This is a genomic window from Streptomyces sp. NPDC002520 (genome assembly GCF_053595235.1).
Map to the genome: position 1 here is coordinate 1 of NZ_JBSFXG010000028.1, position 57285 is coordinate 57285.

50 protein-coding genes and 4 pseudogenes (1 of these 54 only partly in view) are annotated in these 57285 nt (G+C 70.5%); 34 read left to right on the top strand and 20 right to left on the bottom strand.

The annotated features are described in order from the left end of the window. The 4 genes and pseudogenes from ACWD5D_RS31075 to ACWD5D_RS31090 all read right to left on the bottom strand — a co-directional run. Positions 1-233 (bottom strand): annotated as a pseudogene (locus ACWD5D_RS31075) (transglycosylase SLT domain-containing protein); the annotation flags it as partial. Between the two features lie 421 nt (positions 234-654). Then, entirely contained in the window at positions 655-1020 is a 366-nt protein-coding gene (locus ACWD5D_RS31080; protein WP_451376100.1) for a VOC family protein, read from the bottom strand. A gap of 207 nt (positions 1021-1227) precedes the next feature. Next, positions 1228-1776, bottom strand: coding sequence for a YciI family protein (locus ACWD5D_RS31085; RefSeq protein WP_451376101.1), 549 nt, complete (start codon positions 1774-1776; stop codon positions 1228-1230). 630 nt (positions 1777-2406) lie between these two features. Next, positions 2407-3363 (bottom strand): DUF5937 family protein, encoded by a 957-nt coding sequence (locus ACWD5D_RS31090; protein ID WP_451376102.1) that lies wholly within the window; start codon positions 3361-3363, stop codon positions 2407-2409. A 72-nt stretch (positions 3364-3435) separates the two neighbouring features. Here ACWD5D_RS31090 and ACWD5D_RS31095 point away from each other — a divergent pair, with 72 nt between their 5' ends. The 4 genes and pseudogenes from ACWD5D_RS31095 (at position 3436) to ACWD5D_RS31110 (ending at position 7596) form a co-directional block, all read left to right on the top strand. Beyond that, a complete protein-coding gene (locus ACWD5D_RS31095) occupies positions 3436-4308 on the top strand; it encodes an alpha/beta fold hydrolase (protein ID WP_451376103.1) in 873 nt (290 codons plus the stop codon). Between the two features lie 287 nt (positions 4309-4595). Further along, positions 4596-4728: pseudogene (locus tag ACWD5D_RS31100) on the top strand (IS5/IS1182 family transposase); the annotation flags it as partial. 403 nt (positions 4729-5131) lie between these two features. Beyond that, positions 5132-6358 carry an acyl-CoA dehydrogenase family protein gene (locus tag ACWD5D_RS31105; RefSeq protein ID WP_451376104.1) on the top strand — a complete coding sequence of 409 codons (1227 nt, stop codon included), beginning with the start codon at positions 5132-5134 and terminating at the stop codon, positions 6356-6358. 5 nt (positions 6359-6363) lie between these two features. After that, positions 6364-7596 carry a CaiB/BaiF CoA transferase family protein gene (locus ACWD5D_RS31110; RefSeq protein ID WP_451376105.1) on the top strand — a complete coding sequence of 411 codons (1233 nt, stop codon included), beginning with the start codon at positions 6364-6366 and terminating at the stop codon, positions 7594-7596. Positions 7597-7722: 126 nt separating this feature from the next. On the opposite strand, the gene ACWD5D_RS31115 is transcribed toward ACWD5D_RS31110, so the two are convergent. Continuing rightward, the gene (locus tag ACWD5D_RS31115; RefSeq protein ID WP_451376106.1) at positions 7723-8190 is read right to left on the bottom strand and encodes a winged helix-turn-helix transcriptional regulator; all 468 of its coding nucleotides are present in this window, start codon (positions 8188-8190) and stop codon (positions 7723-7725) included. Positions 8191-8283: 93 nt separating this feature from the next. On the opposite strand from ACWD5D_RS31115, the gene ACWD5D_RS31120 reads away from it, so the two are divergent. The 4 genes from ACWD5D_RS31120 (at position 8284) to ACWD5D_RS31135 (ending at position 11209) form a co-directional block, all read left to right on the top strand. After that, the gene (locus tag ACWD5D_RS31120) at positions 8284-8775 is read left to right on the top strand and encodes a PaaI family thioesterase (protein ID WP_451376107.1); all 492 of its coding nucleotides are present in this window, start codon (positions 8284-8286) and stop codon (positions 8773-8775) included. A gap of 284 nt (positions 8776-9059) precedes the next feature. After that, positions 9060-9734 carry a serine/arginine repetitive matrix protein 2 gene (locus ACWD5D_RS31125; protein ID WP_451376108.1) on the top strand — a complete coding sequence of 225 codons (675 nt, stop codon included), beginning with the start codon at positions 9060-9062 and terminating at the stop codon, positions 9732-9734. A gap of 83 nt (positions 9735-9817) precedes the next feature. After that, positions 9818-10231 carry a cytidine deaminase gene (locus ACWD5D_RS31130; RefSeq protein WP_451376109.1) on the top strand — a complete coding sequence of 138 codons (414 nt, stop codon included), beginning with the start codon at positions 9818-9820 and terminating at the stop codon, positions 10229-10231. 177 nt (positions 10232-10408) lie between these two features. Next, complete coding sequence (locus ACWD5D_RS31135) at positions 10409-11209, top strand: thioesterase family protein (RefSeq protein WP_451376110.1); 801 nt, start codon at positions 10409-10411, stop codon at positions 11207-11209. A 46-nt stretch (positions 11210-11255) separates the two neighbouring features. On the opposite strand, the gene ACWD5D_RS31140 is transcribed toward ACWD5D_RS31135, so the two are convergent. Next, a complete protein-coding gene (locus ACWD5D_RS31140; RefSeq protein WP_451376111.1) occupies positions 11256-11819 on the bottom strand; it encodes a DinB family protein in 564 nt (187 codons plus the stop codon). Positions 11820-11961: 142 nt separating this feature from the next. Here ACWD5D_RS31140 and ACWD5D_RS31145 point away from each other — a divergent pair, with 142 nt between their 5' ends. The 3 genes from ACWD5D_RS31145 to ACWD5D_RS31155 all read left to right on the top strand — a co-directional run bounded on the left by ACWD5D_RS31145 (position 11962) and on the right by ACWD5D_RS31155 (position 13057). After that, the gene (locus ACWD5D_RS31145; RefSeq protein ID WP_451376112.1) at positions 11962-12255 is read left to right on the top strand and encodes an ArsR/SmtB family transcription factor; all 294 of its coding nucleotides are present in this window, start codon (positions 11962-11964) and stop codon (positions 12253-12255) included. After that, positions 12252-12641: a VOC family protein gene (locus ACWD5D_RS31150; RefSeq protein WP_451376113.1), complete on the top strand. Its 390-nt coding sequence runs from the start codon at positions 12252-12254 to the stop codon at positions 12639-12641. The genes ACWD5D_RS31145 and ACWD5D_RS31150 overlap by 4 nt, the downstream gene beginning before the upstream one ends. A 149-nt stretch (positions 12642-12790) precedes the next feature. Then, on the top strand, positions 12791-13057 hold the full coding sequence (locus tag ACWD5D_RS31155) for a hypothetical protein (RefSeq protein WP_451376114.1): 267 nt from the start codon (positions 12791-12793) through the stop codon (positions 13055-13057). A gap of 119 nt (positions 13058-13176) precedes the next feature. Here ACWD5D_RS31155 and ACWD5D_RS31160 read toward each other — a convergent pair whose 3' ends face one another. Next, positions 13177-13635, bottom strand: coding sequence for an SRPBCC family protein (locus tag ACWD5D_RS31160; RefSeq protein ID WP_451376115.1), 459 nt, complete (start codon positions 13633-13635; stop codon positions 13177-13179). Between ACWD5D_RS31160 and ACWD5D_RS31165 the strand changes: the two genes are divergently transcribed. Further along, a complete protein-coding gene (locus tag ACWD5D_RS31165) occupies positions 13584-14294 on the top strand; it encodes a low affinity iron permease family protein (protein ID WP_451376116.1) in 711 nt (236 codons plus the stop codon). The genes ACWD5D_RS31160 and ACWD5D_RS31165 overlap by 52 nt on opposite strands. Positions 14295-14509: 215 nt before the next feature. Here ACWD5D_RS31165 and ACWD5D_RS31170 read toward each other — a convergent pair whose 3' ends face one another. Further along, positions 14510-14665: a DUF6131 family protein gene (locus tag ACWD5D_RS31170; RefSeq protein WP_451376205.1), complete on the bottom strand. Its 156-nt coding sequence runs from the start codon at positions 14663-14665 to the stop codon at positions 14510-14512. A gap of 659 nt (positions 14666-15324) precedes the next feature. Between ACWD5D_RS31170 and ACWD5D_RS31175 the strand changes: the two genes are divergently transcribed. Next, positions 15325-17742, top strand: a complete 2418-nt coding sequence (locus ACWD5D_RS31175; protein WP_451376117.1) for a SpoIIE family protein phosphatase — start codon at positions 15325-15327, stop codon at positions 17740-17742. 151 nt (positions 17743-17893) lie between these two features. Here ACWD5D_RS31175 and ACWD5D_RS31180 read toward each other — a convergent pair whose 3' ends face one another. Beyond that, positions 17894-18481, bottom strand: coding sequence for a hypothetical protein (locus ACWD5D_RS31180; protein ID WP_451376118.1), 588 nt, complete (start codon positions 18479-18481; stop codon positions 17894-17896). A gap of 323 nt (positions 18482-18804) precedes the next feature. Between ACWD5D_RS31180 and ACWD5D_RS31185 the strand changes: the two are divergent. The 6 genes and pseudogenes from ACWD5D_RS31185 to ACWD5D_RS31210 all read left to right on the top strand — a co-directional run. Beyond that, positions 18805-19210 (top strand): annotated as a pseudogene (locus tag ACWD5D_RS31185) (ATP-binding cassette domain-containing protein); the annotation flags it as partial. A 386-nt stretch (positions 19211-19596) separates the two neighbouring features. Continuing rightward, positions 19597-19839: a zf-HC2 domain-containing protein gene (locus ACWD5D_RS31190; protein ID WP_451376119.1), complete on the top strand. Its 243-nt coding sequence runs from the start codon at positions 19597-19599 to the stop codon at positions 19837-19839. A 392-nt stretch (positions 19840-20231) separates the two neighbouring features. Next, entirely contained in the window at positions 20232-21962 is a 1731-nt protein-coding gene (locus tag ACWD5D_RS31195) for a sodium/solute symporter (protein ID WP_451376120.1), read from the top strand. Between the two features lie 94 nt (positions 21963-22056). Further along, entirely contained in the window at positions 22057-23265 is a 1209-nt protein-coding gene (locus ACWD5D_RS31200; protein WP_451376121.1) for a sensor histidine kinase, read from the top strand. Between the two features lie 274 nt (positions 23266-23539). Then, positions 23540-23815, top strand: coding sequence for a hypothetical protein (locus ACWD5D_RS31205; RefSeq protein WP_451376122.1), 276 nt, complete (start codon positions 23540-23542; stop codon positions 23813-23815). 433 nt (positions 23816-24248) lie between these two features. After that, positions 24249-24608 carry a hypothetical protein gene (locus tag ACWD5D_RS31210; RefSeq protein ID WP_451376123.1) on the top strand — a complete coding sequence of 120 codons (360 nt, stop codon included), beginning with the start codon at positions 24249-24251 and terminating at the stop codon, positions 24606-24608. Between the two features lie 110 nt (positions 24609-24718). Here ACWD5D_RS31210 and ACWD5D_RS31215 read toward each other — a convergent pair whose 3' ends face one another. Continuing rightward, on the bottom strand, positions 24719-25237 hold the full coding sequence (locus tag ACWD5D_RS31215; protein ID WP_451376124.1) for a PAS domain-containing protein: 519 nt from the start codon (positions 25235-25237) through the stop codon (positions 24719-24721). Positions 25238-25394: 157 nt separating this feature from the next. On the opposite strand from ACWD5D_RS31215, the gene ACWD5D_RS31220 reads away from it, so the two are divergent. From ACWD5D_RS31220 to frc, 3 genes are all read left to right on the top strand, one after another. Next, on the top strand, positions 25395-26381 hold the full coding sequence (locus tag ACWD5D_RS31220) for a LysR family transcriptional regulator (protein ID WP_451376125.1): 987 nt from the start codon (positions 25395-25397) through the stop codon (positions 26379-26381). 200 nt (positions 26382-26581) lie between these two features. After that, positions 26582-28315 carry an oxalyl-CoA decarboxylase gene (gene oxc / locus ACWD5D_RS31225; RefSeq protein WP_451376126.1) on the top strand — a complete coding sequence of 578 codons (1734 nt, stop codon included), beginning with the start codon at positions 26582-26584 and terminating at the stop codon, positions 28313-28315. 50 nt (positions 28316-28365) lie between these two features. Next, positions 28366-29622: a formyl-CoA transferase gene (frc, locus tag ACWD5D_RS31230; RefSeq protein WP_451376127.1), complete on the top strand. Its 1257-nt coding sequence runs from the start codon at positions 28366-28368 to the stop codon at positions 29620-29622. Between the two features lie 114 nt (positions 29623-29736). On the opposite strand, the gene pntB is transcribed toward frc, so the two are convergent. The 9 genes from pntB to ACWD5D_RS31275 all read right to left on the bottom strand — a co-directional run bounded on the left by pntB (position 29737) and on the right by ACWD5D_RS31275 (position 42879). Further along, a complete protein-coding gene (pntB, locus tag ACWD5D_RS31235; protein ID WP_451376128.1) occupies positions 29737-31200 on the bottom strand; it encodes a Re/Si-specific NAD(P)(+) transhydrogenase subunit beta in 1464 nt (487 codons plus the stop codon). Positions 31201-31206: 6 nt separating this feature from the next. After that, positions 31207-32769, bottom strand: a complete 1563-nt coding sequence (locus ACWD5D_RS31240) for a Re/Si-specific NAD(P)(+) transhydrogenase subunit alpha (RefSeq protein ID WP_451376129.1) — start codon at positions 32767-32769, stop codon at positions 31207-31209. 336 nt (positions 32770-33105) lie between these two features. Further along, the gene (locus ACWD5D_RS31245; RefSeq protein WP_451376130.1) at positions 33106-33342 is read right to left on the bottom strand and encodes a formate dehydrogenase subunit delta; all 237 of its coding nucleotides are present in this window, start codon (positions 33340-33342) and stop codon (positions 33106-33108) included. Position 33343: 1 nt separating this feature from the next. Next, positions 33344-36160, bottom strand: a complete 2817-nt coding sequence (fdhF, locus tag ACWD5D_RS31250) for a formate dehydrogenase subunit alpha (RefSeq protein ID WP_451376131.1) — start codon at positions 36158-36160, stop codon at positions 33344-33346. After that, positions 36157-37725 (bottom strand): formate dehydrogenase beta subunit, encoded by a 1569-nt coding sequence (locus tag ACWD5D_RS31255; protein ID WP_451376132.1) that lies wholly within the window; start codon positions 37723-37725, stop codon positions 36157-36159. Before ACWD5D_RS31255 ends, fdhF begins: the two co-directional genes overlap by 4 nt. After that, entirely contained in the window at positions 37722-38204 is a 483-nt protein-coding gene (locus ACWD5D_RS31260; RefSeq protein ID WP_451376133.1) for a formate dehydrogenase subunit gamma, read from the bottom strand. The genes ACWD5D_RS31255 and ACWD5D_RS31260 overlap by 4 nt, the downstream gene beginning before the upstream one ends. A gap of 203 nt (positions 38205-38407) precedes the next feature. After that, complete coding sequence (locus ACWD5D_RS31265) at positions 38408-39181, bottom strand: acyl-CoA dehydrogenase family protein (protein ID WP_451376134.1); 774 nt, start codon at positions 39179-39181, stop codon at positions 38408-38410. Between the two features lie 236 nt (positions 39182-39417). Next, complete coding sequence (locus tag ACWD5D_RS31270) at positions 39418-40095, bottom strand: GntR family transcriptional regulator (protein WP_451376135.1); 678 nt, start codon at positions 40093-40095, stop codon at positions 39418-39420. A 531-nt stretch (positions 40096-40626) separates the two neighbouring features. Beyond that, the gene (locus tag ACWD5D_RS31275) at positions 40627-42879 is read right to left on the bottom strand and encodes a carbohydrate-binding protein (protein ID WP_451376136.1); all 2253 of its coding nucleotides are present in this window, start codon (positions 42877-42879) and stop codon (positions 40627-40629) included. 491 nt (positions 42880-43370) lie between these two features. On the opposite strand from ACWD5D_RS31275, the gene ACWD5D_RS31280 reads away from it, so the two are divergent. The 12 genes from ACWD5D_RS31280 to ACWD5D_RS31335 all read left to right on the top strand — a co-directional run bounded on the left by ACWD5D_RS31280 (position 43371) and on the right by ACWD5D_RS31335 (position 56848). Beyond that, the gene (locus ACWD5D_RS31280; protein ID WP_451376137.1) at positions 43371-45512 is read left to right on the top strand and encodes a glycoside hydrolase family 27 protein; all 2142 of its coding nucleotides are present in this window, start codon (positions 43371-43373) and stop codon (positions 45510-45512) included. Positions 45513-45627: 115 nt separating this feature from the next. Further along, positions 45628-46920, top strand: coding sequence for an ABC transporter substrate-binding protein (locus ACWD5D_RS31285; RefSeq protein ID WP_451376138.1), 1293 nt, complete (start codon positions 45628-45630; stop codon positions 46918-46920). A gap of 1 nt (position 46921) precedes the next feature. Next, positions 46922-47857: a carbohydrate ABC transporter permease gene (locus tag ACWD5D_RS31290; protein WP_451376139.1), complete on the top strand. Its 936-nt coding sequence runs from the start codon at positions 46922-46924 to the stop codon at positions 47855-47857. Then, positions 47857-48711 (top strand): carbohydrate ABC transporter permease, encoded by an 855-nt coding sequence (locus tag ACWD5D_RS31295; protein ID WP_451376140.1) that lies wholly within the window; start codon positions 47857-47859, stop codon positions 48709-48711. The genes ACWD5D_RS31290 and ACWD5D_RS31295 overlap by 1 nt, the downstream gene beginning before the upstream one ends. Then, positions 48708-50786 (top strand): alpha-galactosidase, encoded by a 2079-nt coding sequence (locus ACWD5D_RS31300; protein ID WP_451376141.1) that lies wholly within the window; start codon positions 48708-48710, stop codon positions 50784-50786. Before ACWD5D_RS31295 ends, ACWD5D_RS31300 begins: the two co-directional genes overlap by 4 nt. Before the next feature lie 65 nt (positions 50787-50851). Continuing rightward, the gene (locus ACWD5D_RS31305) at positions 50852-51622 is read left to right on the top strand and encodes an SDR family NAD(P)-dependent oxidoreductase (RefSeq protein ID WP_451376142.1); all 771 of its coding nucleotides are present in this window, start codon (positions 50852-50854) and stop codon (positions 51620-51622) included. 37 nt (positions 51623-51659) lie between these two features. Beyond that, positions 51660-52397 carry a FadR/GntR family transcriptional regulator gene (locus tag ACWD5D_RS31310; protein WP_451376143.1) on the top strand — a complete coding sequence of 246 codons (738 nt, stop codon included), beginning with the start codon at positions 51660-51662 and terminating at the stop codon, positions 52395-52397. After that, the gene (gene dgoD, locus ACWD5D_RS31315) at positions 52394-53539 is read left to right on the top strand and encodes a galactonate dehydratase (RefSeq protein WP_451376144.1); all 1146 of its coding nucleotides are present in this window, start codon (positions 52394-52396) and stop codon (positions 53537-53539) included. Before ACWD5D_RS31310 ends, dgoD begins: the two co-directional genes overlap by 4 nt. A 1-nt stretch (position 53540) precedes the next feature. Next, a complete protein-coding gene (locus ACWD5D_RS31320) occupies positions 53541-54323 on the top strand; it encodes a hypothetical protein (RefSeq protein WP_451376145.1) in 783 nt (260 codons plus the stop codon). Between the two features lie 64 nt (positions 54324-54387). After that, complete coding sequence (locus ACWD5D_RS31325; protein ID WP_451376146.1) at positions 54388-55017, top strand: bifunctional 4-hydroxy-2-oxoglutarate aldolase/2-dehydro-3-deoxy-phosphogluconate aldolase; 630 nt, start codon at positions 54388-54390, stop codon at positions 55015-55017. After that, positions 55014-55874: an SMP-30/gluconolactonase/LRE family protein gene (locus tag ACWD5D_RS31330; RefSeq protein WP_451376147.1), complete on the top strand. Its 861-nt coding sequence runs from the start codon at positions 55014-55016 to the stop codon at positions 55872-55874. Before ACWD5D_RS31325 ends, ACWD5D_RS31330 begins: the two co-directional genes overlap by 4 nt. Then, complete coding sequence (locus ACWD5D_RS31335) at positions 55871-56848, top strand: sugar kinase (protein WP_451376148.1); 978 nt, start codon at positions 55871-55873, stop codon at positions 56846-56848. The genes ACWD5D_RS31330 and ACWD5D_RS31335 overlap by 4 nt, the downstream gene beginning before the upstream one ends. A 191-nt stretch (positions 56849-57039) precedes the next feature. Here ACWD5D_RS31335 and ACWD5D_RS31340 read toward each other — a convergent pair. Next, a pseudogene (locus ACWD5D_RS31340) lies at positions 57040-57285 on the bottom strand (D-Ala-D-Ala carboxypeptidase family metallohydrolase) (its annotated part continues 762 nt past the right edge of the window); the annotation flags it as partial.

Here is a 57285-nt window from a genome sequence, read left to right on the forward strand (position 1 = left end):
TTGGACTTCATGATGTCGAGGGACTCCTTGATCCAGCCGTCGAGGTTGTTGGCGTGGCCGTGGGCCTTGAGGGCGGTGAGGGTCTCGCTGGTGACCGCGCTGGTCGCGGTGTGGGTGGGTTCGGCGGCCTGGGCGGCGGTGGGCATCAGGGTGAGGGCGACGGTGGCGGCGCCGGTGGTGGCGATGCCGGTGAGGGCGAGGGTGCGCAGGCGGGAGGTGCGGGTGCGGGTCATGGGGGTACTCCAGTGGGGGTCGTCGTCGGCGCCGGCCGCGGTGGGGTGCGGTGGCGTGGGGGCGGGGCCCCGCGCTGGAGTCCGGTGCGGGTGGCAGGTTCAGCCGGTTGCGTCGGGTGGCTCCTAGCGACGTCGTTCATGTTGAGCAGCCGGTGGGGTGGAGCGCAATGATGTGACGTACTACCCGACTACGGAGCAATGCCCGATATGTGCCCGTCTGGGTTGTTTCTGTGCTGTTCGGGGCGGTCTGGTTCTACGATGCGGGGTAGGACGTGATGTGCGTCCTGTGCGCGGCGTCACCCGTTTCCGGGGTCCCGGGCCCTCTTTCCGGTCCCTTCGGTTCCTCTCCGGGAGCGGAACCGCCGGAGGTGCCGTAGGAGATCGCGACCCGGGTGGCAGCAGCCGTCCCGAGTGGCGGCTGTCAGCCGGTGACCAGGCAGAACGGATGCCCGGCCGGATCGGTGAGAACCCGCCACCTGTCGTTCGGCTGGTGCTCCGGTTTACCCGCGCCCAGCTCCAGCAGTCGGGCCTCGGCTGCGTCCAGGTCGTCCACCGCGAAGTCGAGGTGGAGCTGCTGGGGAACGGTCTGATCGGGCCAGCGGGGAGCCTGGTGGTCGTCGACCCGCTGGAAGCCGATGAAGAGTCCGTCCTCGTGGTTGAGGCCGGCGAAGTCGGCGTCGGACTTCGGATGCAGCTCGAGGCCCATGGCCTGCTGATAGAACGCCGCCAGAGCCAGTGGATCGGCGCAGTCGAGCGTTATCGCGCACAACCTCATCCGCAGGGACATGGCACCTCCGCGTCACTCAGTGGATCTTCGTGACGCACACCTTAGGCACGGACGCCCCCGCGGCGGGCCGCAGGACGGGCGGGAGGGAAGGAGGAGCGGAGGGCGAGGAGAGTGAGGAGGGCGAGGAGGGGAGGGGGCCGGTTCGGCGCGCGCGGCGAACACCGGATCGGGCTGCTGCTGGTGCCGTGGCGCGCGCCTGCCGGTGCGTCATGATCGTCCGCCGAACCGCCAGGGGTGGACCTCGATCTCGGCGTACCGGTCCGGGGTCAGAAGGGCGCGTGCCGTGTCCGGGTCGGGTGCCCTCACCAGAGCCGCCGTGCCCAGCCAGGTCGTGCCGTCGTCGGACAGCAAGGGGCCGTAGGCGATGAGGTCGTCGCGGTCCGTGGGTACGGCGAGGTCGGCGGCCGGTCCGTGGCCGAGGCCGAGGACCAGGTAGCGCGCGCCCTCGGTCGGTCCGCCCGGGAACTCCCACATGGTGCGGCCCAACAGGTTGCGCCACCGGCGCAGCATCACGTCCCGGTACACGCCCGCCTGGTAGCCGGGCTCGTCGAAGGCGAACGCGCGGGCGGCGGCTGGGTCGGGCAGGTCGACGACGTGCACGCTGCCGGTGGGCGTGTCCCCGTCGGCGGCAAGGGTCGGGCCGCGGGCGATCATCTCTTTCTCGTATTGGTCCATGTAGGACCAGTGCGCTTCCAGCAACTCCATGCGAAGTGCCAGGGAGTCCTGCCGATCACGGTGGTAGCAGAGGAATTCCATGCCGGCAGTCTTCCGGCCGCGGGGGCATCGGGACAGCGGTTATCCGGTGAGATCGATCGTGACCACCGAAAACCTCATACGCCACAGGCGTTTCAACGGTCGGCGTTTCGGCCAATCCTCGGGGCCCGAGAGCGGCCTCCTCGCGGCGCTCACGCGTTCGACCCCTGGTGTTTCAAGGGCCCGACTGCGTCCGGAATCGAGTGCGTTCGAATCTCGTGGCACGTCGTTGTGCCGGGCACCGCCGAGCCATCCAGGTGCGGCAACGATGCCCGAGGAGGGATGCAGGTGACTGTGACCGACGCCTCGACCGCGAGCGCGGAGACGCCGCCACCACCGCCCCCGGCCACCATCAGCTTCGAGGGAAAACACGGAAAGAATCCCCTGGCAGACGCGGGGGCCGATACGAGGAACTCGCCGAAGCGGGCGGCCTGTTCTCGGAACTGGTCGCCCTGGCCAAGGACCGCTGACCCCAATCGGGGCCAGAATCCTCGGAACGGTCACTCGCACATGCGTTGCCGGGAGTTGTCGGCTCTCTGTCCCGGCCGCGACGCTGTTCGTCGGTGAGCCATGTGAGGCACGTCGCCACGGGAAGACGGCGACCTGAGCGCCGTGCCTCACGGCCTTATGAGGCTAGCCGCCCAACAGGTGGGTCGCTCGTTCCGTGCGCAGGTGGAGGACAGTGCGGCCCGTGCGTTGTGTGGAGACCAGGCCCGCTCCACGCAGCGCGCCGAGGTGTTGCGAGACCGCGCTCGGGGTGATGCCCAGGCGGCCGGCCAGGGCTGACGTCGTCAGGGGTTCGGCCAGGGCTGTGAGCAGTGCGGTCCTCGTACGGCCGAGTACCGGGGCGAGGCCCGTCAGTGCCGGCGGGGGCGGCCGCCAGAGCAGGCCGACGCCCACCGCCGGATAGCGGATCGACGCGGCGGTGACCGGGGACTTGTCGACGCCCACGTTCGGCCAATTGAAGACGCTGGGCAGCAGGACCAGGCCGTGCCCGCCGGTATCCACGGTGTTGACCGCGTGCGGGGTACGTCGGCCGTGCACCACCAACTGGCCGCCGTCCCAGGCGATGTCCTGGTGCAGCTCGGCGAACAGTGCCTGAACCCCGCCCTCCACCAAGGTGAGCGCGCGCCTGGCGATGTCGGCTTCCAGTACCGCGCGTATCCGGCCCCAGTGCGGAGCGATGAGCAGCTCGTGGCAGCGGCGGAGTGCTTCCGCGAGCCGCGGCAGCACCGCTGCGGATTCGGGGACGTCGTCACGTCGTACGCCCAGCACCGCGCTGTACTCCCGCTGGAAGAACGCCTCTCCTGTTGCCCGCAGGAGGTCCAGTTCCGTCGCCATCGAGGGCAGCCGCTCCCGCGGTACCGGGAACAGGAACGACGGCAGCGGTCCGGCGATCAGCGCCCTCAGCAACGACAGCTCGTGCTCGCCCGTCAACAGCGGCCGCGCCCCGCGCACCCACGGCTGATGCACCTCGTGGCCGCCCGTGCCCAGCAGGATCCGCAGGGCCAGCACCGTCTCGCCCAGGGGCGAGAGGGCGAACCGTACCTTCGCGACCGACGCCGCGGTGAATCCGATCTCGACCGCCATCCGTCCCGCCCCATCATGTAGCTGTGGCTGAATGCTAGGCGTCGGCCCGTCGGCACCGTCAGGCTGCCCGGCATGGACTTCTTCACCTCGTACGACGGAACCAGGCTTGCCTACCAGGTGATCGGGGACGGCCCCTGCGTGGTCTGCCTGCCCGGAGGGCCGATGCAGGACTCCGTCTATCTCGGCGACCTCGGCGGCCTGTCCGCGCACCGTCGGTTGATCAGGCTGGACCTTCGGGGCACAGGGCAGTCGGCGCAACCGAAGGATGCCGGCACCTTCCGCTGCGACCGGCTTGTCGATGACGTGGAAGCCTTGCGAGAGCACCTCGGCCTGGACCGGTTGGACTTGCTCGCGCATTCGGCCGGCGCCAATCTGGCGGCGCTGTACGTGAGTCGCCATCCGGAACGCGTCGGCAGGCTCGCGCTGATCACGCCGAGCGTCATGGCCGTCGGTGTGACGATCACCGGGGACGTCCGACGCGAGACCGCGCGGCTCCGCCGGGACGAGCCGTGGTTCCCGGCGGCGTTCGCGGCTTTGGAAGCGATCGTCGCCGGCAAGGGGACCGCCGACTCCTGGCAGGCCATCTCGCCGTTCTACTACGGCCACTGGGACGATGCGGCGCGGGCTCATCGCGCAGCCGAGGCCGCGCAGAAGAACAAGGAGGCCGCGGAGGTCTTCGCCGCCGACGGCGCCTACAACCCGGACGCCACCCGCATGGCACTCGCACAGTTCGTGTCGCCGGTGCTGCTGCTCGCCGGGGAGGTCGACTTGGCAGCCCCTCCCCGCGCGCTGGCCGAGTTCACCGAACTGATTCCGAATGCCGAGTTGCTCATTCAGCCCGGAGCCGGGCACTTCCCGTGGCTCGACGACGCCGACCGGTTCTTGGCGACCATCCTGGCGTTCCTGGGAGAAGCCACCACCTGTCGCCAAAGCCTGAGCCGTTGAGGGGCTCCCCTGCGGACCACCCGGGGGGACCGTCGGGCTGAATCGCGGCTGTGGTCCCGCAGCATGTTCCGCAGGGCTGTCCGGGCGGCAGCACCGTGGGCGCGCCGCAGTCGGCCCGGCGTGTGGGCTTCTGGTCCATGGGCTTCTGGTCCATGCGACGTTGTGCGACAGCGAGCTGAATCCGCGCGTCTTGGCCGTCCCTCAGTCGGCGGCCACGATGAAACGATCTCGCGTTGACCGGTGTGATCACGATGTCGGAGCCGTCCTGAACAGCCCCGTTCGCCGGGCTGGGTGTGCAGCAGTTCGCCGAGCTGGTCGCCGCCGTGGTGGGGCGTGCGGCCGCGGACCGTGTCAGCCAAGTCCGGCCCTGGCGGAATGCCGCTGGACGACAGGGCCCTGCTGCCTGCCGCCTACTGGCGCGCTCGTCCAGGGTGCTGACACCCTGGTGCGCCTGGCCGACCGGGACCAGCGCTTCACCTGCCGATGACCGACACCAGGGGCGACAGCCTGGGGCAGGACCCTGCGGCCCTGGTACGGATCGAGGCCCACGCCGACGAGTACGCCCGCGGGTTGCTGAACGTCGCGGGAAACCTTTCACTCGGAAAACAGCCGACTCCTGAAGCCGTGCCGCACCTTTCGGGACGGAGCGGCGACCGGCCACTGGGGTGGTCTGAGGCGGCTACGGCGGCTCCGGGCGGCGCGGGGTCCGGGCACCTGAACCGATGACGCGTTAAATCGCGCCACAGATCCCCCAACGCCCGGCGCGGCGCGCTGCCCGGCGGGGATCGCCGAGCCACGCCCACATCGCCTGAAGGAGACCGCAATGAGTGGCACACCGGGTCTGCCGACACCGGCCGGCCCCTACTTGGGCGACGGGCTGCTGCCTGCCGACTTCTATGCCTTCGAGGAACTGCTGTCGGACACGGAACGGAAGAAGATCGAAACCCTTCGTGCGTTCCTCCGCACGGAGGTCGATCCGATCGTCGACGACTACTGGTCCCGGGCCGAGTTCCCGTTCCAGCTGGTCGAGCGCTTCGGGAAGCTCGGGATTCTGGACTGGGCCGACCCGAATTCCTCGGAGACCAGGCCGAGCAACCTCCTCACGGGCTTCATGGCGCTGGAATTCGGGCATGCCGACGCGTCCATGGCGACGTTCTACGGCGTGCACGCCGGTCTGGCGATGGGCACCATCATGGCCTGCGGCTCCGAAGAGCAGAAGCAGCGCTGGCTGCCGGCGATGAGCCGCTTCGAGAAGATCGGGGCCTTCGGCCTGACCGAGCCGCACGGCGGCTCCGACGTCTCGGGCGGCCTGGAGACGACCGCGCGCCGGGACGGCGACGCGTGGATCCTCAACGGCGCCAAGCGGTGGATCGGCAACGCGACCTTCGCCGACCTGGTCGTCATCTGGGCCCGTGACGTCGAGACCAAGCACGTCCTGGGCTTCGTCGTGGAGAAGGACACCCCGGGGTTCACCGCGACGAAGATCGAACACAAGATGGCGCTGCGCATCGTCCAGAACGCCGACATCGTGCTCGAGGACTGCCGAGTCCCGGAGGCCAACCGGCTGCCGAACGCGAAGTCGTTCAAGGACACCGCGAACATCCTGCGCCAGACGCGCAGCGGGGTGGCCTGGCAGGCGGTGGGCGTGATGTTCGGCGCCTACGAGATCGCCCTGGAGTACGCGAAGGAGCGCGAGCAGTTCGGGCGCCCGATCGGAGGCTTCCAGCTCGTCCAGGACCTGCTGGTGAAGATGCTCGGCAACGCCACGGCCTCGTGCGGCATGGTGACCCGCCTGGCCCAGCTGCAGGACGCAGGGATCTACCGGGACGAGCAGTCCGCGCTGGCGAAGGCCTACGCCACCGTCCGGATGCGCGAGAACGTCGGCTGGGCCCGTGAGCTGTTGGCCGGCAACGGCATCGTCCTCGACTACAAGGTCGGCCGTTTCGTCGCCGACGCGGAGGCTCTGTACTCGTACGAGGGCACGCGGGAGATGCAGACCCTCATCGTGGGACGAGCCGTGACCGGTGGCCTGAGCGCCTTCGTGAGGTGACGGCGATGACCACCGAATCCGTCTTCACCGGTCTGAAGGTCGTCGACGCGTCGACCTTCATCGCGGGACCGGCCGCGGCCGCCATCCTCTCCGACTTCGGAGCGGACGTCGTCAAGATCGAACCTCCGGGCATGGGCGACCCGCAGCGGCGGCTCAGCTCCGTGCCGCCCAGCCCGCAGGCGAAGGCCAACTACAGCTGGCACCTCGCCAACCGCAACAAGCGCGGCATGGTCATCGACCTCAAGAAGCCGGAGTCCGTCGAGGTTCTCAAGCGGCTCGTCGAGTGGGCCGACGTGGTGATCACCAACTTCCCGCACGGCACGCGCGAGAAGCTGCACCTGGGCTACGACGAGGTCTCGGGCTGGAATCCGAAGGTCGTCTACGCCGACATCACCGGCTTCGGGGACGCCGGCGCCGACGCCCGGCAGCCCGGCTTCGACCTGACCGCCTACTGGTCACGCAGCGGCCTGCTGGCCTCCACCCGTGACGCGGGCGCACCGCCGACCGTGCCGGTCTGGGGCAGCGGCGACTACGGGTCCGCCATCGCGATCTACGCGGCGATCGCCACCGCCCTCTACCACCGCGAACGCACCGGACAGGGCGCCAACGTCGGCACGTCCCTGCTCGCCGTCGGCACCTGGGCCACCGGGACACTCGTCGCCGGCGCGCTCGCCCACGGCACACCGTTCGAGCTGCACGACCGCAAAGCACCGGCCAACCCGCTCACCAACCCGTATGAGGCCGCGGACGGCAGGTGGTTCATGCTGGCCATGTCGCCGACGCGCCTGCCGGGACTGGCGCGGGCCATCGGGCACCCCGGGCTGGTCGAGGACCCCCGCTTCGCCGATCTCGAGAGCTTCGTCAAGAACTCCGCCGTCCTGGCCGAACTCCTCGACACCGAGTTCCGCACCCAGCCCTTCGCCTACTGGCAGGACGCCCTGACCCGGGAACGCGTCACCTTCAGCCTCATCCAGACACCGGAGGAGACCGCCCAGGACCCACAGCTGCGCGCCAACGACATCGTCGTCCCGATCGAAGGGGTCACCGGGCTGGAGTACACCGTCAACAGCCCGCTCACCCTGCGCGGCGTCCCGAAGGTCCCGGCCAAGCGGGCACCCGACCCGGGAGAGCACAGCGACGAGATCCTGGCCGGACTGGGATTCACCCCCACGCAGATCACCGAGCTACGCGCCCAGGGAGCAGTCCCCACAGGCGGGAACGGAGCGGCGGCGTCCTGACCGACACGGGGTCCCGCACCGCAGGTGCGGCGCACCACGAAGATGCGCGGGCCCCGTACGCGTCGAAGGCCGCGAAGGTGTCCGGGATGCCTTGCCCGCGGAACGAAGTCAGCGGCCGCCCTTCCCTCAGGGGCGGGCGCGGGCGGAGGCGCCGGGGCGGGTGTAGGCCTGCCGCGGAGTGAGCGTGTCGTGCTCGCCGGCGCAGACGACCACCGTCTCGACGACGTCACCGCAGTCGCGATGGCGGACCTCAAGGGGCGGGCCCTCCGGGTCCGCGGTGTACCGATCGCCCCACTGCTTGAGGGCGATCATCGCGGGCCACAGGTCCCAGCCCTTGGGGGTCAGCCGGTACTCGTTGCGGGTACGGCTGCCCGGTTCCCGGTACGGGACGGTTTCCAGGATCCCCGCGGCGACCAGCTTGCGCAGCCGGTCCGCCAGTACCGCCTCGGACATCCCCATGTGGTGTCGGAAGTCCTCGAAGCGGCGCACTCCGTTCATCGCGTCCCGCAGAACCAGCAGCGACCACTTCTCACCGACGAGGTTGAGGGTGCGCTGCACCGTGCAGTTCTCGGTACTGGTCTCCAGCCAGGTCATACGGCCATCGTAGGCTGACTTCGCGATTGACAGCCAGAGCTGGGCGCAGCTAACTTCGAATACAGAAGCCAGTAGGTTCGGAGGGAGCGCCCGATGTCCAGGTCACGCACGTTCGAGTGGGGGGACCCCAAGGTCTCGGCGGCAGCGGTCGGCCGGGCGAGCGGTCTTGAGTTCCTCCGGGACATACTGGCCGGGCGCCTTCCGGAGCCGCCCATCGCCGCGACCCTCGGTTTCACCCTGGAGGAGGTCGAGGCGGGCCGCGCCGTCTTCGCGATCGAACCGGGGGAGGAGCACTACAACCCCATCGGCAGCGTCCACGGCGGCGTCTACGCCACCATGCTCGACTCCGCCGCCGGCTGCGCCGTGCAGTCCGTCCTCCCGGCCGGCATGGGCTACACCTCGCTCGACCTGAACGTGAAGTTCCTGCGCCCGATCACCGTGGACACCGGCAAGATCCGCGCCGTCGGCACCGTCCTCAACCAGGGCCGCCGCACCGCCCTCGCCCAGGCCGAGCTGCGCGACTCGACAGACCGCCTGCTCGCGCACGCCACGAGCAGCTGCATGCTTTTCCCCGTCCCCGCCTGATCCCTGTCCGGCAGCCCTGCCGAGAGCGCGGTGATCCGCTGCGGGTGGCGATTTCGGATGCGAAACTGCCTTCGAGATCGCCACTCACCGTCTGGGGGAGGGTCCAGTGGTTGTCACCTACCTGATGCTCGCACGGCTACCGGAGGGGCGGCTGTACGAACTCCTCGCCGTGCGCGACGTGCAGTGAACCGACGAGGCGGACGAACGCCCGGCGGCGGGCACCCGCCGCCACGACCCGGCCGAGACCGCTGCCGCCTGCCGCGTGTGCCCTAGCATGCGGCGTTGTGGCGATACAGACCCCCTGGGGAGCACCGTACGGCGGACCGCAGCCCCTGCCGCCGAACATCCCGTCGAAGGACCTGCGGCCCAGGCGCGTCTGGTACTTGGTGGCCGCTCTGCTGGGACTCGTACTGGCCGGTGTCGGTACCGCGCTCGTCGTGACGACGGTGAAGAACACGGTCGACTCGATCGACACCGCCCGGACGTTCCGCAGCGGCGACGCGCGGACGTTCGGTTTCGTCCGGGGAGAGACCAAGGCGATCTACGTCTCCCAGTCCGGGACGGGACAAGTCGACTGCCGGATCCAGGGGATGGGGTCCGGGGCGATGACGCAGCCGGGCAGCACCTTCCACGTCACCATCGGATCCCGCAGCTGGGAGCGCGTCTTCGAGGTGAAGCCCGCGAGCAGCGGCGACTACACGCTCACCTGCACCTCGGAGTTGCCGGCCGAGTTCGCGCTCGGTGACAAGCCCGAGGTGGGAGCCGCGATCGGGAGCATCGCCGGCGCGGTCGGCTGCTTCCTTGCCGCGTTCTTCGGAGCCGTGGCCATCGTCGTCGTCACCGCCGTCCGCCGCAGTCGCCACCGCGGGCGGCTCACCGCCCGGTCGGCCCCTCCGCCGCAGTGGGGCCCGCCACCCTTCGGTCCCACCTCGGGACCTCCGTCCGGGCCCATGCCGTAGGCGGCGTTCGTCGTATCCCGGTTTCCGCGCGGCACTGGTCGACACGCGCACCGGTCGCCTGACACCTGACGAAGGGAGAGAAGTTGACCACGCAGGCCCAGTCCGTCGACCACGAACTCGTGGAGGCCGCAGCGCATGTCGCTCGCACTCGCTGCCGGGGCGACAACCACACCATGGCAGCGGCGGCCCGTGCCCGGGACGGCCGGATCGTCACCGCGGTGAACGCCTATCACTTCACGGGAGGCCCTTGCGCCGAGCTGGTCCTCCTCGGCACGGCAGCCGCCCAGGGCGCCTACGAGCTGGACACGATCGTCGCCGTGGGCGACCGCGACCGAGGGGTCGTTCCCCCGTGCGGTCGGTGCCGTCAGGTCCTTCTCGACTACTTCCCGGCCCTCAAGGTCATCGTCGGCAATGGTGATCGCAAACGGGCCGTCCTCATCACGGAGTTGCTGCCCGAAAGCTATGTCTGGGCCGACCACCAGCTCGACGCCGAGTGACGTGTGCCGCTCGGCTTTGACGGCGTGATTGTTGATGGTTCCGTTCCTTCCGCTGTGATGCAGTGCCCTTGAAGGCGCTGACCTCGACCAGCGGTGAGCGATCGAAACCGTTCGTACAATGAGCAAGCGCTCAGTAACATGATTGCCGAGTCGTCCGCGCGGCAAGGAGGGGCAGTCATGCCGGTTTCGGAAGCAGAGGCCTTCTACGAGCGGGAGGCCCACGACCGCTTCCTGCCCACCGCCCGCACCCGAGGGCCGTGGGACGCCGACTCCCAGCACGCCGGTCCGCCGGCCGCCCTGCTCGCGCTGGCTGCCGAGCAACGACCGGGCGGACGGCCGGACATGCGGATCGTCCGGCTCACGTACGAGATCATGCGCCCGGTCCCGCTGCTCCCGCTGACCGTGCGGACGCGCGTGCTGCGCGCCGGGCGGAAGGTCGAGCTCGTGGAGGCCTCCCTGACGCCCGACGGTGGCCAGGAGGTGATGCGGGCGACGGCCCTGCTGATGAAGACCGCGCCGGGTTCGGTACCCGAGGTGATGCCCGAGCGGCAGCTGCCAGGGCCCGGGGCCCTGCCGCCGAAGGCGTTCTTTCCCGTCCCCTGGGAGCAGGGCTACCACACCGCCATGGACGTGCGTTTCGCCGCCGGCTCGTTCCTCGAGCCCGGTCCGGCCACCGCGTGGATGCGGATGCGGGTCCCGCTGGTCGCGGGCGAGGAGATCACGCCGCTCAGCCGGGTACTGACGGCTGCCGACTCGGGCAACGGCGTCAGCGCCTCGCTGGACTTCCGCCGCTACGTCTTCATCAACGCCGATCTCACCGTCAGCCTGCACCGCTTCCCCGAGGGCGAGTGGGTCTGTCTGGACGCCCGGACGACGGTGGACGGTGCGGGCATCGGCCTCGCCGAATCCGCCCTGCACGACGAGAAGGGGCCGCTCGGGCGCGGCACCCAGAGTCTGTACGTCGCCGCGCGCGGTTGAGGGGCGCGCGCGGCCCGCCTGCGTGGCCAGTGCCCACTGACCCGCGTCACTGGCCCACCCTTCCGTCGACGCACTCGCGCAACAGGTCGGCGTGTCCGCAGTGACGGGCGTACTCCTCGATCCGGTGCACCATCATGTCCCGAACCGCGATCCCTTCCCTCCCCACGCGCTTGCCCAGGTCCGGGTGCTCGGCGAGCGCCGCGTCGGTCGCGGCCTGCTCGCGTTCCAGATCGCGGTACGCGGCGTCGACCACGGCCTGGTCGGCGACCGCTCCGTCGAAGTCCGCGTCACGCTTGCCGTACAGCTTCGGCAGCGGGTCGCCGTCGGTGATCCAGTTGTGCCAGTCCCGTTCCACCTCGGCGAGGTGCCGGAGCAGGCCGAGAAGCGACATCGTCGACGGCGGAACCGACCGGCGTGCCAGTTGCTCCGCGTCCAGGCCCTCGCACTTCATCAGCAGGGTGATGCGGTAGTTCTTCAGGTACTCCTGCAGTGTCGCAAGCTCCCCGTCCGGACTGGGGCCTTCGCGGGGGTCGTCGTCCGGATCGGCCCACATGTCGGGGTAGACGGTCGCCTGGGTCCATCGCACGGGTTGGTCGCTCATGCGGTGCATGGTCTTCCGTGACCGCCCATGAGCGCCACCGAGTTTCTCGCGTTTCTCGCTTCCGCGTCGGCCGGTACGCGGGCGTGCCTGCGGCGGGCGGTATCCGAGCATCGAATTGTCATGCAAGTCGTTACTTGCCTATGGTGTGGCTGTGGCGGACGATGTCTTCAAGGCGCTGGCCGACCCCACACGACGGCGCATCCTCGATGAGCTGACGGAACGCAGCGGCCAGACCCTGTTCGAAATCTGCGGGCGCCTGGCGACCAAGCACGGTCTGGGACTGTCCCGCCAGGCGATCAGCCAGCATCTCGCTGTGCTCGAAGCCGCGGACCTGGTCCGGACCCGACGCGAGGGTCGCTACAAGTTCCATGACCTGAACACCGAACCGCTCGAGCGCATCGTGACCCGATGGCTCAGGCCCGATATGCCGGAGAGCACCCCATGAGGATCAACCTTGCCAGCGTTTTCGTCGACGACCAGGACAAAGCCCTGCGCTTCTACACCGACGTCCTGGGGTTCGTGAAGAAGTCCGACGTCCCGCTCGGCGAGCACAAGTGGCTGACCGTGGTCTCGCCGGAGGAGCCGGACGGTACGCAGCTGGTGCTGGAGCCCGCAGGCGGTCACCCCGCGGCGAAGCCGTACCAGGCGGCGCTGGCCGCGGACGGCATCCCGGTCACCTCCTTCGCCGTGGAGGACGTGCGAGCCGAGTTCGAGCGGCTGCGCGCTCTGGGCGTGCGGTTCACGCAGGAGCCGGTGGAGATGGGCCCGGTCATCACGGCCGTACTGGACGACACCTGCGGAAATCTGATCCAGATCGCCCAGCACAAGTAGGTGCCGAGGTGAGTGACGGCCGTGAACCGGTGAACGGTGAGAAGAGCGCCCGCCAGACGAGCCTCGCGGACTTCGGGGAAGCCCGCCGATGAGCGGGGCCGTCCCCTTGCCATAACCCTGGGCCCCCGCCGCATCCGACGACCGAGCAGGTGACCGACATGAACACATTGCTGGCAGAGGTCCTCGACGCCCACGGTGGCCTCGACCGCTGGAACGCGTTCACCAGGCTCCGCGCCACCATCGTCAGCGGTGGGGACCTGTTCGTCGTCAAAGGCGTGCCGCAGGACCCCACACCGCGGGAGATGACCGTCTGGTTGCACGAAGAGCACGCCTCTGTGGCGCCGTTCGGAGCGCCCGACCAGAAGACCGAGTCACCGCCGACCACGTCCGTATCGAAAAACTCGGCGGACAAGTAGTCGCCGGACGTGACGAACCGCGGAAATCGTTCGACGGCCACGTCCTCACCGAGTCCACCGGTGCGTGCAGCCCGAACAATCCCCTGGTGCGGTCAGACCGGTACAACCTGCTGCTGCGGTCAGCCCGGGGTGACCCGGCCGCGCCAGGCGCCGGATTCACCACCGCGGGTCTCGATGAACTCCTTGAAGCGCAGCATGTCGCCCCTGACTCGCCGGTCGAAGGCTCCGAGCCAGTCGGCGACTGTTTCCGCCGGGTCGGCGGGCTCGATGTTCATGACGAGTTCCACACGGGTGCGGGTGTCGCCCAGACTCTGGAAACGGACACTGCCGCGCTGCCGGGTGTCACCACTGATCGAACGCCAGGTGATCCTGTCGTCGGGGAGCTGGTCCACGATTTCCGTGTCGAAGTCCCGTCGCAGTCCGCCCATCGTGATGGTCCAGTGGTTGTGGAGGTCGTCGAGCTGTTCGACCGTCTCCACACCCTCCATGAACCTCGGGAACTCCTCGAACTGTGTCCACTGGTTGTATGCGGTCCGGATCGGAACGTCGACCTCGACCGATTCCCTCACCGTTCCCATGGCCTGTTCCTCCTTACAGTGAGCCCTGTACTCGTCCGTGCCAGGACCTTCGCCTTCCGAGTACCCACGGAGCGGGATGTTCGACAGGGGCAGGGAAGCCACGCCACCTGGCAGCACCAGGCCGCCGAAGGATTCCGCGGACGCCTCGCCGACGATCGCTCCGCTCTTCTTGCCCCGTTGACCTCCGAGGCCGCTGGGCCCAGGCCCGCAGCGTTCCAGAGCCATCGCGTCGTGCCGCGCGAATTCCTACCGAAGCGGGGCCCAGGCGTGGGGCGCGTACCCGAGGTGGGCGCTACCGGGGGCATCCCGCCGACCGGGGCGGCGACCGGCGCCGGGGATTCGAACGACTCGCGGAAAGCGCGTCGAGGTTCACCAGTTCTCCGTCCTTCTTCCTGTTCTGCCTGGCGCTGGTCACATGGATGGTGATCGCCCATGCCGTCGGGCTTGGCACGCAATGGCAGGTGCTCGCCGGTGACTGCATGACGGCAGTGACCCTGCTGCTGCTCGCGCTGCTGAAGAACTCCGAGCTACGGGCCGAGCGCGCCGTCCAGCGCGAACTGGACGCCATCGCCGCCGCCTTGCTCGAAGCACAGGAGGGCTCGCCGGGCAGGGCTCACGAAGAGCTGAAGGCCGCGATCCGCCTGGAACAGGAGATCTGACGCTGACGACGGAACTCTCGTCGACCCACCGACAGAGCACGTCGGCCCGGCCCTTCGGCCCCAGGTAGTACATCCCTTTGACGACCTCGTTCTGCGGCACTTCTTCACCGGTGCGCTCGATGACGCTTGTTGCGCACGCGGTGCGAAGTGCCGCGCTGAAGCTGACGGAACCGGATGGTGTGGCTGTCCGTAGCCCACCTCCGCCCGGCCGGCCGTCACCAGTAGTGGCGGCGGCCGCCGACGGCATGTCCGACCAGGCCCAGAACCCACAGAATGATGCCGATGACCACGAGGAGGATTCCGATGGTCCAGAGGATTCCGATTCCGGTGAGCAGCCCGATGACGAGCAGGATGATTCCGAGGATGATCACTTCGACCTCCAGGGAGGCGGATACGCGGGACACGCGTGTGGGAGACGGGCGGTGAACGCGTCACCGGCCAGGGACTTCTTGAGCCCTTGCTTGTTCATCGAGGAGTGGCCGTGAATGTCAGGTCGTGATTTCGTCCTGATTCACAACCCTCCTGCGGTGTTCGAGTACCCAGGTCAGCGCGGCGAATTCGGCGCGCAAGGCACCGAATGGGTGGAGGTCCGTCAAAACCGGGGCGTCCGTTCCGGTCGGGAACGGACGCTGTTGCGGTGACCCGCCTCAGGGGAGCGGCGTTCCGAGAGGCCCGAGATCCAGGCTGACGTCGTCGCGCCCCGGTCACCGCGATTCGGCCCACCAGTTGCGTCGACCGGTCGCGCAACTTCGCACTCTCCCGCGTGGGTTCATCACGACGGGTACGGGACGAGCGGGCCAGGAAGCGAGACCTTTCGTGGTGCCCGCCCGCCCCGCCTCGCACCGTGTCACGCATAGTGTGTGTGTCGACACTCAGGGTCACTGCGGAGACCGCCTCGGCGCCGCAGCGCGGCCGGTCGACGGGCACGGCGAGTGCCGGGGCGTCACCCGCGCGCCGTGCCTCCCTCGGTTCGCGTTCCGGCACGCACCTTCAACGACGCATCCGCGCGACCGCATGGCATGCTCGGAGGGTGGAGAGCGATACCGCACCCCAGGGTGACGGTGCCACGCCCGAGGTTCTGGCGTTGGCCAAGATCGTGACGAGGCTGCGCGCCGAGGTGGCGGAGCTGGAACGCGTGGCCACGATGTCGGCTGCCGTGGAACGCGCCAAAGGTGTCGTCATGGCGCAGGAAGGCATGTCGCCGGAGGCCGCGTACGAACTGCTGCGGGCACGGGCCGAGCAGCGCGGACGCACACTCACGCAGGAGTGCTGGAACACCCTGGCCCGCGTCGGCCAGGGCACCACGCACTCACCGGCGGACCCCGTCGGCCCGTCGTCCGGCACCACCCCGGCGACGGAGATCCCGCCGTCCTGCGCGGAGCGGCTCGAGGCCGGCAGGACGGTCCATCCGAGCCGAACGACACCGCTGGCCGCGGTCGCCGAGGGCCTGGCCGGCGCCCGCACACCCGACGACGTGGCAGAGCTGCTCCGGACGGAGCTCCGCGGCATCGAGCACGTGGACGCCGTCATGATCTACACCGTGGCGGCCACCGGAAACCTCGATCTGGTCGGGTACGCGGGGATCGACGAAGACATGGCCGAGCAGTGGAGTCACATCCCGCCGTTCAGTGGTGTGGCGGCCCTGGCGGCGGTCGCCGACGGGAGGCCCCTGTGGCTGGAGAAGCCCGACCAGGAGACCGCCCGCTACCTGCTCACCGGTGACCTGGCCGAGCGGTTTCCGACCCGCGCCTGGCTTCCCGTGCCGGGGGAGCGGCAGGCGGCGGCAGTCGTCGGCGTCCTCCGGACCTGCCGCGACCCGTTCGACACGGGAACGAGGGACCTGCTGCGCCGGGCCGTGGCACTGTGTGCCGAAACGCTCAGCGCGGGCGTGAGCCGGCTCGCGCCCGGCGCCGACCACATCGACGAGGCCGTGGTCCAGCGGATCTTCGACGCCCTGCCCGGACCCGCGGTCCTCCTCACCCTGCTATGGACACCGACGGGCGCCGTCGAGGACTTCCGGATCGACGCGGCGGCCCCGGAATCGGTCGACGTGGCCGGACGCCGCGGCAGGGAGCTGGTGGGCCGAAGGGTCCTGGAGACGTACCCGACCTTGGCGGGCACTCCTGCGTGGAGCGGCTACCTGGAGACGTTGCTGACGGGCTCCCCTTACGAGAGCGGACCCTTCAGCTACCAGGAGACGCTCGTCGGCGTGCCGCACGCGTCCACCTATTCGGTACGAGCGTCCCGGCTGGGCGACAGCCTGGTGGTGTCCTGGGTGAGCCACGACACGACGGAGCGGCAGGCCCGCCGCCTCGCCGACATGCAGCGACTGGGCAATCTCGGCTGGGTGGGCTGGAACCTGATGAACGACAGCGTCACCTGGTCGGATCAGGTCTACGCCATCTTCGGGCGCAACCCCTCCCAGGGGCCCGTGGCCCTGGAGGAACTGCCCCGGCACGTGATGCCGGACGATCGGCCGCGACTGGGCGCGGCCGTACGACGGCTGCTCGACGACGGTGGGTCCATCGACGAGCCTTTCCGCATCAACGTCGCGAGCGGGGTACGCCATCTGCACATCGTCGCCGAGGCGCAGACGGACGCGGACGGTGCCGCCGTCGAAGTACACGGTTTCCTCCAGGACCTCACGGTGCAGCGCGACGCCGAGATCGCCCTGGGGGAGAGCGAACGTGCTGTCCTCGTGCAGCGAGGCATGCTGCAGGCCGAACGCGCGCTCGCCGCCCGGCTCCAGGAAACCCTGCTGCCCATCCCCGAGCAGTCGCTGGAACTGGCCGATCTGTGCGTCAACGTCGCCTACGTTGCCGCCGACCGCGGAGTGAACGTCGGAGGGGATTGGTACAGCGCCATCGAACTGCCCGACAAGAGTGCTCTGTTCGTCGTCGGCGACGTCGCCGGTCACAGCCTTGCCGCTGTCGGCACGATGGCCCAACTGCGGTTCACGGCGAAGGGCATGGCCATCACGGGATCACCGCTCCCTGACGTCCTGCACCGGCTGAACACCCTCCTGCTCCACACCGCCCGGGAGGCGCACAGCGCCACCGCCACCGTGGTCATGGGCTGCTACCGCCCCTGGAATCGCCGCATGACCTGGGTCAGGGCGGGCCACCTCCCGCCCTTGCTGATACGCCGTGGTGAGGCGACCTATCTTCCGCAGCCCGAGGGCATCCTCCTCGGAGCCACCCCCAACCCGTCGTACGGGCAGTCGGTGATCGACCTGCTGCCTGAGGACCACCTCCTCCTCTACACGGACGGCCTCGTGGAAGAACCGGGCGAGGACATCGAGGACGGTCTGGAACGGTTCGCCGAGGTCACGCTTCAGCTCCTGCGTGAAGGGCGCGGCGAAACCCTCGCCACGACCTTGGCCGCGAAGCGGCCGCATCAGCACGACGACATCTGTGTCGTGGACGTCCATGTGCCCGGTACGCGCTGATCGTAGGCCTGCTCGGTCTCCTCGCCCGAGCAGGCCCACGACGTCCTTGATGCGTCGGGCCGTCGCCGCAGCGAGACTGAGGGGAACGACTCTGTGAAGGCCGGCCGGACGCCGCCCCTTGTGTCGCTGCCCCGGGATCTGCCTCGCTGGTTCACGCAATTCTTCTGGCTGTCGGCCCAACCGCCTTCGCCGGAGCGACCGTTACCGCTGAGACGAGCACCAGAAGGCCGCCGACGGAGTGGAAGAGGGCTGCCCCGGAGGCGAAGATGCGAGCCTGGGCCTTGGTGGCCCTGTCGTACTCGTCCTCGCTGATCGGCACCTGCTCGCTGCGCAACTGCGTGTTGTTCCACCGGGTGTAGTAATGGCCGCCTTTCCCGTCGGTCTTGGCGTCCCGCGCACCGCCCGCGGTGACGACGGCCAGCAGCAGTGCCGCGAGGACCACCGCGTAGGCCCACTTCAGACCGGTCGGCAGGCTGCGCAGGAACCGGAGCATCCGGCCGGTGTTCGCCCTTCCGAACAGAGTCCGGCCGCCCGCGGAGAACATGGCCCGCAGCAGGGCGATGCCGAAGACCGGGAAGGCCGTGCCAAACACGGCGCCGACGGCGGCGAAGGGCACCTTGTCGGCACCGGGCAGCCACGTTGCCGCCGCGAGCAGCAGCGAGAGCGTGCACAGTGCCCAGCCCAGGACGAAGTGGACACGGCCTGCGGGAGACAGCTCGGACAACCCCACCCGGTCCATACCCCTGCTCCTTGACTGTGTGCCCCGTGCCTGCGCGTGCTGCCGTCGCCCTCCGCTTCGGCGCCGACCCACAGCATCGTCCGACCCGGAGCCAACCGGAAGATCCGGCACCGGCAGCCTGCGGACGCGCCGGCTGCCCGGTCCCGGAAACCGGAGCGAGGCCGGGCCTTCACTTCCTGCCCAAGTCCGGTTCAGCAACGGTTACTTCTGACACGCGACTTGCCGATGCTTTGACGATCCGTTTCATCAGCGTTCAGTCCGACGTTCGTGTCAGCGCTGTGTGCCGTCCCTAGCCTCCCTGAGGACTTCGAAAGAAGGGACTCATGGAGAAACCTCTCGCCGTCCGGGCTCGAGGGATCACCAAGTGCTTCGGAGACGTCGTCGCCCTCGACCGGATCGACCTGGATGTGCACCAAGGTCAGATCCACGGCTTGGTCGGCCCCAACGGTGCCGGCAAGACGACGTTGCTCTGACTCATGCTGGGCCTGGCCATGGCCGACAGTGGCAGCCTCGATGATCCTGGGTACGCCGGTCGGCCGGGCGCTCGCCGCTCCCGACGGTGTCGCCGGGTCCGTGGACGGGCCCGGTCTCTACCCCTGGCTCACCGCCAGGCAGAACCTCGCCGCGCTGGCCGCTCTCCGTGTCGGTGGCGCGCGGTCGGCGGGGATCGATGACGTGCTCCACCAGGTCGGGCTCACCGATGTCGCCGACGAGCGGGTCCGCGGCTACCCCGGCGACGACAAGCTGTTCGCCCCGGACGACGTGCCGGGCGCCTACATCCCGTCCGCCGAGAACGACGGCTGACCCAGCCCGATCGCCCCGAGGGGGTCCGTGGCCGGCACGCCCGCCGGCCACGGACCCCCCTCGGGCCGCGGAGCCTCTGTCGTACGCCGCGCTTCCCCGGCTTCCTCCACGAGGGTCACGAAGTGCGCCGTCGCCGGGCGCGACGGTGAATGACCGAAAACGGACCGACGCGCCCGCCGCACCGGATGACACTGGAACGTGGGCACTTTCCAAGCGTGTTCACACAGCGTTTACGTGAGGGTGGTAGGAAGTCTTCTTCAGGAGACCAGCCGCGACCGATCGGCCGACGCGCACAGGCAGAGGGGGCACTCGTGACCGAGCCGCACGACGAGCCGCACGTGCGCCTGCAGCTCGGAGCCTATGTGCTGGGCAGTCTCACGCCGGAGGAGGACGAGCAGACCGCCGGCCACCTGCAGCACTGTACCGCCTGCCAGGTCGAGTACCTGGAGATGGAGGAAGCCCGGAACCTCCTCGCGATGATCACGGAAGCGGACCTCCTCGACGCGTGGGGCGAGGAGTCCGCCGAGGACGGCGGACGCGGCGACGCCTGCTGACCCCCCTCGCCGATGGATTCCACGTCGCTCTGAACCATTTGGCCGTACCGGCCGTGTCACTCGATGTGTCACCGCCACACCACGCCCCCGCGGTGACAGCCCCGGGCCGCCCCCCGGCCCGGGAGCGCGACCGCCCCATCGGCCCGCCACCCTCCCCCCGGCGGCCGAACGGGGCGGTCGCTCCGTGTACGCCGCAGGCGCTCGCCGACCCGGGCGCCGGCCTTCGTGAGCGGAACCGGTCACAGCACCTGTTCTGCTGCGGGATTGCTGCGTACACTCACCGCCACAGGCGATCAAGACGACAGCGACGTGCGGGACTTGAGGCTGAGAATCGCCGGATCCGTGGTGAGCCGGTTCGGGCCGGACCGCACGAGGAGCACGGGGGCGCCCGGTTGAACCAGACCTACGGAACGGCCGCGGTTTCGGTCATCGTGCTGGTGACGCTGCTCGTCGGAGCACTGGGCCTGCGTATCTCACGTACCACTTCCGACTTCTACGTCGCCTCCCGCAGCGTCCCGCCACGACTGAACGCCTACGCGATCAGCGGTGAGTACCTGTCGGCCGCCTCGTTCCTCGGCGTTGCCGGCCTCGTGCTGGCGCAGGGCGCCGACATGCTGTGGTTCCCCATCGGATACACGGCCGGGTATCTGGTGCTGCTGATCTTCGTGGCCGCCCCGCTGCGCCGGTCCGGCGCTTACACCCTGCCCGACTTCGCCGAAGCCCGCATGGAGTCCCGGGCGGTGCGCCGTATCGCCTCCGTGTTCGTCGTCGGTACCGGCTGGCTCTACCTGCTCCCGCAGCTGCGTGGAGCCGGTCTGACGCTCCGTCTGGTCACCGGCGCCCCACAGTGGTTCGGCGGCCTGCTGGTCGCCGCGGTGGTGGCGACGGCGGTGGCCGCCGGGGGCATGCGGAGCATCACGTTCGTCCAGGCCTTCCAGTACTGGCTGAAACTGACCGCGCTGCTGGTGCCCGCCGTGTTCCTGCTCGCCGCCTGGGGGAGCGATCACACGCCGCGGCCGTCCTGGGACCGTCCGGCCACGTTCCACCGGGCGACCGTGGTCGACTTCGAAGCGGTGCGGCGCATCGCCGTGGACCAGGCGGTCCGTGTCACGGTGAAGGGTACGGTCGACGGGAAACCGTATGACCGCGACCAGTTGCTGCTCGCCAAGGGGTCCCACGAGGTCGCGGCCGGCGCCTCGCTGCGATTCCCCGAAGGGGCACGCGTACCCCGCGCGGCCACCGGAAGCCACGCAGGTCCGGTCCCGTCCAGCTGGGCCAGCCCCGTTTCGTCGAACCGGGACGAGAACAGCCTCTACGCGACCTACGGCCTCATCCTGGCCACGTTCCTCGGCACCATGGGGCTGCCGCACGTCGTGGTCCGCTTCTACACCAATCCGGACGGACGGGCCGCCCGCCGCACCACGGTCATCGTCCTGGGCCTCCTGGGTGCCTTCTATCTCCTGATGCCCGTCTACGGCGCACTCGGCCGCCTGTACGCCCCCGACCTCATGCTCTCCGGAGACACGGACGCGGCCGTCCTGCTGCTGCCCCAGCGGCTGATCGGCGGCATCACCGGCGATCTGCTCGGCGCGCTGGTCACCGCCGGAGCGTTCGCGGCCTTCCTCTCCACGACGTCCGGCCTCACCCTGTCGGTCGCCGGCGTGCTGGCGCAGGACGTCCTGCCGACCCTCGGCGTACGGCACTTCCGGCTCGCGACACTCCTGGCGGTCGCGGTGCCCGTGGCCGCCACCTTCGCGGTGCCCGACCTGTCGGCCGCCGGTGCCGTCGGACTGGCATTCGCCGTCTCCGCCTCGTCCTTCTGCCCGCTCCTGGTGCTCGGGATCTGGTGGCGCGGTCTGACACCACCGGGAGCGGCCGCCGGTCTGCTGGTGGGCGGGGGATCCGCGTTGATCGCGGTCGCCGCGACGATGGGCGGTGCGCCACGCTCCCGCTTCCTGCACGCGCTCTTCGCCTGGCCGGCGGTCTGGTCCGTGCCCGTGGGCTTCGCCACGATGATCGTGGTCTCCCTCGCCACCCGGCACCGCATCCCCAGCAGTACGTCCGCGGTCATGGCCAGGCTGCATCTGCCCGAGACCAACAGCCCACGGCCCTCGCTCCCGTGACCGGGCGTGCGCAGCCCCCACCGCCCCCGCCGCCCCGCCGCCCCGCCGCCCCTCCATACTCACGTCCATCGAACTTCCGGTGAGGTATCCGCCCATGAGCGCTCTGGCCACTGTGGCAGTCGCAGCCGCTGGACCCCTGCTGCTCGCCGTCGGGGCCGGGGCGGGCTACCTCGCCGCGCGACGCCGGCACAGCGGGCCGCCCGGTTTCGGAACCGCGGTCGAGCGTGCCACGTTCCACACCCTGCACACCGCGTCCCTCGCCGCGCCTCCCCTGCGGGCCGGCCTCACCTCCGACACCGCCCGCAAGGCGACGCGACGGCTGAGACCTCTGCTGGGCGAGGCGTCCATGATCCTGACGGACGAGGACGGGGTGCTGGCCTGGGAGGGCCCCGGCACCCACCACAGTGACGTGGTGGAACGCCTGATACCCGACGTGGTCGCCAAACGGCAGCCCCGCACCGTCAAGGTCTCCTGCGACCAGCCCGGCTGCCCGGTGCGCTGGGGTGTCGTCACCCCGCTCGTGGTCGACGGACGCGGAGCCGGGGCCCTGGCGGCGTTCGGCCCCGAGGAGTCCGCCGTCCTGTCCCGGGCCGTCGACGAGGTCGCCCGCTGGGTCTGCGTGCAGTTGGAGCTGGTCGACCTGGAGCGGGCCCGCTCCGGCGTCATCGAGGCGGAGATCCGGGCACTGCGGGCACAGATCTCGCCCCACTTCATCTACAACTCCCTCGCCAGCATCGCCTCCTTCGTCCGCACCGACCCCGACCGGGCCCGCGAACTGCTTCTGGAATTCGCTGACTTCACCCGGTACAGCTTCCGCAAGCACGGTGACTTCACCACGCTCGCCGACGAACTGCGCTCCATCGAGCAGTACCTGGAGCTGGTCCGGGCCCGCTTCGGTGACCGTCTGGAGGTGAACCTGCGGATCGCGCCCGAGGTGCTGTCCGTGACGCTGCCGTTCCTCTGTCTTCAACCGCTGGTGGAGAACGCTCTCAGGCACGGTCTGGAGGAGAGCATGGAGCGCAGCACCATCACGATCGTCGCGGAGGACGACGGCCCCGACGCGCGCGTGAGCATCGAGGACAACGGTGTGGGCATGGAACCGGAGAGGCTGCGCGAGATCCTCAAGGGCACCGGCGGCCCGTCGACGGGTATCGGGCTCAGCAACGTGAACGTGAGGCTTCGCCAGGTGTACGGACACGCCTACGGCCTCGTCATCGAGACCGCCGTGGGAGCGGGCATGAAGGTCACCGTACGCATCCCCAAGTTCCGTGCGGGCGTCCAGCCGGCACCGCCGACCCGGTGAGATGTGCCCGCTGCGGCGTGAACCGGGCAGCGCGTCCGCTCGCGTCGGGTAGAGCACGGACGATCTCAGCGCAGCGGCGAGGTCACCCTTGCTCAGAACGGTCCACGCCGTCCGTGCCAACTGCCGGTCCACTGCCGCTCGTCGGCCATGGGCGACCGCCCGGCGATCAGCCACGACCGTTCACGGATCCGCGAGCCGGCGGACGGACGGGAGCGTGGGCGTGCGCCCTATCGTTGCCCCAGGCCTCCTCACCCGGCGGCCTGGAAGGGGGTTCATGTCCGAGATCGAGGAGTTGCTGGAAGAGCTCGGCAAACTGCCGTCCAGCGCTCCGAAAACCGTGCGCGAGCTCGCCGAGATCCTGGTGAGGATCAAGAGCGCCGCCGGGCACTGGGCGGACGTCCTCTACGAGGTCCGCCAGTGGTCCTCGCACCACGCGGGCCCCCGCGCGTCGGCCGCCCTGGAGATCGCCTTCCGTAAGGCCGAGGAGTCCTATGTGGAGCTTGAGATAGCCCACAGGGACGTCCGGGAGAGCGCCGGCGACCGCCGCTGAGACATGCGGCCCGGCAGTACGAGGTCACCGTGCGCGGAGGCGGTAGTGCGGCTGTTCGCTGCAGGAGTCCTGCGGTGTCCGAAGGCCGCCCGGAAGGGACAGCTCAAAAGGTGAGCGCACCCGCTGAACCCATCCCCGTCCCCGCCCGTGTTCCTGAGTGAGGCGCGGTCAGGCCCACACCTCCTCCGACCGCGACGTCCCAAGGGGCGCATTCCCCCGGCCCGTTGAGACACGGCTGCTCTGTCGTCACCCCCGGGAGGCAAGCCTCCCGCGACCGGGCAGCCGTCTTCGCCCGCAGCCCCCTTGACCATGCATATGCCGTCTCATGCCTTTCGCATGACTCGTGGTCGCAGTGCTGCGTACACTCGACTTCGCAGAGTGATCACTGGGCCGCTGGGGGTGCGAGGTGGGTGCCGAATCCGTCCCTCGCAGAGTGGTGGTCACCGGGGAGCCGAGCGCGAACCCGAGCGGTGGCTTCCGGCCAGGTCCGACCGCCGCGCCGGAGAGCGGCGCCGACGGCGGCGGTGTTCCGGTGGTCGCGACGCTGTTGCGCAGGCAGGCGAGGCTCAGCCTCGTCGCGTGCGCGCTGCTGACCGTTCTGCTCGGCCTGCTCCCCGTGGTCCTGCGGGTGATGGCGCCGGCCGATTCGCAGGACGGCGAACCGCTCGTCGTGTGGCTCGCGTTGGGCCTGGCGCCCTATCCGGTCCTGGTGGGGCTCGGATGGTGGTACGTCCGCCGGGCGGAGCGCAATGAGCGTGAGTTCACCGAGGCCGTGTCCCCGGAGCAGCCGTGACCCCGGGAGCACCGCGCACCGACGACATCCGGTGACTCGGCAAGCGCGGTCGGCAAGTGTGGCCGCCTCGGCCCCGCGTGAGACGCAGCGGGCGCAAGGCAGGCCTGCCGTCACGCCGGTGACGCCTCCGGGAGGCGTCGTTCGAGTTCCGCCAGCCTCATGCGCAGTGCCTTCTCCGTGTTGCGCCGCTCCGTCACCTCGCGCATGATCGCGGAGATTCCGGCGAGCCGGCCGGTCTCGTCGCGCAGGAGTGCCACCGTGAACTCGATCGACAGGCGGTGGCCGTCCCGATGGGTGGCGGGCACGGCGAGGAGTTCGTCGCCGTATCGGGTCTCACCGGTGGCCACCGTCTTCTCGTAGCCCTTGTTGTGCCGTTCCCGCTGCTTCTCCGGGATGATCAGATCGAGACCGGCGCCCACGGCCTCGGCCGCGGTGTGGCCGAACATGCGTTCCGCGCCGCTGTTCCAGACCTGGATGATCCCCTCCGGGTCGGCCACCACGACGGCCTCGGACGACTCGCGCACGATCGCCTGGGCCAGCCAGGGTTCCGGCTCTCCTGCGCGCACACCGGCCGGGTCCGGCTGTGTCGACGAAGTCTCGTTCCCGGCGGCCGCGTTGTTGTCGCCCACGGTGTTTCTCCCTCCTGCCGGCGCGTGTCCCGGGGCCGCTGTGGCGGCTTGCGCGGGGCGCGCCTTCTCGTTGATCGGCACCGTCGACAGTATGGCGCCCACTCCTTGAATAAGGAATACTGCATACAATGTTCCACGGTGTGAGAGGAGCCGCTCCATGCTGTTCCGGCAGCTCGAGTACTTCGTGGCGGTGGCCAAGGAGAAGCACTTCGCGCGGGCGGCGGACGCCTGTTACGTCTCTCAGCCCGCACTGTCGATCGCGATCGCCAAGCTGGAACGGGAGCTGAACGTCACCCTGATCAACCGGGGCCACAACTTCGAGGGCCTGACCCCGGAGGGCGAGCGGCTCGTCGTCTGGGCCAAGCGGATCCTCGCCGAGCACGACGCGTTCAAGGCCGAAGTGGCCGTCATGCAGTCCGGCATCACCGGGACGCTACGGCTCGGTACGGGACCCACCGTGTCGACGACGACGGCGCTCCCGGTGGCCGCGTTCTGCGCGATGCACCCCCTGGCCAGGGTGAAGGTCTGCTCCCGGCTGTCCTCCACCGAGCTGGTGCGGCAACTGCGCGAGTTCGAACTCGACGCCGCCATAGCCCACTTCGGGCCCGAAGACCGCGAGGGTCTGGACGTGGTGCCGCTGTACCAGGAGCAGTACGTGCTGCTGACGTCCGGTGAGCACCTTGTGCCCTCGCGCCCCACCATCACCTGGGCGGAGGCGGCCCGGTTGCCGCTGGCGCTGCTCTCACCGGACATGCGCTTCCGGCAGTTCATCGACGGTGCCTTCGACAACGCCGGGGCGACGGCGACCCCCCAGGTGGAGACGGACTCCGTCGCCTCCCTCTACGCCCATGTCGCCACGGGCGCGTGGGCGAGCGTCGTCCCGCACACCTGGCTGAACGCCATGCCGACGACCGACGGGGTCAGGGCGGTGCGGCTGGTCGAGCCGGAGGCCAGGGCACAGATCTCGGTGGCCATCCACGCGGCGACTCCCGGTTCGGTCGCGGCCAGGGCGTTCCGCAACGTGGTCGCGGGGCTGTCGTTGGACGAGGTCTTCGTACCGGAGTGGTCGGACCGCACCGCCATGGGCGGCGCCGCCGAGACGGGCCAGGAGGGGCAGCTCGCGGAGCTCCGCGGGTCGGCGTGAGGTCGTTCGAGGCCCGGAAGGGAACCTCCCGCGCACTGCATTCGGCCGGTACCCGGGGGCGCAGGTGGCCGCAGTGCACCCACTTCGATAAGCGCCGTAAATCAGCTGGTTGGCAAGAGATCTTGGACGCGTCGACCCCATGACGCGGATGGTGAAGCACAGAAGAGGAACTGACGGAGCCGCTAGGGAGGACCCGGAGCATGACGGACGCTGTCACACAGGACACGGGGGCGGAGGGCGCCGACGAACCGGCCGCCTTGACCGACGGAATCCATCTGGTCGTCGACGCACTCAAGCTCAACGGAGTCGAGACCGTCTACGGGGTCGTCGGCATCCCGATCACCGACCTGGCTCGTCTCGCGCAGGCGTCGGGCATCCGCTACATCGGCTTCCGGCACGAGAGCGACGCCGGGCATGCCGCGGCGGCGGCCGGATTCCTCACCCAGAGGCCGGGCATCAGCCTGACGGTGTCCGCGCCGGGCTTCCTGAACGGTCTCGTGGCGCTCGCCAACGCCACCACCAACTGCTTCCCGATGGTGCAGATCTCCGGGTCGAGCGAGCGGCATCTCGTCGACCTCCAGCGGGGCGACTACGAGGAGATGGACCAGCTCGCGGCGGCCAGGCCGTTCGCCAAGGCGGCCTACCGCGTCCAGCGGGCCGAGGACATCGGACGCGGTATCGCCCGCGCCATCCGCACCGCGATCTCCGGCCGTCCGGGCGGCGTCTACCTGGACATCCCGGCCGCGGTCCTGGGCGAGGTCATCGACGCCGACAAGGGCGCCGCGTCGCTGTGGCGGCTCGTCGACCCGGCGCCGCGCCAGCTGCCGCAGCCCGAGGCCGTGGACCGGGCGATCGACCTCCTGGCGAGTGCCGAGCGGCCGCTCGTCGTACTCGGGAAGGGCGCCGCGTACGCGCGGGCCGACGAGCCGGTCCGGGAGTTCATCGAGACCACCGGCATCCCCTACCTGCCCATGTCGATGGCCAAGGGCCTGCTGCCCGACGACCATCCGCAGTCGGCGGCAACCGCCCGGTCGCTCGCGCTGCGCAAGGCCGACGTCGTCATGCTGGTCGGCGCCCGCCTCAACTGGCTGCTCGGCCATGGCGACGCGCCCCAGTGGAGCCCGGACGCCACGTTCGTCCAGGTCGACATCGCCGCCACGGAGATGGACAGCAACCAGCCCATCGCGGCCCCGCTCGTCGGCGACGTCGGCTCCGTGATGGAGGCACTGGTCGAGCGCAGCAAGCCGGGCCGCATCACGGCCCCGGCGCAGTGGCGCGAGGAACTCGCCGCCCGCTCGGCGCAGAACGTCGCCAAGATGGCCGGCCGCCTGAAGGCCGCCGGGACGGCGTACCCGATGAAGTTCCTGGGCGCGCTCCAGGCCATCCGCGACGTGCTCACCGAGAACCCGCGCGCCTACGTCGTCAACGAGGGCGCCAACGCGCTGGACCTGGCCCGCAGCACCATCGGCATGCGGGTGCCGCGCCACCGGCTGGACAGCGGCACCTGGGGCGTCATGGGCATCGGCATGGGTTACGCGATCGCCGCCGCCGTCGAGACCGGCGACCCGGTCGTCGCCATCGAGGGCGACAGCGCGTTCGGGTTCAGCGGCATGGAGATCGAGGCGGTCTGCCGTTACAACCTGCCCGTCGTCACCGTCGTCCTCAACAACAGCGGTGTCTACCGCGGCGACGCCCCCGCCGTCGCCGGCGACCCGGCGCCCACCGTCCTCAAGGCCCGCCACGACCTCATGATCCAGGCGTTCGGCGGCAAGGGCTACCGGGCGACGACGCCCGCAGAGGTCGCAGCCGCCCTCCGTGAGGCCCTCGCCTCCGGCGGCCCGGCGCTCATCGACTGCGTGATCGACCCGGCGGACGGCACGGAGAGCGGCAACATCGCGCACCTCAACCCCAAGGGCATCACGGCCAAGCACTGATCACGTCCGACCCCTTCCGTATCGAGACTCTTCACGACAAGGACTGGAACATGACTGCGCTGCCCCTTTCCGGGACGAAGGTCATCGACTTCACCGGCGTGCAGGCCGGACCGGCATGTACGCAATTGCTCGCCTGGCTCGGAGCCGACGTGCTCAAGGTCGAGCGAACCGCCGGCGGCGACGTGACGCGCCAGCAGCTGCGCGACATCCCCGACGCCGACGCGCTGTACTTCACCATGCTGAACAGCAACAAGCGTTCCCTGGCCATCAACACCAAGACCCCCGAGGGTCGCGAGGTCATGGAGAAGCTGATCCGCGGGGCCGACATCCTGGTCGAGAACTTCGCACCGGGTGCCATGGACCGCATGGGCCTGGACTGGGAGACGCTCCAGGAGTGGAACCCGCGCCTGATCTTCGGCTCCGTCAAGGGCTTCAACGAGGACTCGCCGTGGAACGACCTGAAGGTCTACGAGAACGTGGCCCAGTGCGCCGGCGGTGCCGCCTCGACGACCGGCTTCTGGGACGGACCGCCCACCGTCAGCGGCGCCGCCCTCGGCGACAGCAACACCGGTATGCACCTGCTCATCGGACTCCTCACGGCGCTGATCGACCGTGACCGGACCGGCAAGGGCCAGAAGGTGTCGGTGTCCATGCAGGACGCCGTCCTCAACCTGTCCCGGGTCAAGCTCCGTGACCAGCAGCGCCTGGACCGGGTGGGCTACCTGGAGGAGTACCCGCAGTACCCCAACGGCACGTTCGGGGAGGCCGTTCCGCGTGGCGGCAACGCCGGCGGCGGTGGTCAGCCCGGCTGGGTGCTGAAGTGCAAGGGCTGGGAGACCGACCCCAACGCGTACATCTACTTCACCGTCCAGGAGCAGAACTGGAAGCGGACCGCCGAGGCCATCGGCCGTCCCGAGTGGGCGGACGACCCGGAGTACAGCACCACCAAGGCCCGGCAGCCCCACATCTTCGAGATCTTCGAGGAGATCGAGAAGTGGCTGGCCGACAAGACGAAGTACGAGGCGGTGGACATCCTGCGCAAGTGGGAGGTGCCCTGCGCGCCCGTGATGAGTATGAAGGAGCTCGCCGAGGACGAGGCGCTGCGCCGCAGCGGGACCGTCGTGGAGGTCGAGCAGAAGGGCCGCGGGACGTACCTGACGGTCGGCAGCCCGATCAAGTTCTCCGGGTTCAAGCCCGACATCAAGGGCGCCCCGCTGCTCGGCGAGCACACCGACGAGGTCCTGAGCGAGCTGGGCTACGACGCGAGTGCCATCGCCGCGATGCGTGACAAGCAGGTCGTCATCTGATCCCTCGCACGGCGGAGCCGGCCCGGACACCTCGTCCGGGCCGGCTCTTTGCCGTGCCCTTCCTCGCGGTCACCTGCCGGTGACCGCGGCCGTTCCCTTGAGTCGACAGAACCCTCAGCCCGCCACCGTCACCTGACGTGTGGTCGAAGGCGCCTCGCGTCGGCCGTCGGTGCCCAGCGCGCGCAGGATCTCCTCCACGCTCTGCTTGGCGTCACCGAAGAGCATGCTGCTGTTCTCACGGAAGAACAGCGGGTTCTGCACGCCCGCGTAGCCGGAGGCCATGGAGCGCTTGAAGACGATGACGTGTTCCGCCTCCCAGACCCGCAGCACGGGCATGCCGGCGATGGGGCTGGCCGGGTCCTCTTCCGCGGCCGGGTTGACGGTGTCGTTGGCGCCGATGACGAGCACGACCGAGGTGTCGGCGAAGTCGTCGTTGATCTCGTCCATCTCCAGGACGATGTCGTACGGGACCTTGGCCTCGGCCAGCAGCACGTTCATGTGCCCGGGCAGGCGCCCGGCGACGGGGTGGACGCCGAAGCGGACCTCGACGCCCCGCTCGCGCAGCCGCCGTGTCAGTTCCGCGACCGGGTGCTGGGCCTGCGCGACGGCCATGCCGTAGCCGGGGGTGATGATCACCGAGCGGGCCCCGGCGAGCATCTCGGCCGCCTCCGCGGCGCGCACCTCGCGGTGCTCGCCGTGCTCCTCCTCGCCGCCGGCCGGCGCCTCGATGCCGAAACCGCCCGCGATGACGGAGATGAAGGAGCGGTTCATCGCCTTGCACATGATGTAGGACAGGTAGGCACCCGAGGAACCGACCAGCGCGCCCGTGACGATGAGCAGGTTGTTGTCGAGCAGGAAGCCGGCCGCGGCCGCCGCCCAGCCCGAGTAGCTGTTCAGCATGGAGACGACGACGGGCATGTCACCGCCGCCGATGGAGGCGACCAGGTGCCAGCCCAGGGCCAGTGCCAGTACGGTCACCGTGATCATCAGCGGCAGGCTGGGGCTGATGGTGAACCAGACCGTCAGCGCGACGAAGGCGCCGAGCGCGCCGAGGTTCAGCGCGTTCTTGCCCGGCAGCATCAGCGGGCGTGACTGGATGCGCGCCGACAGCTTCAGGAACGCGACGATCGAGCCGGTGAAGGTGACCGCGCCGATGAAGATGCCGATGAACACCTCGGCGTGGTGGATGCCCAGCAGATCGGCGCCGATCGCGGTCTGCGCCGAGCCGTGCGACTCCACTTCCAGGTAGCTGTTCCAGCCCACCAGCACCGCGGCGAGGCCGACGAAGCTGTGCAGTACCGCGATCAGTTCGGGCATCTGCGTCATCTCGACCTGGCGTGCCCGCCACAGGCCGATCGCCGCGCCGAGCACCATGGCCAACACGATCAGGGTCACCGCGCCCGCGGTGATGCTCTGTGCCGCCACCACGATCGTGGCGACCAGCGCGAGGGCCATGCCCGCGATGCCGTAGACGACGCCGGCGCGGGAGGTGCGGTGCTGGGACAGGCCGGCCAGGCTCAGGATGAACAACAGGGCGGCGACGAGGTCGGCCGCGTGAGAGGCCGTCAGGGAGGTCATCTCGGCTCAGCCTTTCGAGAACATGGACAGCATGCGGCGGGTGACGGCGAAACCTCCGAAGATGTTGACGCTCGTCAGCAGGATCGCCACGAAGGACAGGGTGGTGACGAGTGTGCTCTCGTGCCCGATCTGGAGCAGGGCGCCGATCACGACGATCCCGGAGATCGCGTTGGTCACCGACATCAGCGGTGTGTGCAGCGCGTGGTGCACCTTGCCGATGACGTAGTAGCCGATGACCACCGCCAGCGCGAACACCGTGAAGTTCTCGGCGAGTTGGGCGGGAGCGAAGGCCACCAGCAGGAACATCGCGAGCATGCCGAGTCCGATCAGGCCGAAGCGCCTGACGGGCGTCAGCTTCGGCTGCTCGGCCTCGGTTTCGGGCTTGGCGGGTGCTTCGGCGGGCTGTGCGGCGGGCGCGGCCGAGACCGGGACGGGCGGCGGCGGCCAGGTGACGTCGCCGCTGCGTACGACGGTCACGGCCCGCTGCACGACGTCGTCGAAGTCGATCGTCAACTGCCCGTCCTTGCCGGGCGTGAGCAGCTTGATCAGGTTCACCAGGTTCGTGCCGAACAGCTGCGAGGCCTGTGCGGGCAGCCGGGAGGCGAGATCGGTGTAGCCGATGATGGTCACGCCGTTGCCGGTCACCACCGCCCGGCCCGCGACCGTGCCCTCGACGTTGCCGCCCTGGGCGGCGGCCATGTCGACGACGACACTGCCCGGCTTCATGGCGGCCACGTCCTCGGCCGTCAGCAGGCGCGGCGCCGGCCGGCCCGGGATCAGCGCGGTGGTGATCACGATGTCGACGTCCTCGGCCTGGCGATGGTAGAGCTCCGCGGCGGCGCGGTCGTAGTCGGCGGAGGTCGCCTTGGCGTAGCCGTCGGTGCTCGCCTCCTGGGCGACGTCCACCGGAAGGTACTCGCCGCCCAGCGACTTCACCTGGTCCGCGACCTCGGGCCGCGGGTCGGTGGCGCGCACGATCGCCCCGAGGCTGGAGGCGGCGCCGATCGCCGCCAGACCGGCCACCCCCACGCCGGCCACGAGGACCTTCGCCGGCGGCACCTTGCCCGCCGCGGTGACCTGGCCGGTGAAGAACCGTCCGAAGACGTGCGCGGCCTCGATGACCGCGCGGTAGCCGGCGATGTTCGCCATGGACGACAGCACGTCCATCGACTGCGCACGCGAGATGCGCGGCACCGCGTCCAGCGCGAGGGCGGTCACGCCGGCGTCGGACAGCGTCTCGAGCAGCTCGGGCTTCTGGGCCGGGGCCAGCAGGGCGAGCACGGTCGCGCCCGGGCGCAGCCGGGCGATCTCCGCGTCGGAGGGGGCGTTCACCTTCAGAACGACATCCGCGTCCCACGCCTCGCCGACCTCCGCGCCGGCATCGACGTAGGCCTGGTCGGCGAAGCCGGAGGTGTCACCGGCCCCGCGCTCGATCACGACCTCGTAGCCGAGCCCCAGCAACTGGCGCACTGTCGAGGGGGTCGCCGCGACGCGGGTCTCCCCGGGGACGGACTCGGCGACCACGCCGAGGCGCTGGGGAGGGTGATGTGCGGATTCTTGAGCAGACATGTCCTGTATCTCTCGTCCGAGTGAGCGTTCGAGGGCGATTCTGCGATCGCTGCAACCTACCCGCAGGGCGGATGCGGGCCAACGTGACCAGACCGCGATGTACTCCGTCCCGCGGTGCCGGCCGCGAACGATCATCCGTGCTTCTTCGCGGGCGGCGGTTCCCGCCCGTCGACGGGCCGTCGCGAAGACCCCCGGTCGGACGAGGATAATGAGGATCGAATACTGTATGCAATGCTCGCTACTGAAATCGACCCACTCAGGCCCCCACACGCACCACGCCGCCTCACCCCCTCGGAAAAGGGAGATGAGGCGGCGTCATGCGCGCGGGCCGTCGGTTCAGCCGGCCGGGGCCTCCTGCGGCTGCCGCAGCAGCCGGGCGGCGGCGACCACCACGGGATCCAGGCCCTCCGATCCCGCGTCCACCAGCTCGAACAACCGACTGCGCATCCGCGGGTCCCAGAACCGGCCGATGTGGCCCGCGATCGCCCCGGCGGCCCGGTCGCCGGGGACGTGCCGGAAGTTCGCGGCGATCTGGTTCGCCATCCGCTGCTCGGACGGCACGGCGGCAGCCATCTCAGTCCACCCCCGCGAGCAGGTCGTTCTCCGAGCCCTCGGAGGCGTGCCGCCCGAGCGGGTGCGCGAGGCCGACCTGAACGGCGGTCACCTTGTACTCCGGGCAGTTCGTCGCCCAGTCCGAGTTCTCGGTGGTGACCACGTTGGCGCCCGTCACCGGGTGATGGAACGTCGTGTAGACGACGCCCGGCGGCATCCGGTCGGACACCCGCGCCCGCAGCGTCGTACTGCCGACCCTGCTCGCCAGCGTCACCATGTCCCCGTCGGTGATCCCGCGGTTCTCGGCGTCCAGCGGATGCAGTTCGAGCACGTCCTCCGGATGCCAGGCCACGTTGCCGGTACGGCGCGTCTGCGCCCCGACGTTGTACTGGCTGAGGATCCGGCCCGTGGTCAGCACCAGCGGGAAGCGCGAGGTGGTGCGTTCGTCCGTCGGCACGTACGCGGTAACCACGAACCGGCCCTTGCCGCGGACGAACGCGTCGACATGCATCGTCGGCGTACCCTCGGGCGCCTCGTCGTTGCACGGCCACTGGACGCTGCCGAGCCTGTCCAGCACGTCGAAGGAGATCCCCTGGAACGTCGGCGTCACCTGGGCGATCTCGTCCATGATCTGACTCGGGTGGTCGTACGCCATGGGGTAGCCCATCGCGGTGGCGATCTCGCAGACGATCTGCCACTCGTGCTTGCCCGTCTTCGGCTTCATCACCGCCCGCACCCGGTTGACCCGCCGCTCGGCGTTGGTGAAGGTGCCGTCCTTCTCCAGGAACGAGGCGCCGGGCAGGAAGACATGCGCGAACTTCGCCGTCTCGTTGAGGAACAGGTCCTGCACCACGACCAGGTCCATGGCCGCCAGCGCCGCACTGACGTGCCGCAGATTCGGATCCGACTGGGCGATGTCCTCGCCGTGGACGAACAGGCCCCGGAACGAGCCGTCGATCGCCGCGTCGAACATGTTCGGGATGCGCAGCCCCGGCTCGGGCAGCAGCGAACGCCCCCACAGCTCCTCGAACACCGTGCGCACCGCGTCGTCGGAGACGTGGCGGTAGCCGGTGAACTCGTGCGGGAAGGAACCCATGTCGCAGGAGCCCTGCACGTTGTTCTGACCGCGCAGCGGGTTGACACCGACGCCGTCACGGCCGATGTTGCCGCACGCCATCGCCAGGTTCGCCATCCCCATCACCATCGTGGAGCCCTGGCTGTGCTCGGTCACCCCGAGGCCGTAGTAGATCGCCCCGTTGGGCGCCCGCGCGTACAGCCGTGCGGCGGCCCGCAGTTCGTCCGCCGGCACACCGGTGACCGGCTCGGTGGCCTCCGGGCTGTTCTCCGGGAGGGCGACGAACTCGGCCCACTCGTCGAAGCCTTCGCACCGCGCCCCGACGAAGGACTCGTCGACCAGGCCCTCGGTGACCACCACGTGCGCCATGGCGTTGACGACGGCGACGTTCGTGCTCGGCTTGAGCTGCAGGTGGTGTGCGGCCTCGATGTGCGGCGAGCGCACCAGGTCGATGCGGCGAGGGTCGACCACGACGAGCTGTGCGCCCTCACGCAGCCGGCGCTTCATCCGTGACGCGAACACCGGGTGGCCGTCGGTGGGGTTGGCGCCGATCACCATGATCACGTCGGCCTTCGCCACCGACCGGAAGTCCTGCGTGCCCGCCGACTCGCCGAAGGTCTGCTTCAGCCCGTACCCGGTGGGGGAGTGACAGACACGCGCGCAGGTGTCGACGTTGTTGTTGCCGAAGGCCGCGCGCACCATCTTCTGGACGACGTACACCTCTTCGTTGGTGCACCGCGAGGAGCTGATGGCGCCGATCGAACTCGGCCCGTACGTCTCCTGGATGGCGCGCATCCGCGTGGCGACCGTCCGGATCGCCTCGTCCCACTCGACCTCGCGCCACGGGTCCGTGATCTTCTCGCGGACCATGGGCCTGAGCTTGCGGTCGGGGTGGGTCGCGTAGCCGAAGGCGAAGCGGCCCTTCACGCACGAGTGGCCCTCGTTCGCCCCGCCGTCCTTGTACGGCACCATCCGGACCAGTTCGTCACCGCGCAGTTCGGCCTTGAAGGAGCAGCCGACACCGCAGTAGGCGCAGGTCGTGATCACCGAGCGGGACGGCATGCCGAGTTCGACGACCGACCGTTCCTGAAGGGTCGCCGTCGGGCAGGCCTGCACGCAGGCGCCGCACGAGACGCACTCGGAGTCCATGAACGACTCGCCGGCGCCCGGGGAGACCTTGGAGTCGAAGCCGCGGCCCTCGATGGTCAGCGCGAAGGTGCCCTGTACCTCGCCGCAGGCGCGGACGCAGCGCGAGCAGACGATGCACTTGGACGCGTCGAAGTCGAAGTAGGGATTGCTCAGGTCCGGTGCCGCGTCGAGGTGGTTCTCGCCCTCGTACCCGTACCGCACCTGACGCAGCCCCACGGCACCCGCCATGTCCTGCAGTTCGCAGTCGCCGTTGGCCGAGCACGTGAGGCAGTCCAGCGGGTGGTCGGAGATGTACAGCTCCATGACCCCCTGGCGCAGCTTCTCCACCTTGGGCGTCTGGGTGCGTACGACCATCCCCTGCGCGCACGGTGTCGTGCAGGACGCCGGTGTGCCGCGGCGGCCGTCGATCTCCACCACGCACAGCCGGCAGGAGCCGAACGGCTCCACGCTGTCGGTGGCACAGAGCTTGGGAATGTCGATGCCGGCGAGCGCCGCCGCGCGCAGTACCGAGGTGCCCTCCGGCACCGTGACGGGCAGTCCGTCGACCTCGACCGAGACGGTCGCCTCGCCGGGCCGTTCCGGGGTTCCGAAGTCCGGTTCCTTGAGCAGAGTCATGCCGTGCCGTCCCTCCTCGCGAGGAAGTCGTCGGAGAAGTGAGTGACGGCGCTGCGCACCGGCATCGGGGTCAACCCGCCCATGGCGCACAGCGATCCGTCGGTCATCAGCTCACAGAGGTCCTCCAGCAGGGCGAGGTTCTCCTCGCGCTGCTCGCCCGCCACGATCCGGTCGATCACCTCGACCCCGCGGACCGAACCGATGCGGCAGGGCGTGCACTTGCCGCACGACTCGGCGGCGCAGAACTCCATCGCGAAGCGCGCCTGCGCGGCCATGTCCACGCTGTCGTCGAAGACGACGACGCCGCCGTGGCCGAGCATCGCGCCGGCCGCCTCGAACGCCTCGTAGTCCATGGGCAGATCGAACGACGACACCGGCAGATAGGCGCCGAGCGGCCCGCCCACCTGCACCGTGCGCACCGGGCGCCCGCTGAGCGTGCCGCCGCCGTAGTCCTCGACCAGTTCGCGCAGGGTGACGCCGAACGCCGACTCCACGATGCCGCCGCGGGCGATGTTGCCACCGAGCTGGAAGACCTGAGTGCCGCGCGAGCGCCCCACGCCGAGTTCCTGGTACGCCTTCGCGCCGTGCGCGAGGATCACCGGCACCGTGGCGAGGGTGAGGACGTTGTTGACGACGGTCGGCCTGCCGAACAGCCCCTCGATCGCGGGGATCGGCGGCTTCGCGCGGACGACACCGCGCTTGCCCTCCAGGCTCTCCAGCATGGAGGTCTCCTCGCCGCAGATGTACGCGCCGGCACCGACACGCACATGCAGGTCGAAGGTGAGGTCCGAGCCGAGGACGCGCTCGCCGAGCCAGTGCCGCTCCCGCGCGATCCCGATGGCCGCGCGCATCGTCGCCACCGCGTCCGGATATTCCGAACGGATGTAGACGTAGCCTTCGCGCGCGCCGACCGCGTGGGCGGCGATCGTCATGCCCTCGATGAGCATGAACGGGTCGCCCTCCATGACCATGCGGTCCGCGAAGGTGCCGCTGTCGCCCTCGTCGGCGTTGCAGCAGACGAACTTCAGCTCGTCGGCGCAGTCGAGCACCGTCTTCCACTTGACGCCGGCCGGGAATCCCGCCCCTCCCCGGCCGCGCAGGCCGGACTCGGTCACCGAGGCGACCACCTCTCCCCGCGGGAGTCGCAGCGCCCTGCGCAGTCCGGCGAGGCCGCCGTGCCGTTCGTAGTCGTCGGGGGAGAGCGGGTCGACGACGCCGACCCGGGCGAAGGTGACGCGGTTCTGCCGGGCCAGCCACGGCAGTTCGTCCACGACACCGAGCCGCAGCGGATGGCCGGCCCCGTCCAGGAGGCCCGCGTCCATGAGATCCGCGACGTCCTCGGGCGCGACGGGGCCGTAGCCGATCCGCCCCTCGGGCGTGACCACCTCGACCAGCGGCTCCAGCCAGAGCATGCCGCGGGATCCGTTGCGCACCAGCTCGACGGACCGGCCCCGCTCGGCGGCCGTCTGCCGTATCGCCTCCGCGGCCTTGTCCGCGCCGACGGAACGGGCCGCCGAGTCACGCGGGACGTACACCCGCACCGGGGAGTTCGAAGCCTGGGTCACGATGAGACCGCCTCGTCGAGGATCGAGCGCAGGCGATCCGCGCTCATGCGTCCCAGCACCTCGCCGTTCACCTCGACGGACGGCCCCAACGCGCAGTTGCCGAGACAGAAGACCTGCTCCACGGTGACCGAACCGTCGGCGCGGGTCTCCCCGAGCGAGACGCCCGCACGGTCACGGGCACAGGCCACCAGAGCGCCCGCACCGAGCGCCTGACAGGCCTCCGCACGGCAGATGCGCACCGTCGTACGGCCCGCGGGCTCGCGGCGGAAGTCGTGGTAGAAGGAGATCACCCCGTGCACGTCCGCCCGTGAGAGGTTGAGCTCCCGGGCGAGCAGAGCGGCGGACTCCTGCGGAACGTGGCCCAGTTCGGCCTGGATGGCGTGCAGGATCGGCAGCAGCGGGCCGCGTTGCCCGCGGTGGGCGGCCACGATCGCGCTGATGGCGGCCCGCGTCGTCAGGTCACCGACGCTCGTCGTCATGCTTCCTCCCCCTGATCGTCGCGCATGTGTGAATCCCTTGGCTTGGTCGGATGGATCCACGGGGTGGTGATCGACGAGCCCGGCCCTGCCCCTGACCGTCCTGCTCGTACGGCATGAGCGCCCCTGTGGTTGTCTCTCGCAACTCATCGAATACTGTATGCAGTAGGCAGCGCTCCCGTCCACCGTCGGGAACGCGCGGACGGTCAGGCGACCATTTCGGTGCCGACCGGCGTGGCCGCCGCCGATCCCGCGAGCGGAAGCGCGGACAGCCACGCCAGGACGGTGCTCAGTGCGTCGGCGGCGCTCGGCGCACTGTCGCGCCAGGCACCCTCCCGTCCGAGCCTCGCGCTCGCCGGGACCAGCACAGGGTCGGCGCACACGGTGGACGTTCCGCTGCCGCGCGGGCCCGCGCCGTTGGGCCGGGCCGGAACGAACAGGCCCGGGGCGTCGGCCGGGACCAGCCACAAGGCAGGCCTGTCGCTGCCGTCGGCCGGCCGGGACGACCAGATGTAGCTGTCGGCCTCGCCCGCCCCGACGACATCACGCTTCCGGGCTCGGAGCGCCACCACGTCGCCGGTACGCGTCGCCGTCGAACCCGCCGACGACGCCGTGCCGTTCGATCCGCCGCGGTCGCCGACTTCGGCGAGGGCGAGGGTGCTGAGATGATGGCCGACGGCGACCCTCCGGCGGACCCACGGCGTGCCGTGCGCCTCGATGAGGGCGACGGCGGCGTAGTGGGACCGGAGGACGGACGCGGTGGCCGGGCAGGCGCGCGCCACCTCGGTCACCACCTCGGCGGCCTCGTCGAGTCCGCGGCCGCCTCCGCCGAGGTGGGCGGAGGCGGTGAGTCCGAGCAGTCCCGTCTCTCCGAGGGCGGCCAGGGCGGCCCGCGGGAACCTCTCGCGCGCGCTGGTCTTCTCGGCGGACGGCTCGATGGTGCTGCTCAGGACGTAGGAGAGGGCGGAGCGGTACGACATGGAGAGGCTCCCTGGAGTCCGGGCGAGCGGGGAGTCTGCTGAGCATCCCCAGGGGATCGCATACTGTATGCGATCTGTATTTCGACTATGCACCGGGTTGCCTGGGTCACACAAGAGCTGAGGGGTGTGGAGTGCATGCAGTATTCACTGCCGTCGTCGTCGACGGCGGCGTCGGCGTCGGCGTCGCGGCTGCGCCATCTCCACGCCGCCCCCGGGCGGCGCCCTGCCGTCTACTGCTAGGAATCCGCGCGTTCGTGGTAGCTGGTGCGCGTGTGCTCCGTGTGTTCCCGCATGAGTTGCTGTGCCAACTGCTCGTCCCCGGCCTCGATGGCCGCGATCATCGCCCGGTGCTCCTGCCAGGACAGCGCGCCCCGGGTGCGGGCGACGGGCGTGTGGAACCACCGCACGCGGCGGTCGACTTGGGCGGACAGTTCCGCGAGCACGGAGTTCGCCGCCAGTCGCATCACATACGCGTGAAAGTTCGCGTTGGCGGCGACCACGGCATCGACGTCGTCGGCCTTCAGTGCCTGCTCGCCGACGTCGCACAGCTCGCGCAGCCGGGCCGTGGCCTCCGGGGTGGCGTTGGCCGCCGCGAGCCGAGCGGCCTCGGCCTCCAGCAGTCCGCGTACGACGAGCAGTTGGTCGGCTTCCGCCTCCGTGGGGTCGTGCACGAACGCTCCCTGCGCCGGACGCAGGTCCACCCAGCCCTCGGTGTTGAGCCGCTGCAGGGCCTCGCGGACCGGCTGCCGGGAGACGCCGAGCTGGCCGGCGAGTTCGGTCTCGACCAGATGCTGCCCGGGCTTGAGCGACCGGGTGACGATGAGCTCCAGGAGGGCTTCGTAGACCCGCTCGCGCAGCGGGCCGGGACGCTCCAGCTTGGGCACGGTGCCGGTCGGCAGCGATGTGGACGCCATGGCCCCACCCCTCGGTAGCAGCTGAACCCAGCCTGACATTGGTTTTCGTCTACAGTCTACGCACTTGCCGCGGCGGTGTGCGTGACTTCGGCTCCCGAGGAGATCAAGCCGCCGTCCCGCCCCTTGTCAGTGACTGAAGGCATACTGTAGACAGAATGCTGTCGACCATTCCGGGTGCCATGCCGGCGTGCCCTGCTGATCGACACGGGCCGGATCACCGAGTGGTGCCGCTGGGAGGGCGGTGTGCCTCGAGCGCCACTCCTGTCTCCGGCCGAGGGTCGCCCGGCCGTCGATTCCGGCCTGCGCGGCACTCCGTGAGCGTGTACGCGCAAGCACCGCCTACTCGGCGCACGGTGGCCACCGTGCGCCGAGGGCGATGCGGCGCGTGACACGGACGTGGGACCGGCCGGCGGGTGCGCCCCCTGGGCCGGCCGGTCCCCGGCGTCCCATACGTACAGGCCGACAGGAATCCGCTCAAGCGGTAAGCCGGTCAAGCCGGTCAAGCCGTCAAGCGGTCATGAGGTCAAGCGGTCATGAGGTCAGGCGAAGGTAGTCGAGATTGAAGCCACCGGTCTCGCAGTAGACGGTGACCGTCTGTTCCCCGGCCTGGAGAGAGACAGGTACGTGCACCGACTGGTAGGTGCCCCAGCCGCCCGTGGCGGGCACCGAGGCCGTTGCCAGGGTGGAGCCGCTTCCGTCGCGCAGGGACACCGCGTTCACGGCGGTGGCCGAAGTGCCGTTGGAGGCGCGGAGTTCGAGGTCGTAGGTGCCGGCCCGGGGCACGTCGACGCGGTAGCTGAGCCAGTTGCCGGGGGCCGTCCAGCCCACGTTCTTGCCTCCGCTGGCCGCGGCGTTGCTCTCGATGAAGTTGCCGCCGTCCGCATTCCAGCCGTGCTGATCGGTGTAGGCCTCGGCCTCGATCTTCTCGCCCACCGGGACGGCGTGCGGCCGTACGGTCAGATGGACGGAGACCTGGTCGTGTGCCGCGCCGTCGGTGACACGGAAGGTCAGATCCTGCTCTCCGGCGGTCGACGGGTGGATGGTGACCAGTCCGGTCGACGGGTCGATACGGACACCGTCGGGAAGGTCGGGAGCGTAGTAGGCCAGCCGGTCGCCGTCGGCGTCGGTGGCGCTCAAGGGCACGCGCACGGTGCCGTACTGGTCGGCGACGACGTCCGGCGCCTGTGCGAAGACCGGGGCTTGGTTGTTACGGCCGGTGGGAACGTGGCCGCTCCACCGGTAGGTGGCGAAGGAGCCCGCCGGTACCGTCACCACGAACGACTGGTCGCCGACGACGACGCGGACCGCCTTGTCGGTGCCGGTGCTGTTGCCCAGGACGGCGACGAACCTGTTGTCGCCCGAGCGGTAGACCACGTTGCTGACGCCGTTCTCCGCAGCGCTGGACTCGAGGCGCACATCACCGGGGGAGAGGTACTTGGCGAACTGCCCGATCGTGTAGAGCTCGTCGCGGACGGTGAAGTCCTTCGTGACCGTGTTCACCTTGACCAGCCGGTCCGGCCACTTGGTGGTGGCGGCGACCTTGTCCCAGTCGACGTTGTTGTCGCGCGCCGGCGTCCAGTGCAGCGTCCCGCCGTCCTGGTCCGTGGCCTGGGCCCACAGGATGTAGGAGCCCGCGTCCAGGCGGAAGTCGTCGAGGATCGTCGAGGGCGACAGATCGCTCGTCTCCGTGAGCTGGACCGGCTTCCCGGTCTGCTCGTACGCGTCGCGCATCACCCGCGGGTCACCCCAGTAGGGGTGGAAGGCGATGGCGTCGGCGGCCTTTCGGACCTGCTCGCCGCTGACCGAACCATCGGGTGCGTCCTCGAAGATGCGGTAGTAGTTCTTGGTCGCCGTGCTGTGGGGATCGCGCCAGTCCCAGAAGTTGAAGTCGTGGACGTACAGCTGGGTGTTCAGGTGCGCGGCGCGCAGTTCACGCTTGATCGCCAGGGCCAGCTTCTGCTGCTGCGGGACGCTGATGTCCATGGCCGGGTAGACCACGTCCATGCCCGGCTCGTTCAGCAGGGTGAGGGCGTCGACGCGAATCCCGTGGCGGGCGTACGTCTGGACGAACTTGGCGTAGTAGCGCGCGAAGACGTCTATGCAGTCGTCGCGCAACTTGCCGACCTGGTAGTAGTCCGTGGTGCTCCCTGGCTTGAGCGCGACCTCACCGGTGAACTGGTTGTTCGTCTTCATCCACGCCGGTGCGCTCCAGGCGGACGCGAAGAAGGTGGCCTGGGGGTTGTAGCGCTGGATGAGCTTGATCGTGTCGATGATGTGGAGGTCGATGTCCCGCTGGACCGAGAAGTGCTTCAGGCCGAAGTCCTCGGTGACACCGGGCGGGAGGTCGTCCTCCGACCAGAACGGGAGATGCTCGATCAGGTCGGGGCTGCCGATCGTCAGGCGGAACCGGTCCAGGCCCGCACCGTGCACGGGATCGACCAGCAGCCGGACGGCCCGCTCGCGCTCGGCAGGGGTGAGCTTCCACAGATTGGACACGCTTGTCTCGTCCAGGGAGAAGCCGATGCCCGCGTACTTCTGCCGGGCCGCGCTGGGATCGGCGACGACGGTGGCATCGACGGCGCGGCCGGCGTCACTGCCCGCCCAGGCATTCGAGAGCGGCTGCCATGCCTCAGCCGCGCCGGTGGAGTAGGTGCCGGACACGACCGGGCCGTGCCCCGCGGCTTCGTCGTCGGCTCTGTCGGCGTGCGCGGCTGGGCCCGTGCCGAGCATCGCGGTCAGCGTGGTGACCGCGACGGCGGCGAACGCGGTGAGCGAGCGTCTCACAGCTTCTCCTGACGTCTTGGGGATGGGGGAGCCGGTGCCTCGCCGGGCCGGTCAGACCTGACCGGTCCTGGCGGCATCGGCACAGCGGAGCACCTGGCCGGCGAGGGGGCGCCGGGAGCGCTGGGCGCGTCGGGTCTCCTCCGCGTGAGCGGCGGAGTCCGTTGCTGCGCGGGGGAGGGCGATCCGCTGTGGACAAAGGGTCCTGACGTTGCGACAGGCACTGTCCGACTCCCTTCCCGACGCACCGATGAGTGGGATCCAAGCAATCGTCTCGGTGTTAAGTCAAGGTGTGAAGAAAGGGGTTGAGGTCAAGCATCCTCTCGAATTCCCGGGCATGGACCGCGCCAATATCGACTCCGCTTCTCGTTAATTAGTAATTAATCTTGACAGGGTTTCGGCCGGGCGCCACAGTCGTCGCCGTGACGTCGCAGGCGCACTCCCGTGCGGCCCGCGTCTCGCTCCCCTCACTCCCCAACCTCTGGGAGAGGCACGTGACTTCATACCCGCCCGTACCCGAGCGCCGGCCTGCCTGGTTCACCCGGCCCGCCCTGGCGGCGGCGATAGCGGTGGTCCTGGCCGCCACCGTGACGCCCTCCGCTCACGCGGGTCCTGCCGTGGACCAGGGTGCGCCCGCGTACTACGACAGTGGTCTCGCTCCGACGCCGTACATGGGCTGGAACACGTACTACGGCCTCGGGGCGCCCACGGAGAAGGAGGTGCGCTCGGTCGCCGACGAACTGGTCGGCAGCGGACTGCGCGACAGCGGCTATGACATCGTGTGGCTGGACGGCGGCTGGCAGGCCGACAACCCCCGTGACGCGCAAGGGAGGCTGACGGCCGACCGGGACCGCTTCCCGTCCGGGGTCCCCGCTCTCGTCTCCTATCTGCACCAGCGCGGTCTGCGTGCCGGCATCTACACCGACGCCGGTACCTACGACGGCGGCAAGAGCTGCGGGCTCGGCAGCCGCGGCCACTACACCGAGGACGCAAAGCAGTTCGCGGCCTGGAAGATCGACGCCATCAAGGTCGACTTCCTGTGCGGCATCGGCGAGAAGCTCGATCCGGGCCCGGCGTTCAAGGAGTTCGGCGACGCGGTCGCCAAGTCCGGCCGCAGGATGCTGCTCAACCTGTGCAACCCGCTCACCGACGACTGGGGGCTGCCGCACACCCCCGAACAGGACGCCCACAACACCTACGCCTACGCCCCGACGATCGCCGACTCCTGGCGCACCGGAACGGACATCGCCTGGGGTACCCCGAGCCCCGGCCAGTGGCCCAACGTACTGCGCAACATGGACGCCAACGCCTGGCATCCCGAGGCGCAGGGACCCGGCCACTACAACGACCCCGACTACCTCATCCCGACGCGCCGCATGGCCGACGGCACGCTGGAGCTGACGGAGGAGGAGTCCACCACCCAGTTCGTGATGTGGGCCGAGATGGCCTCCCCGCTCGTCCTCGGCTCCGACCCGCGCACCCTGTCCGACTCGATGCTCCGCACGCTGCGCAACCCGGAGATCATCGCCGTCGACCAGGACCCGCTGGGCGTGCAGGGCGTCCGCGTGGCCACCGACTCGGTGGGTGACGTCTACAGCAAGGTGCTCTCCGGGCACGGCAACCGTGCGGTCGTGCTGCTCAATCGCTCCGACCGGACGGTCGAACGCACCGTGAACTTCTCCGACGTGGCCCTCGGCGGCGCGGTGAAGGTCCGTGACCTCAGGGCGCGCGCCGACCGCGGCACGCACACCGGGTCGTACACGGTCGAGGTCCCGGCGCACGGCACCGCGTTCCTGAAATTGAGCGCAGAGGACGTCGTGCCCGGTACCGACCTGCACGCTCCGACCTCGGCGAGTCCGGCGATCGTCCGTGACGGCGACACGCTCGGCACGTTCTTCCGCAGCCCCGGCGGCACCCTCGTGCAGCGCACGGACGCGGGCGGCCGGACGCGGACGACGGACCTCGGCGGCCCGGCGCCCGGCAAGATCCTCGGTCAGCCCGCCGCCCACGCCTCCGCCGACGGCCGGATCGACGTCTTCGTGCGCGGTGCCGACTCCCGTGCGTACCGGCGGGTGTTCGCGCACGGCCGCTGGGGTGGCTGGCAGGACCTCGGAGGCAGGCTCACCGACGCCCCGTCCGTGGCCTTCGCCGACCCCGCGCACTGGACGCTGTTCGCGCGCGGCGAGGACGGAAGCGTCGTGCAGCGCGGGGCGGCGTCCGACTGGTCGTCGCTCGGCACGCCGGGGGAGCGTCAGGTGTACGGCAGGCCGTCCGCCGTGGCCGACGCGCAGGGGCGGGTGTACGTCGCGGTGCGCAGCGCGGCGGATGACGTGTGGACGCGCTCGCGCGGCACGGACGGCCAGTGGACGCAGTGGAGTTCGCTCGGCGGCACCGTGAGCGGGAGCCCGACGCTGGTCGCGGTGGGCGACGCCGTGGTGCTGTACGCGCGGGCCGGCGACTACACCCTCTGGCAGCAGCGTTACGAGAACGGCGGCTGGCAGTGGTGGAGCAAGCGGCAGGAGTTCCCGAGCGCGGCGTTCGACGGTGCTCTCGGGGCGGTGGCGGGTCCGGACGGCGTGGTCGACGCGGTGTATCGCGGGGTCGACGGCTCCGTGCATCTGACCCAGTTCAAATAAATTAGTAATTAATCTTGACGTGGTGATCGTGCCACGCGAACCTGGATCCGCCGTGAGCGGGACCCCGGCCGTCAGGAGGGCCGGCCCCGTCGCGCGGATCCGCAGGGAGCATCCCATGACGAACCAACACCCCAGCCGACGGCTCTTCCTCACCGGCCTCGGCGCCGCCGGGACGACGGCACTGCTCAGCGGCTGTGTCACCGCCGGCTCCTCTTCCGGCAAGAGCTCCTCCAAGGGGGGCCCGGTGACCCTCCAGTCCAACCTGTCCGCCCCCCAGGCCAAGGCCGCCATGGAGGACCTGGTCGCCGCCTACGCCAAGAGGGGCTCCGGCAGGGCCGGCCTCAACACAGTGGCCGCCGAGACCTTCCGCACCCAGCTGCCGACCTATCTGACCTCCGCCAACCCGCCGGACGTCTACACCTGGTACCCCGGCTCGGTCGCGGACGCCTACGCGAAGAAGGACCTGCTGCTCGACCTCGGCGAGGTCTGGTCCTCGCCCGAGCTCAAGGGCTACTCCGAGGCCCTGAACTCGCTGTGCACCGCGTCCTCCGGCAAGAAGGTCTTCGTGCCCACCACCTACTACTGGTGGGGCATGTTCTACCGGAAGTCCAACTTCGCCAAGTGGGGCGTCCAGGAGCCCACGAGCTGGGACGAGTTCCTCGATCTGTGCGACAAGCTCAAGTCCAAGGGCGTCGCCCCGATCGGCCTCGGCGCCGGCGGCAACACCGCCTGGGTCGCCTCCGCCTGGTTCGACTACCTGGACATCCGCATCAACGGCGCCGTCTACCACCGGGAACTCCTCGCCGGCAAGCACCGTTTCGACGACCCCGAGGTGCGCAAGGTCTTCGACCGCTGGACGCAGGTGCTGCCGTACTTCGACCCGAACGGCACCGCGGTCGCCTTCCAGGACGCCACCACCTCCCTGCTCAACGGCCGAAGCGGCATGATGCTCATCGGTACCTTCTTCGCCGACGCGGCACCGAAGGACGCACTCGACGACATCGACTTCTTCCGCTTCCCCGTCATCGACAGCAAGGTCCCGCTCGCCGAAGAGGCGCCCACCGACGGCTACTTCGCCAGCGCCCGTACCGGTCGCCGCGACGAGGTCTACGACCTGCTGCGCTACCTCGCCACCGCCGAGGCCCAGGAGATCTACATCAAGGGCTCCTCCGGAACCGTCCTGCCCACCCACCCCGACGCCAAGGACTCCGGGACCCCCCTGGTCAAAAAGGGCCGCAAGCACATAGAGGAAGCGGCGGAGATCACCCAGTTCTTCAACCGCGACTCCAGCGACGCCATGCAGCCCGCGGCCGACACCGCCCTGACCAAGTTCCTCGCCAAGCCCAGGAGCGTCGGTTCGATCCTCACGGACTGGCAGCGCGACGCCGAGAAGATCCGGAACGCGTGACGTGGCCGTCCTGACCGCCCCCGAACGCACCTCCCCGGCCCCGCCCCCGCCTCGCGGCGGGCGGGCCCGGGGGCCCCGGCGCACCCCGCCGATGGTGCTCGTCTTCCTCCTCGTCCCGCTGCTCGCCGAGGCGGTGTGGGTGTTCTGGCCCGCGCTGCAGGGCTTCTACCTCGCCCTCACCAGCTGGGACGGCGTCTCCGCGCCCCGGTTCGTGGGCCTCGGCAACTTCCGGGAGATGGCGCACGACGAGGTCTTCCGTACCGCCGTCGTCGACACCGTGCTGTGGCTCGTCCTGTTCGGCGGCCTCTCGGCGGTCCTCGGCCTGGGGGCCGCGCTCCTCCTCCAGCAGGAACGCCGGGGCGTCGGCTTCTACCGCGCCGCCCTCTTCCTGCCCGTCGTGTTCTCCCTCGTCGCCACCGGCCTCGTCTGGCAGGCCATCTACCAGCCCGACGGCGTCCTCAACCAGCTCCTGCAGTCCTTCGGCCTCGGCAGCCTGCGCCACGCCTGGCTCGCCGACCAGGACACCGCCCTGTACGCGGTCATCGTGCCCGCGCTGTGGCGCCAGGTCGGCTACGTGATGGTCCTCTACCTCGCCGGGCTCAAAGGCATCGACCCCGCCCTGTACGAGGCCGCCAAGGTCGACGGCGCCGGACGCCGGCAGCGATTCCGCCATGTGACGCTGCCTCAGTTGCGCAGCGTCAACGCGGTCGTCCTCTCGGTGATCGTCATCGACTCGCTGCGCTCCTTCGACGTCGTGTGGTCCCTCACCCGGGGCGGCCCCTACCACTCGTCCGAACTGCTGAGCACCTACATGTACTCCACGGCTTTCCAGTCCCTGCGCCTGGGATACGGCTCCGCCCTGGCCGTCGTCATCTTCGTGCTGGCCTTCGGCGTCATCGCCTCCTACCTGGTGCGCGCCTTCCGGGAGGCCGACTGATGGCCGTCTCCGACAACTCCGCCGCTCTGCGCCGGCGCCGCACGGCGACGGCCGGCTTCCACCTCGGCGCGGGCGCCCTCGCCCTCCTGTGGCTGCTGCCCATCGCCCTGGTCCTGGTGACCAGCCTGCGCTCCTTCGACGACATCGCCGCACACGGCCTGGGCAGCCGGCCCCGCTCCTTCACCCTGGACAACTTCAAGCAGGCCTGGGTCGACGGCGGCCAGCAGCGCGCCCTGATCAACAGCCTGCTCGTCACCGTCCCCTGCGTGGTCATCACGCTCGCCCTCGCCGCGATGGCCGCGTTCGTGCTCAGCCGCTACGAGATGCCCTTCCGGCGCTCCCTGCTGCTGCTCATGCTCGGCGGCAATCTGCTCCCCCCGCAGATCCTGCTCATCCCGGTGTCCAAGCTGAGCGAACTGATCGGCGTCTACGACACGTTGCCCGCGCTGATCGGCGTGCAGATCGGCTTCGGCGTCGGCTTCTACGTCTTCGTCCTGCACGGATTCATGCGCGCCATCCCCGTAGAGATCCAGCAGGCCGCCGTCGTCGACGGCGCCGGGCCCTGGCAGATCTTCTGGCGGATCATCCTCCCGCTGACCCGCCCGGCCCTCGCCGCACTCAGCGCCCTGTCCTTCACCTGGATCTTCAACGACCTGCTGTGGGCCATCACCGTGCTGCGCAGCGACACCAAGATGCCCATCACCGCCGCCCTCATCGGACTCCAGGGACAGTACGTGTCCATGTGGAACGTGATCGCCGCCGGATCCGTCATCGCCGCGGCCCCCACCGTGGCCGTCTTCCTCCGCTTCCAGCGCCACTTCGTGGCCGGCCTCAACCTCGGAGCGGTCAAGTGACTCCGTACCAGCGCTGGACCCTGCGCACCGACCGCACCGGCTACACCGTACGACTGTCCGCCGACGGCCCCTGGGCCGAACTCGACGCCTGGGGACCCCACGGCGTCGAGACCGGGCCCTCCGCGCTCGACCGGTCGCACCACACCCACTTCCTCACCCCCGCCGACGTCGCGCCGGCCGAGTATCTGCCGTACGGGCTGCGCCCGTTCACCGGCGCCGATCTCGTCGCGTCCCGGCCGGGCGAGGAGCGGGGCGTGTGGTGGGAGTTCGCGGGCGCCGAGGAGAGCGGGGGCGGTCTGCGGCTCGCGTTCACCGACGAGGTGCTCGGGCTGCGCACGGTCCTGTGCTACGAGGCGGTGCCGGGCACCGATGTGATCCTGCGCTGGACCGAGTTCACGGCCACACACGAGGAACTGCGCCTGGAACGCCTGGACTCGGCCGCCGTCACCGTCCCGGTCACCGGTCCGGCCCGGATCACGTACCTCGCCGGCCAGTGGTCCCAGGAGTTCCAGCACACCCAACTCGACCTGTCGCGGGGCACGTTCAGCATCGGCAGCACCCAAGGCGTGCCCGGCCACGCGTACGCCCCCTGGCTCGCCGTACAGGACGGTCAGGACGGACCGGCGTACGGCGTAGCCCTCGAATGGTCCGGCAACTGGCACATCACCGCGGAGGCCGGGTCCGGCGGGTTCGTCCGCGTCCGAGCCGGCCGCGTCCCGCACGAGGGCGTCGTATACCTCACCCCCGGCGAGACCCTCACCACCCCACGCCTGGCCTGCGCGTTCAGCGCGGAAGGCCTTGACGGGCTGTCCCGTGTCTGGCACCGCTACGAGCGGCACCTCAGCGGTGAGCGGCTGCACCGGCCCCGCAAGGTCCTCTACAACTCCTGGGAGGCCACCGCCTTCGACGTCGACGCGGCCGGGCAGCTGGAGCTCGCGAAGACCGCCGCGGACATCGGCGCCGAACTGTTCGTCGTCGACGACGGCTGGTTCACCGGCCGCGCCGACGACACCGGAGGCCTCGGCGACTGGCACCCCGATCCGGTCGCGTTCCCGGACGGCTTCGGACGGTTCGTCGAAGAAGTACGCGCCCTCGGGCTCGCCTTCGGGCTCTGGATCGAACCGGAGGCCGTGAGCCCCGGCAGCGAGCTGTACGCCGAACACCCCGACTGGGTCTACCGGATCGAGGACCGGCCCGCCCGCCTGGTCCGCAACCAGCTCCTGCTCGACCTCGGGCGCGACGACGTCCAGGACTTCGTCATCGGCACCCTGGACCGGCTGCTCACCGCGTACGACATCTCGTACCTCAAGTGGGACATGAACCGGCCGCCCACCGAACGCGGCCGACCCGGCGCCGGGCCCGCCGACCGGCTCGACCTCGACGGCCGGCACGTGGCCGGCTACCTGCGTGTCCTCGACCACCTGCGCACCGTGCACCCGCACGTCACTGTCGAGGGCTGCGCGGGCGGCGGCGCACGGACCGACCACGCCACCCTGGCCCGCACGGACGTGCTGTGGCCCAGCGACAACACCGCGCCCCTGGACCGGCTCGCCATCCAGTACGGCTTCCTGCACGCCCACGCCCCGCATGTGATGAGCTCCTGGGTGACCGACGCCCCCGGCGTCTTCGACCCCCGGCCGCGCAGCCTCGCCTTCCGTTTCGTGAACGCCATGTGCGGCGTCCTCGGCATCGGCGCCGACCTGCGCCGGTGGGACGCCGGCCGGCGCGCCGAGGCCGCCCGCTGGATCGCCCGCTACAAGGACGTACGGGACGTCGTCCACCACGGCGAGGCACGGCTGCTGGGCAGCCCGCGCGAGCCCACGTGCGGCGTGCAGTACGACGGGACCGACGGCCGCACCGTCGTGGCCGCCCTGAGCACCGGCCCGCTGGACGGAGCCCCGCTCCTCCCCGGACGGCCGGCCCGGCTCCGGCTGCGCGGACTCGACCCCGCCGCCACCTACCAGGACGCCGCGACGGGGACCGCGTACAGCGGCGCCCATCTGCTCCACCACGGCCTGCCGTTCGCGTGGAGCGCCGCGCACGACGCGGAACTGGTGGTGCTGACACGGCAGTAGAGAGCCGCGGACCGGCATATGTTCACCCCACACGCATCAGCCCACCGAAGGAGCCCAACCACCCGATGGAACAGTCCCGCCGCACCGGTGACCGCTTCACCGGCCGCACGGCCGTGGTCACCGGCGCCGCCTCCGGCATCGGCGCCGCCGCAGCCGAACGCCTCGCCCAGGAGGGAGCCGCCGTCGTCCTCGCGGACGTCGCCGAGGAGCGCGGCACGGCGGTAGCCGAACGGATCGCCGCGCACGGCGGCCGGGCCCGCTTCGTCACCGCCGACGTCTCGGCCGAAGGGGACTGGCAGCGGATCGCGTCCGCCGCACACGACATCGGCCCCGTGGACCTGCTCGTCAGCAACGCCTACACCGTCGAGGTCGCCCCGGCGCACGAGCTGACCCTGGAGTCCTGGCGCCGGCAGCTCGACGTCAACCTCACCGCCGCCTTCCTCGGCTTCAAGGCCGTCCTGCCCGACCTGCGCGCCCGCCGCGGAGCCGTCGTGCTCACCTCGTCCGTCCACGCCCACAGAGGCATCCCGGGCCACCCCGCCTACGCCGCGTCCAAGGGCGCGCTGCTGTCCCTGTGCGGACAACTCGCCGTCGACTACGGGCCCGAGGTACGGGTCAACGCCGTCGTGCCCGGTCCGGTCCTGACGGCCGCCTGGGACCGGGTGTCCGCCCAGGACCGGGAGCGCAGCGTCGCCGAGACCGCGGCAGGCCGCTTCGGCACCCCCGAGGAGGTGGCCGCGGCGATCGCCTTCCTCGGCTCCGACGAGGCCTCCTTCATCACCGGCACGAGTCTCCTCGTGGACGGCGGCTGGAGCGTCGTCAAGGCGTCGGCATGACCCCCGCGCCCCTCTCGCAGCAGAAAGGCAGTACGACATGACGCCCTACGCCCGCCGCGGCGTGCACGGCCAGACCGTGGAAGCCCTCGCCCGCCGCATCCTCGGCGGCGACATCCCCGAGGGGGCCACACTCGACCTGGTGGCGCTGCAGAGCGAGCTGGACGTGAGCCTCACCGCCCTGCGCGAGTCCCTGAAGGTTCTCGCGGCCAAGGGAATGGTCGACGCCCGCCAGAAGCGCGGCACCTTCGTGCGCCCCCGCGCCGACTGGAACCTGCTCGACGCCGACGTGCTGCGCTGGCAGTTCGAGGGCGGCAGCACCACGGAGTCGGACCGGGCGCTGCTGTGCAACCTCGCCGAGGTCCGGGCCATCATCGAACCGGCCGCCGCCCGCCTCGCCGCCCAGCGGCGCACCGACGCCGACCTCGCCGCCCTGGAAGGCGCCCTGGAGGCGATGGGAGAGGAGGACGCCGACGCCGCACACGCCGTCGACGCCGACCTCGCCTTCCACCGCGCCCTGCTCGCCGCCACCCACAACGAACTCCTCGAACGCATGGAGATGGTGCTCGAGTCCGGCCTCGCCCATCGCGACCGGATCGTGCACAGCTCCCCGCACAGCGAGGACCCCGTGCCGGCCCACCGCGCCGTCCTGGACGCCGTGCGCGCCGGCGATCCACAAGCAGCCGAGGCCGCCATGCGGGCCCTGCTCGACCAGGCCGGACGCGACCTGGACCGCATCGGCCGGCCCGACGAGACGGAAGGCTTCCGCACCCCGTGAAGATCACCCGCATCGAGACCTTCCTCGTCCCGCCGCGCTGGCTGTTCTGCCGCGTCGAGACCGACGACGGCGTCGTCGGCTGGGGCGAACCCGTCGTCGAGGGACGCGCCGAAGTCGTCCGGGCCGCCGTCGACGTGCTGGCCGAACACCTCCTCGGCCAGGACCCCCTGCGCATCCAGGACCACTGGCAGGTACTCACCAAGGGCGGCTTCTACCGTGGTGGCCCGGTCCTGTCCAGCGCCGTCGCCGGCCTCGACCAGGCCCTGTGGGACATCGCGGGCAAGACCTACGGCGCCCCCGTGCACGCCCTGCTGGGCGGCCCCGTACGCGACCGGGTCCGGGTCTACGCCTGGGTCGGCGGCGACGAACCCGCCGAGCTCACCGAGCAGATAGCCGCCCAGGTGGAGGCCGGCTTCACCGCGGTGAAGATGAACGCGGCCGGACGCACCGCACCGATCGCCACGGCCGCCGAGACCGCGGCCGTCGTCGCCCGCGTGGCCGCCGCCCGCGAGGCCCTCGGACCCGACCGCGACGTCGCCGTCGACTTCCACGGCCGGTTCACCGCCGCCACCTCCCGCCGCGTCCTCGTCGAACTCGCCCCGCTCCACCCCCTGTTCGCGGAGGAGCCCGTCCTCCCCGAGCACAGTGGACTGCTGCCGGGCCTCGTCGCCGCCAGCCCGGTGCCCCTGGCCACCGGCGAACGCCTCTACGGGCGCGGCGAGTTCCTCCCCGTCCTCGCCGCGGGCATCGCCGTCGCCCAGCCCGATCTCTCGCACGCCGGCGGCATCTCCGAGGTCCACCGCATCGCCTCGCTCGCCGAGACCTACGGCGCCCAGCTGGCCCCGCACTGCCCGCTCGGCCCGATCGCCCTGGCGGCAAGCCTCCAGGTCGCCTTCGCCACCCCCAACTTCCTGATCCAGGAACAGAGCCGGGGCATCCACTACAACAAGGACGCCGATCTCCTGTCCTACGTGGTCGACCCCGAACCGTTCCGCTTCGTCGCCGGACACGCGCCCCGCTGCGACGCACCCGGCCTGGGCATCACCGTCGACGAGGCCGCCGTACGCGCCGCCGACCGCTCCGGCCACAGCTGGCGCAACCCGGTGTGGCGGCACTCCGACGGATCCTTCGCGGAGTGGTGAGATGCCCCTCGACATCCTCACCGACCCGGCACACGGCGGCCGTTGGACATCGCTGAGGTCAGGCTCCAGGGAATGGCTGTGGCGGCGCGAGGATCCGCGGCGCGCGGACGTGGCACCGGGCGACGCCTTCGTCGACGCCGGAGGACTGGAGGAGTGCGTGCCCACCGTCCGCGGCACGCCGGACCACGGCGACGCCTGGTCACGCCCCTGGACGCGCGACAAGCACGGCACCCAGAGCGTGACCTGCGAGCGGTTCGCACTGACCCGGACCATCCGCCGCACCGCCGACGGCGCCGAGGCCGACTACCTCCTCACCGCCGACCCCGGCCGCCGCTTCCTCTGGGCGGCACACGCCCTGCTCGACCTCTCCGAGCGGGCGACCCTGCACCTGCGCGAAGGAGCGCACACCCGCCTCTACCCCGACCCGGCCCCGTGCACGGAGGGCACCTGGCCCGCACCGGGCGGAGTCCGCCTGGACCGCGTGGGACCCGACGACGGCACCGCGGTCGGAGCGGTCGTCGACACCGACCGCGCTTGCGTGCACGACGACGATGACCGGCTGGGCCTGACCGTGGAGGCCGACGGGCAGCCGCTGTCGACGGCCCTGTGGCGCAACCTCGGCGGCTTCCCCGCACACCACCCCTACCGCAGTACCGGCGTGGAACCGATGCTCGGCCGCGTCTTCGACCTCGCCGAAGCCGGCCACGGCGAGGCGGCCGTCGTCCCCGCGTCCGGCGAGGTGCGCTGGCGACTCACGCTGACCGACCGCTGCCACTGCCCCTGACAGCTCGTGCGCGGCCGCGCGGGCGTGCTCACACCGAACCCGTACCGAGGGGAAACCGAGAATCATGGACCTGCGAGCGGCTCTGACCGCCCACCGACTCCTCGCCATCGTGCGCAAGGACGACCCCGACGCGGCGCTTCGCACCGTACTCGCACTGGCCGACGAGGGCATCGAACTCATCGAGGTGTCACTCACGGGCCGCAGCGCCCTGAGCGTGATCGAACGGGCCCGGCAGGCCCTCGGCCCCGCACACCGCCTCGGCGCCGGCACCGTCCTCACCGCCGCCGACGCCCGGGCCGCCCGCGACGCCGGCGCCGACTTCGCCGTCACCCCGGCGCTGGGCGAAGGCGTCGGCGCGGCGATCGAGGCGGGCATGCCGGTGCTGGCAGGAGTGATGACGCCGACCGACATCGTGGCCGCACGCGGCCTCGGCGCCGCCGCACTGAAGATCTTCCCCGCCGCCCAGGCCGGCGGCCCCGCCTACCTCGAAGCCCTGCGCGGCCCCTTCCCGAACGAGCCGTTCGTGCCCGTGGGCGGGGTCGACGAGGTCGCTGCACGCGCCTACCTGGCCGCCGGGGCGATCGCGGTCGGTGTCGGCTCACCCCTCGTCGGCGCCGCCGCCGACGGCGAACTCTCCGGCCTGCGCGTCCGCGCCCGCGCCTTCCGCGCAATCGCCGAGGAGGTCACGCCGTGATCGAGACCCTCCGCCCCGACCGGCTCGAACTCGGCGAAGGGATCCGCTGGACCGGCGAGGGCATCGTGCTCGTCGACATCCTCGAAGGCCGGCTGCTCGCAGCCCCCGACGAGCCGACCGCGCCGCTGCGGCAACTCGCCCGGCTGCCCATGCCGCTGGGCGCGGTGGCACCCGTCGCCGGCCGGCCCGGCACCTGGATCGGCGCCGCGGGCACCGGGATCTGCCTGCTCACCACCGACGGAATCAGCACATGGCTGGCCCGGCCCGAGACGGACGCCCCCGTGCCCATGCGCATGAACGACGCGACCGCCGATCCCGCAGGCCGGTTCTGGGCGGGCAGCATGGCCTACGCCCAGCACGAGGGCGCCGGTTCGCTCTACCGGGTCGACCACGACGGCACGGTGACCCGTGTCATCGAGGGCATCACCGTGCCCAACGGGCCCGCCTTCACACCCGACGGCGCCACCCTGTACCTCGCCGACAGCGCCCGGGGAGTCGTCCGCCGCCACGAGGTCGACCCGGCCACCGGTGAACTCGGCGCGGCCCGGACGTTCGTCACCGTGGCCGACGGCAGCCCCGACGGCATGGCGGTCGACCACGAGGGCGGCGTCTGGATCGCCGTATGGGGTACCGGCACCGTACGTCGCTACCTGCCGGACGGCAGAGTGGAGCGCACCCTGCGGCTGCCCGCGCGTCAGCCCGCCGGGGTGTGCCTGCAAGGAGACCTGCTGCACATCACCTCGGCCCGCGTGGGCCTCACCGACCCCGGACCCCAGGACGGTGCCCTGTTCACCGTGCACGTCGACGTGCCGGGACCGCCGGCGGCCGCCTACCGGCCGGCCGGACAGAGCGCATGACCGGCCCCTGGCGTCCCGCCGACGGACCCGTGGTGTGTATCGGCGAGACCATGGCCGCCCTGGCACCGACGCCACCCCGGCCGCTCGACACCGCCGACGACCTGCGGCTGTCGGTGGCCGGAGCGGAGTCCAACGTGGCCATGTACCTGGCCGACCTGGGCCGTCCGGTCTCCTGGCTGTCGGCGCTCGGTGACGACGCGTTCGGCCGGCGTGTGCGTGCCGCGGTCGCCGCCGCCGGCGTCGACGTCACCGGGGTACGCACCGACCCGGACCGCCCCACCGGCCTGCTCGTCAAGGACCCAGGACCCGCACGTACCCGCGTCCACTACTACCGGACCGGCTCGGCCGCCTCCGCCCTCGGCCCCGAAACCCTGGACGACGAGCGGCTGCGAACGGCATCCCTGCTGCACCTCACCGGAGTCACCCCGGCACTGTCCCCCTCCTGCCGCACCCTGGTGGAAAGCGCCCTCGACGACCGGGCGGGCGCACGACCGTACGCCGTCAGCTTCGACGTCAACCACCGCCCCGCGCTCTGGCACGACGACGGCGCCGCACCCGTGCTGCGTGAACTCGCCGACCGCGCCGACATCGCCTTCGTCGGTCTCGACGAGGCACAGGACCTCTGGGGTGCCCACCTCGAAACGGGCGACGTGCGGCGGTTGTTGAGGCGTCCGCGCATCCTCGTCGTCAAGGACGGCGCGCGATCCGCCACCGCTTTCGCCGACGGGGACTCGTGCACGGTACCGGCCCTGCGCACCAACGTCGTGGAGCCCGTCGGCGCCGGCGACGCCTTCGCCGCGGGGTTCCTCGCCGGACTGCTGAACGGCCAGGACCTGCGTCGCGCCCTGCGGCTCGGCCACATCACCGCCTCGTCCGCACTGCGGGTGACCGCGGACCGCGGTGCGCTGCCCGACGCGGCCACCATCGCCCGGCTGCTGGGGCGCAGCGACGAGGACTGGGCGGACGGCGGGTGAGGAACCGGACAGCCCCGCCCGGCCGGGCGACGGCCGTTCGGCGGCGAACCCGTCCCCGACCGCGCCAAGCCGCCCCGGCCGGTCAGACGGTGCCGCTCTCCCACCACCAGGGAGGGGTACTGGACGCGGCTGTCGACGTGCTGCCAGGAGTGCGTGTAGGCCTCGAGCCCGGAGAATCCGCAGGTCTCGGCGATCCTGTAGACCTGGAGGGTGGTGTGCCCGGACACCACGATGTCCGAGGCGACGCCGTAGCAGTGCATGCTGTTGGACGCACCGCCCACCGACGCGTTGTAGGCGGTGCTGCGGAAGCCCGAGTTGACGGTGATCGCGCTGTCGCCGGCCTTCTTGCGCACCGCCTCCAGCTTGTACATCAGGCGGCGCACGTTCTCCTTGACCGCGGCCGAACCCACCTTTCCGCCGCCGAATCCGGTGCCGTC

Bases quoted from the DNA above. Each gene is read 5' to 3' on its own strand.
- ACWD5D_RS31165 (WP_451376116.1), top strand. From the start codon at position 13,584: ATGCGGTCCGGATCGGAACGTCGACCTCGACCGATTCCCTCACCGTTC.
- ACWD5D_RS31295 (WP_451376140.1), top strand. From the start codon at position 47,857: ATGGCCGTCTCCGACAACTCCGCCGCTCTGCGCCGGCGCCGCACGGCG.
- ACWD5D_RS31160 (WP_451376115.1), bottom strand. From the start codon at position 13,635: ATGGGAACGGTGAGGGAATCGGTCGAGGTCGACGTTCCGATCCGGACC.
- ACWD5D_RS31105 (WP_451376104.1), top strand. From the start codon at position 5,132: ATGAGTGGCACACCGGGTCTGCCGACACCGGCCGGCCCCTACTTGGGC.
- ACWD5D_RS31120 (WP_451376107.1), top strand. From the start codon at position 8,284: ATGTCCAGGTCACGCACGTTCGAGTGGGGGGACCCCAAGGTCTCGGCG.
- ACWD5D_RS31200 (WP_451376121.1), top strand. From the start codon at position 22,057: ATGAGCGCTCTGGCCACTGTGGCAGTCGCAGCCGCTGGACCCCTGCTG.
- ACWD5D_RS31305 (WP_451376142.1), top strand. From the start codon at position 50,852: ATGGAACAGTCCCGCCGCACCGGTGACCGCTTCACCGGCCGCACGGCC.
- ACWD5D_RS31245 (WP_451376130.1), bottom strand. From the start codon at position 33,342: ATGGCTGCCGCCGTGCCGTCCGAGCAGCGGATGGCGAACCAGATCGCC.
- ACWD5D_RS31110 (WP_451376105.1), top strand. From the start codon at position 6,364: ATGACCACCGAATCCGTCTTCACCGGTCTGAAGGTCGTCGACGCGTCG.
- ACWD5D_RS31205 (WP_451376122.1), top strand. From the start codon at position 23,540: ATGTCCGAGATCGAGGAGTTGCTGGAAGAGCTCGGCAAACTGCCGTCC.
- ACWD5D_RS31265 (WP_451376134.1), bottom strand. From the start codon at position 39,181: ATGTCGTACCGCTCCGCCCTCTCCTACGTCCTGAGCAGCACCATCGAG.
- ACWD5D_RS31240 (WP_451376129.1), bottom strand. From the start codon at position 32,769: ATGTCTGCTCAAGAATCCGCACATCACCCTCCCCAGCGCCTCGGCGTG.
- ACWD5D_RS31260 (WP_451376133.1), bottom strand. From the start codon at position 38,204: ATGACGACGAGCGTCGGTGACCTGACGACGCGGGCCGCCATCAGCGCG.
- ACWD5D_RS31080 (WP_451376100.1), bottom strand. From the start codon at position 1,020: ATGTCCCTGCGGATGAGGTTGTGCGCGATAACGCTCGACTGCGCCGAT.
- ACWD5D_RS31285 (WP_451376138.1), top strand. From the start codon at position 45,628: ATGACGAACCAACACCCCAGCCGACGGCTCTTCCTCACCGGCCTCGGC.
- ACWD5D_RS31270 (WP_451376135.1), bottom strand. From the start codon at position 40,095: ATGGCGTCCACATCGCTGCCGACCGGCACCGTGCCCAAGCTGGAGCGT.
- ACWD5D_RS31310 (WP_451376143.1), top strand. From the start codon at position 51,660: ATGACGCCCTACGCCCGCCGCGGCGTGCACGGCCAGACCGTGGAAGCC.
- ACWD5D_RS31085 (WP_451376101.1), bottom strand. From the start codon at position 1,776: ATGGAATTCCTCTGCTACCACCGTGATCGGCAGGACTCCCTGGCACTT.
- ACWD5D_RS31095 (WP_451376103.1), top strand. From the start codon at position 3,436: ATGGACTTCTTCACCTCGTACGACGGAACCAGGCTTGCCTACCAGGTG.
- ACWD5D_RS31220 (WP_451376125.1), top strand. From the start codon at position 25,395: ATGCTGTTCCGGCAGCTCGAGTACTTCGTGGCGGTGGCCAAGGAGAAG.
- fdhF (WP_451376131.1), bottom strand. From the start codon at position 36,160: ATGACTCTGCTCAAGGAACCGGACTTCGGAACCCCGGAACGGCCCGGC.
- oxc (WP_451376126.1), top strand. From the start codon at position 26,582: ATGACGGACGCTGTCACACAGGACACGGGGGCGGAGGGCGCCGACGAA.
- frc (WP_451376127.1), top strand. From the start codon at position 28,366: ATGACTGCGCTGCCCCTTTCCGGGACGAAGGTCATCGACTTCACCGGC.
- ACWD5D_RS31335 (WP_451376148.1), top strand. From the start codon at position 55,871: ATGACCGGCCCCTGGCGTCCCGCCGACGGACCCGTGGTGTGTATCGGC.
- ACWD5D_RS31325 (WP_451376146.1), top strand. From the start codon at position 54,388: ATGGACCTGCGAGCGGCTCTGACCGCCCACCGACTCCTCGCCATCGTG.
- ACWD5D_RS31180 (WP_451376118.1), bottom strand. From the start codon at position 18,481: ATGGACCGGGTGGGGTTGTCCGAGCTGTCTCCCGCAGGCCGTGTCCAC.
- ACWD5D_RS31320 (WP_451376145.1), top strand. From the start codon at position 53,541: ATGCCCCTCGACATCCTCACCGACCCGGCACACGGCGGCCGTTGGACA.
- pntB (WP_451376128.1), bottom strand. From the start codon at position 31,200: ATGACCTCCCTGACGGCCTCTCACGCGGCCGACCTCGTCGCCGCCCTG.
- ACWD5D_RS31135 (WP_451376110.1), top strand. From the start codon at position 10,409: ATGCCGGTTTCGGAAGCAGAGGCCTTCTACGAGCGGGAGGCCCACGAC.
- ACWD5D_RS31090 (WP_451376102.1), bottom strand. From the start codon at position 3,363: ATGGCGGTCGAGATCGGATTCACCGCGGCGTCGGTCGCGAAGGTACGG.
- ACWD5D_RS31140 (WP_451376111.1), bottom strand. From the start codon at position 11,819: ATGCACCGCATGAGCGACCAACCCGTGCGATGGACCCAGGCGACCGTC.
- ACWD5D_RS31115 (WP_451376106.1), bottom strand. From the start codon at position 8,190: ATGACCTGGCTGGAGACCAGTACCGAGAACTGCACGGTGCAGCGCACC.
- ACWD5D_RS31150 (WP_451376113.1), top strand. From the start codon at position 12,252: ATGAGGATCAACCTTGCCAGCGTTTTCGTCGACGACCAGGACAAAGCC.